This is a genomic window from Ruegeria sp. BE9, assembly GCF_056538765.1.
This window is the reverse complement of record NZ_JBQFTS010000010.1, coordinates 57,672-115,202: the sequence shown is the minus strand read 5'-3', so window position 1 is coordinate 115,202 and position 57,531 is coordinate 57,672. Positions and strand designations below refer to the sequence as shown.

Sequence of the window (57,531 nt, the reverse complement as noted above, 5' to 3'; positions counted from 1 at the left end):
CGGCATTTGACAACGCCCAACGAATTTCCTTCGCCACTTTCAGCTTGTCGCTACCATCCAATAGTGGAGCAATGTCGATCACTGGAAGTTTGTCAAAAGACTCACGCTTTGCGCGCAGCTTGTCGTCCAGTTGAGCAACGAGATCTTGTGCCATTTGGGTTCTCTTTTCCATCCTTAGAGAGGCCTGATTGCACGCGCACACTGCCAGAGGGCACTTCATTTTCAACAGTTCAAAATTTCGCCCTTACTTGAATTGTATTCACCTATTCTTCCGCCCCTGTTTCCTGTGAAAAACTCAAAACACTGATAGGGCGTGGGTATACTGGATATTTTATCGGCGTTTTTAGAATTATCAGGCTCACGTTAAAGCGGAATTCTCGCACTGAAAAATGTACGCATTAGTACACAACATGCGAAGCTCTGGAAAAACCGCACTCTAGGCCACCCGTTTCATTGACTTGTTGGCGATTAGGCAAAGCTTACACCCGGAAAGCTGCCCCTAAGTTTCACACGTCGTTGTCTGAGCCGGCTGCAACCCAAAAGGGGGTTACTTCACTTGCCACGTGAAGCAGGAATTAGGGCGCGAAGTTTCCAAGACTTGATACCTCATGACACCAGTGCAATGAGGACCAAACAGAGCTGAACTACGGAGTTTTACCAGCGACGTCAGTGAGAGAGTCTGCGCTTTTTCTCAGGCCAAAATTCGTCCACCACAACATACGCGGTTATCACAAAGAATGCAGCACCGGCGACCTGCAAGACACGGGTTATGCTTTTGACGTCAGCCTCGTCCGAAAGTGGCGCAATGGACCCGCCATAAACGATCAGGGCCGTTGTTATGGCAGAGCCCGCCGCTGCAGCCAATGGAACTTGCGACTTCCCAAGCGCCCCGAGTGTCAGGCAAAAGAACAAACACAACAGAATGGGTGTTAAGATAACGGGCGCGATTACGTTGATTTCATAGCAAATGATCGAAACCGCCGCCCCAAGAAGATTTGCGGTCAGCATAGCTTTGGCGACTGTTCTACCCGCAGCAGGCATCGCCGCCAACTGCTGACTGAGCAACGCCACAAAGAACAAGACCAGTAACGCAGACGCGCCGGACACAAAAAACGCTAAAGCAAACGGAACTGTTACAAGCGACATTCTAACGATCCGACGCTGCGGATCGAAATCCGCTGAGGCCGCGGCTTTTTTCTGAGCTGTTGTTTGGGGTTCTGCGGGTATCAAAACGAACATGAACGTTGAAATGAAACCCGCAAAAAGCAGGTTCAAGGGAATCCAAAACACGAGGATCAATGCCAAATCCTGCGATTGCAAGACGAGGTTCGGGATCATCAATGCTCCCATGAGGGCGATCACTCCGGGCAGAACCCCTGCACCGGAAACCGACCAAATGAATGAGAGAATTATTCCGATAGCCACCAGAATAAGAAACACGACCGGATACGGCGCAAAAACCGATGACATCAGGAAGGAAATGAACATCAAGCCAATTGAAAAAACAAAAAGCTTGGCAAATGCTGCCAGAGGCAGCGCACTCGGCGCCTGAAGAAACAAGGCGGTAAACACTGCCCCTACAACGGCAAGCGGCCACCCCAGAAACAAGCCCAACGAAAAAACGCCGGTCACACCCAACGCAAGCCGGATTACTGAGTTTCTGTCCTCAATACGCATAGGACAGGATTGAGACCAGACGGATGTATGTGCGGCCCACGAGGTTCAGCAGGGAATTGTCGCTTAAGTACATTATGACATCAGCCTGCCCGTTGAGCTGAAAACGAAGATCATCTTCGGCGCTTCCTGCTTCGTAACCGGGCAACACGATACGCACCGGGAAACGCTCAGGTTCTCTCAAAAACCCTTTGGTACTTGGGGGGCTCGCCAACTGCCCTGGCTCATCAGCGCCGCTAAGGGAAACAGCTGCACTAAAGCTCTCGATTACACCCGGAACGATCTGACCAGGGTGCATGTCTAATACTACGTCTACAGGTGAACCAACGGACGCTCGGCCCAGGTTGTTTTCGGTAAAGTAAGCCTCAATCCAAACGTCGGTAGCATCCAAGAACGTCAACAGATCCTGGCCAGATCGAGCGTAGGTTCCCGGAGCGATCAACAAATTGGATATTACCCCCGTGGCCGGGGCGCGCAGTTCAGTCCATTCGATATTGAGCTCAGCATCTGCCAGAGCGGCCAGCGCACGCTGAATCTTTGGATTTTCAATCCCCTCCTCACCCAAACGTTGCTTAGCTTTTTCCAAATCCGCTTTGGCGTTCTCATAATTCGCCTCAGACTCTGCGAGTTGACCTCGCGCATCATCAGCCTTGGAAACTGCAATCAGTCCTTTCTTTTCAAGCGCAAAAACGCGTTCGGTCTGAATGCGCATCGTATCGAGATCGCTCTGCGCTCTTGCCAGTTTGGCTTGCGCAGCACTCACTTCAGCTGACGATGCGCCCACCTCTTGCGTCGCAGCTTCGAGATCAGCTTCCGCCTTGGCGCGTTCGATTTCGTATGGTCTGGAGTCAATGCGAACAAGAACATCACCAGCCGAAACGACCTGCCCATTTTCGACGAGCACTTCGGTTACGGTTCCGGTCACCTGAGGAACAATTTGGGTAGCAACAGCCTTTACCCGTGCGTTTCCGGTAAACGGCGTTTTCCGATCAGCGACCAAGTACCAGACAAGAAAGATGAGAATGACCGCCAATGTGCTCCATATCGTCTTTCTCATTCTGCCGCTCCTGCCGAGGCTTCTTCGGCTTCGGGAGCATCATCGGGCGAAGCATCGATCCAGACCTTAAACAGCTCATAAAAAACTGCGAACAAAACCGGACCCATGAAGATACCAATCAAACCATAGGCCATCATGCCTCCGAGCACGCCAATCAGGATCACAAGCATCGGCGTTTCAAGGCCCTTGGATATGAACACGGGCCGCAGGAAACTGTCCATTATGGTTACGGGAATGGCCAGAATGGTGAATATCAAAGCGGTACCACCAGACATTGTACTCCACGCGTAAATGATCACCGGCAAAAGAACCAAGCCGGGGCCGATCTGGATAATGGAGAGTATCAGGCAGACAAAAGCCAATGTAGCGGCAGAAGAAATCCCAAAGAGCGCTAGGAGTATCCAAACCACAACTGCTTGTATCGCTGCGACGCCAATAACACCCTTGGTCACGTTTCGGATCGTTGCCCCCGCCAACGTAATGAACTCACCACCACGCGGCGCAAACACGCGGTTCGCAAATCGTTGGAGGCCTTGAACAAGACTCGGACCGGGGCTGAATAGCGCGCCCATGATCAACACAGACAATGCGAGCCCAAGCAGACCAATTCCGATCCCAAGAACCTTACCAAAGAGGGATTTGGTGATCTCAAGGATCTGCGCGCCGTATTTGGCAAGCGCACCGTCTAGGTTCCGCTCAAACATCCCCCAGACATCGGCGATTTTACCCCCGACAACCGGCAACTCTTTTAGGCCCTCCGGAGCCGGAGGGATTTTCAACTCTCCGCTGTCGGCTTGTTCCGCAAATTCAGAGCCAAGCTCTGCAGCGCCCGACACCGCCGTCGCGACTGGCCCTAGCGTCAACACAAGCCCCAACAAAACCAGTATAGTTGCGGCTATCGACTTACGCCCGCCTAACTTAGACTGCAGCCAATCGAATATGGGATAGAGGGCTACGCATAGTATGGTTGCCCAGATGACGACACTCGCCAGCGGTGCGACCATGACCAATGCGCTGTAGAGGAACAGCCCTAGGAAGAGCAAACGTATTGCTAGATCAACAATTTTTGCGTCCTGAGTCTTTTCCATACCATCCCTCCATTTGTTTTCCCCATTATTACACTCAAAAAACGTAATATGTATATTTTTTTGATTTTGAGGTCTGGTATTGGATTGAATAACAACAAAATTTCCGGCCACTGAACCTACGGTGCAGTTCAAAAGCCACCTACAACCCAAAATTGTTTCGCTGATTTCAGCCTTGATTACTTGTCTGCTGGGTCATCATCCTGAGACAGGATTGTGTCCGCAACTGTGGTCGCCGCTGTTACAAAAATCCCCAAACCTACGACGATATAAAGCATCGTAAAGATCTTTCCCGCAGCAGTTTCAGGAGAGAAGTCGCCGAACCCAACTGTCGAAATCGTCACGACAGAAAAGTATATGGAATCGAGCCAGCTCCACCCTTCGACATAGTGGTAAAAAACAGACGCCCATAAGATCATTCCCAGAGTGAATGCAAGAATGCCTTTCACTCTGCCGTCCTTGAAGGCAACGCCCATCCCTCTTGTTATTCTGGTTAGTGCATTCATTTCAGCCTCATATTTGAATTTCTGCATTAGTAGCAGATATTAAGCCGCCCGCAAAAAAAGCTGGTTTTTTGGCCTGATGCCGCAGGAAAGGATGAAAAGGTCGCTGAAATTGTCCAACGCGGTAACAAGCTACACCTAGATTTCATTTGGCGCGCGTTTTGGGAGCTTAGTTTTAGAGGCTAAGATCTACAAATGCGGACGATGCTTTTCGTTGGCAGTCACACTTGGAGATAAACAACCTTCAGAACAGTATCGCAGGCAACTGATCGAGCTTCTGACAAGCCCAACCCAATACTTGGACTAACTTGGCACCAAGAGTGTATTCAATTGTCAGCAATCGATAGGATGCTTGCGGAATTTCCCGCGTTACGCCTGCAACCCATGTTTTTTGATCTTGTTGTACAGAGTTCGGGTGGTCATCCCCAACTCCTCCGCTGTCTGAGCTCGGCGGAATCCATTTCTGGCAAGTGCCTCAGCAATCCATTCACGTTCCGAAAGCGCACTTCCGACAAGACTGGGGCTTTGTTCGTTCTTTTTCAGGCTCGTCGGCCTTTTGCGCAGGAAATCCACCGCTTTGAGATCTACGATGCCGCCTCCTGATTTTCGGATGGCACGCCGGACAGTGTTCGCAAGTTCGCGCACATTTCCAGGCCAGTCGTGCTCAAGCAACAAACGCAAGGCCGCGTTTGAGAACTTCGGTATCTCGCCGCTAATCTTCTGACCCAGGTAAATTGCCAATTCCGGAATATCGTCGACCCGATCGCGCAACGGCGGCAAGGTGATTTCGTGACCGGCTATCCGATAGTAAAGGTCCTGACGAAAGCTCTTATCTTGTATCGCGCCCATCAGATCTTTTGTCGTTGTTGAGACTAATCTCGCGTCTACTTGGCGAAGAGTATGATCACCAATCCTCTGCACCGTTCTTTCATCAGCAAACTTCAAGATTTTACCTTGCAAGTCAGGTTGCAGCGCTGAAATTTCGTCAAAGATAAGCGTACTTCCAGAAGCTTGCTCCAGCGCGCCGCGCTGGCTACCCCCACCACCAACCGCCCCTGGAGCCCTACCTAAGAGGTGTATTCCCCCCTCATCGCTTCCAAGACCGGGGCAATCCACAACAACTGGCTGTCGACGCGCGGAAAGACCGCCTTCATGCAGGCGCAGTGCCGCTCGGCTCTTTCCGGTTCCAGTTTCACCCACCAGCAAAACCGGCGTGGGTTCAAGAGCTAACTCGTCCAACTCTTCGCGGACCACCTGCATGGCAAGGGATGAACCCACAAGATCGTGTTCGGTTGAAAGTGTCTCGGTATCTATGCGGGACAGGCTGGGTATTGCCGTAAATCCTTGGGTCACTTCGCTAAGTGTTTGCTCAACTGGCAACCGGTCCAGAGTTGACCCCGCAACGAAACCCTGAACGCCACAGATACGCGTGATGGCCAAGGCTTCTTCGGGTGAAGTTATCGGCCCCCCGTGACACAATTTGTCGACGGAGGCAGGAACACCCTCAAGAACGCGATCAATCTGAGCCGCAGCAGTTTCCAAAGTAAGGTGCGTGTTTACTCCGGTTCCGCCGCTGGTGAAACCTATATTCACGCAGATCGCGGTCGCACCCGCGTCTACCATTTTTTTGGCCTGCGCATTAGTCTGGACATATACGAAAGTTCCAAGCCCGACCTTCGCCGCCTCTTTTACAAGTGCAATCTCGCGTTCAAGACCTAACCCTTCACGTTCCAGCAACGCACCTAGCCTGCCATCGATCAGAGTAGTTGACGGGAAATTGCACACACCTGAAAACCCGATGTCTTTGGCGCGACGAACCAACGAAGGTATGTCCAGAGCCGGGTCACTGACAGAAAAACCGGCGTAAATCGGGGCATTACATCGCCCCAGCATTTCTCTCTCGGCAAATTCGACAACCCACTCATTAGCCGCGCGCACTGGAAGAAAGCTTGTAAGAGACGAGGCCCCCTGAACCCGAAAACGACCTGCGTTCAGAGCCAGTAGGTAGTCTGCGCCAGCCTTGTCGGCTGCTTTAGCCGTCAGGCCCGAACCAACTACTGCGCCGAAAAGGAAGTTCTTGTCTCGTCTGGTCATCCTTGACCCTCGAACCAAACAAGCCCGTCCAGGTTAAGTGTACTTACCGGAACCAGTCTTTCGTGCCATTCAGAGGTGTAGGCTAAGATCGACGCACTCGGTGCTTCGGCTTTTATCTGTTCAACGAGTCGCTGCAGCGACCCGAGAACCATCGCACCGCTTTCCGCTGTCTCTATGTCCAGAATTCCGGGATGCAAAATCAGCGTATCCAACCCTGCCTTTAGAGCGGAGCGCGCTTGGCCAAGTGACAAAAAGAACGCCATTGTCGCAAACCCTGCATCCGTCGCGCGGGCAAGGAACTCATATTCGAACTCGGGAGAGGCCGGGATAGTCGACATTGATTGCTTTAGCGCTCCATCCAACAGGATCGAAGACGGCCAGTTCACAATCCCCCGGTAACCCTGTTCATAAAGCTGGTTGAACAAAGCTGCTTCAGACCCAAACGGGTCGCTTGCCAGCAACGCGGCCCAATCGCCTTGACCACTGACCTCACGTATCGCGCGGTTGTGATCCAATCGAGGCATCACAAATGCCAGATCCGCCTGAGCCGCAGTTAGTCCGTCTGTAGCCGAGCAAAAAATTGTTCCGCGTGGGTTCGAGCTTTGCGATCGGGCGCTGGTTAGCATGAAACTATTCATGAATATGTATAGGAAAACTTTTCCACATTATGGAAGAGTTTTCCTATTTTTTCTTACTTTGCGAGCTTGCTCGAAACACTAATTCCTTCAAATATCTGTTTTTATTCATTATTTTTTTCCTCCCGTTTCCGAAGCAATCCTGTGCGGTTTCTGATTTTTGCGCCAAGCTTTCAAATATCGGGAGGCACCATGACACTATTTCTAATCGTTACCCTCAATGGGCTGACGCTCGCAGCACTGTACTTCCTTGCGGCCAGCGGTTTCAGCCTGATCTTTGGGTTGATGCGCACCGTGAATATGGCGCATGGGGCGCTCTTGTTGCTTGGTGGGTACGTTGGTTACAGCATCGTCGACGTTACAGGCTCGTGGGGTCTGGGGGTCATAGGCGGAGGTCTGGCAGCAGGGTTCGCCGGTGCTTTGGTGCAGGCCGGAGTGCTCGGCTGGATGCAGGGCGATGAACTTCGTCAAACTCTGGCATCGATAGCAATCTCTATCATAATGGCCGATCTGATGCTTTGGCATTGGGGTGGCCTGACCTACCAGGTCGAGCTACCTGACGCACTGGCCGGGGGTCAACGCCTGCCGATACTGGGTGTCGGGTACGCCAATATCCGTTTGGCATTGATGGGTTTTGCTTTGGCAACCGGCGTCGCGCTGTGGTTCCTCATACAACGAACCAAGTTCGGAGCAGTCATTCGGGCCGGTGTCGACGATCAGGACATGCTGCGTGCACTGGGGTATCCAATAAACCGCATATTTGTATTGGTCTTCGCCCTGGGCGGGATGCTGGCCGGAATGGCTGGCGTGGTGGCGGCAAGCGCTTTGTCAATTGCTCCAGGTACAGATCTGCAGTTTCTGCTGTCCTCACTGGTCGTCGTGATCGTCGGGGGCATGGGTTCGATCGGTGGCGCTGCTTTAGGCGCGCTGTTGGTAGGGTTGGCTGAGCAGTACGGGCTGGCCTATGCGCCGACCTACGGAGTGGTGTTCACATTTGCGATCATGGTTCTGGTTCTAGCGGTCCGTCCTCAGGGCCTGATGGGAAAGGCCGAGCTATGAAACCGGCGTTGACCTTAATCCCTCTCCTTTTGCTGCCATTCGTTTTGAATGACTTCTGGCTCACCCAGGTAGCGACACGATCGCTGATCCTTGGGATCATGGCACTGAGCCTCAGCTTTCTGGCCACGTATCTTGGGGTCGTATCTTTTGCACAAGCCACAATGGCTGGCATCGCCGGGTACACTATTGCCTATTTCGGACCGAATTCGGTAGGCGTCGGCTTCCAATTACCATTCTGGTTCACCGTACCCCTTGCACTAATTCTGGCCATGCTTTCAGGCGCTTTGGTCGGACTGATCGCACGTCGTTCGCGGGGCATTTATGCCATCATGATCACACTCGCGATCGGGGTAGCTTTCTTCTACTTCACCCGCCAGAACTATACCCTGTTCAACGGCTGGACTGGCTTTTCAGGTGTCCGCGCGCCGGAAATTGCAGGGGTGAGCCTGCGTGATCCGCTAGTTCTGTATTTACTGACGCTGTCAGTGGCGGCGCTAGCCCTGGCGTTGGTCAGCGGCTTCGTGCGCTCACCTTTGGGCCTAACCATTCAAGCTGTCCGCGATGCGCCGGGTCGGGTGCTCGCGTTGGGGATTTCAGTCACCACGCCAATCGTCGCCGCATTCGCTTTTTCGGGTCTGTTAGCCGGAGCGGGTGGTATTCTGAACGTTTGGTACCAAGAGCGGATCTCATCGTTCTCTGTGGGTCTCGGGCCGATCATAGACATCCTGATCATTTCCGTCATCGGAGGCCTTCGCCACCCGGGCGGAGCTTTTATCGGAGCAATCGTCTTTGTCCTGCTGGACACATTCGCCGTCGACCTGATCGACCGGGAGCGTTTCAACACTCTGATCGGCGTCGTGCTTTTGCTGATCGTTATCGTCGCTCCGGGTGGGCTGCAGCAACTGGCCAGTGATTGGCTCGGCAAGCTTCGCGCCAACACCGGAACTGAAGAAAAATCAACTGTCTGAGCACACTTGTAGGGAGGAACCTGGAAATGAATAAGCTCAAACTAGCCGCCTCGGCACTTGCGATATGCGCGATGTCGGTTCCGGCATCGGCCGAAGAAGTCAAAGTCGGTGTCATCTCGATCCTCGAAGGCGCTTTTGCGGCGCTAGGTCAGGATGGTATTCGCGGCGCAGAGCTCGCGGTGCTGGAAACCGGCGGAGAGATCGACGGCAACAAGATCGAAGTCATTACCATGTCATCCGACGCCAGCCCGGACAGCGCTGTTAACGCTGCCCGAAAGCTGATCGAACAAGACGGGGTCGACATCATTGTAGGCCCTCTTTCAGGCTCCGAAGGTCTGGCGCTGCGGGATTTGTCGAAATCCTACCCCGGCGTGACTTTCCTGAACGGCTCGTCGGCGGCACAGGACACAACCCTGCGGGACGGGTCCGAGAACTTTTACCGCTTTGGCGGTGATGGTGCGCAGTGGATGGTTGGTGTTGGCGACTATGCCTACAACGACATGGGCTACAAGTCGGTTGCAGTGATCGCCGAAGACTATTCCTTCCCCTATACACAAGTTTTGGGTTTCATGACCGAATTCTGTGAGGCTGGTGGCAAGGTCCCCGAGAAGTTTTGGACGCCCATTGGCAACAAGGATTACTCCTCGGTTGTCTATTCAATCCCTCAGGATGTCGACGCGCTGTTCGTTGCTCTGGGGGGGGCAGACGCTGTTAACTTCCTGACCCAATACAGTCAGGCAGGCGGTGACAAACCGATCATCGGTGGCTCGATTACAATCGACCAGTCGATCCTAGACAGCAAAGGCCCGTTCAAGAAACTTCTGGTTGGCGCACCTGCCGGAACACCCACCGTTAGCGACTATGACGGAGAGGAATGGAAAACCTTCACCGCCAGCTACACCGAAGCCTTCCCAGACGGCTTCTCTGCCCCATCCATTTTTGCGCATCACTACTACATGAGCGCCAAGGCTGCGATGATGGCCTTGGACGCTGTAGATGGCGATTTGTCCGATGACCACGCGGCGTTCCGCGCCGCTTTGAACGAGCTAACCTTTACCACTCCGACCGGTGGCACCATGCGTCTGGACAAGAACCGCAATGGCGTGATCGACAACTTTGTAACCGAAGTCTACGAGCGCGAAGACGGCTCTCTGGGCAACCGGGTCGTCAAAGTTGTGCGTGATGTCGACCAATTGCTTGGGCAGGACGAGGAAGTATTCCTCGCATCTGGCCCGGTCAGCAGGGATAACCCTTCGTGCCCATAAACCACTCACATAACACCGCCAATGCCCTGGAGGTCCGGGGCATTGGCAAACGCTTTGGCGGGTTCTGGGCTGTTCAGGATATCGACCTGACCGTCCAGCCCGGCGAGCGGCGCGCAATTCTCGGGCCGAACGGCGCGGGCAAGACCAGCCTGTTCAATGTTCTGACCGGGGATACCAGCGCCACAACTGGCTCAATAACTTTGTTCGGCAAAAGCGTGACGCGTGAACCGATCAATAAACGTATCCAACGCGGCCTGCGTCGCACCTATCAGCATGCCCATCTCTTCAATGGTCTAACTGTGCGTGACACACTGTTTCTAGCCGTGGCCGGTGTCCGAGGCGGATGGCGGCAGGTTGTGCCCTTACGCGCTAGTGATGAAAGATTGACCGAAGCCGAACGCCTGGCCGAAACCGCAGGTGTGACCGAAGTGCTTGACCGTGAAGTATCGGAACTCAGCCACGGTCAGCGCCGCCAACTGGAAATCGGGATTGCTCTGGCCGAAAGCCCTAAAATCCTGCTTTTGGACGAACCAGCTGCGGGGTTGTCCCCTGCCGAGAGGCCAAAACTCAGCGCTCTGCTGATGTCGTTACCCAAGGATGTGACGGTCGTATTGATCGAGCACGATATGGATATCGCGCTGCAGACATCCGAGAGCGTTTCAGTCTTGTACAACGGGCGAATGCTGGCGGAAGGATCTCCCGACGAGATCATGCGCAACGAAGACGTCCACCGTGTTTACATCGGAGGCGCACATGGCCACTGATGCTCTGCTTGATATTCGTGGACTGGACCTGCGCTACGGCTCAAGCCACGTGCTGCACGATGTTGACCTAAGCGTCGGTGACCGCCCGCTGGGCATTCTGGGCCGTAATGGTATGGGCAAGACAAGCCTTTGCAGTGCAATTATGGGTCTGCACCCCCATTCGGCAGGCGAAATTCGGTTCGATGGTACGGATATGACCGGCTTGCCACCAGAAAAGCGCGCGCAGATGGGGATCGGTTATGTTCCTCAAGGTCGGCGTGTCTTCCGGTCGCTTACAGTCGAAGAACACTTGCGGATTGTTGAACGCAAAGGTGGTGCTTGGTCGATTGACCGGGTTTATGAAACCTTCCCGCGACTGAAAGAGCGCCGCCGCAATTTAGGGGACAGACTGTCCGGCGGGGAACAGCAGATGTTGGCGATCGGTCGCGCCTTGTTGCTGAACCCACGCCTCATGGTTCTGGACGAACCGACAGAAGGGCTGGCCCCAACCATCGTTTCCGATGTGATCGACCTGATCGAGTTGATCGCTGCAGAGGGTATTTCTGTCTTGCTGGTTGAGCAGAACATGCACGCGGCTCTGGCTGCCGTAGAGGACGTCGTCATCATGGTCGGAGGAGAAGTCGTCGAGAGAATGTCGGCAGAAGCCTTGGAAAACGATACCGCGATGCAAAAACGCCATTTGGGGCTGGAACCCGGGCAGTCGGGCTAAGAGAGGATAGACGATGACAAAAAGAGCTTACGTCGTCGGCACAGCCGACACGAAAGGGCCAGAGTTGAAATACGTGCGCGATCTGATCGACGCCGCGGGTATCGAAACCGTTTTGATCAATGTTGGCACCAAGGGCGGCGAAAACGGAGTGGACGTAACCGCCGCAAGCGTGGCAGCCTGCCACCCCGAAGGCCCGGCGTCGGTTTTTGTGAATGACAGAGGACAGGCCGTCACCGAAATGTCCCGGGCGTTGGCTGCCTTTGTGCTGGGCAGAGATGACCTTGGCGGGATTATCGGACTGGGCGGATCCGGCGGATCAGGAATTATAGCCCCGGCAATGCAAGCTTTGCCCATAGGGATTCCAAAGGTTCTGGTTTCAACCTTGGCCTCAGGTGATGTCACTGCCTACGTGGGGGCATCTGACGTCAACATGTTTCACCCGGTTACTGACGTGTCCGGGCTAAACCGGGTTTCGCGACGACTGTTAGGCAATGCGGCTCATGCTCTGGCTGGAATGATGGCGAACACCGTCCCTGAAGCATCAGATGACCGCCCAGCAGTGGTATTGTCGATGTTTGGCGTCACAACGCCAGCCGTTCAAGCAATCACCGAAGGCTTAGCAGAAGATTATGACTGCCTCGTATTCCACGCCACTGGCAGTGGCGGTCGCTCAATGGAGCAGTTGGTCGATCAGGGTGATGCAGCCGGGGTGCTTGATATCACTACAACTGAGATCTGCGACATGATCGTTGGTGGTGTACTAAGCGCTGGCGAGGAACGTCTAGACAGTATCGCACGAACCAAACTGCCTTATGTTGGTTCTTGCGGAGCGCTCGACATGGCCAATTTCTGGGCGCCGGAATCTGTTCCGGCACAATTCAAAGATCGTACCTTCTATCACCACAACGCGCAGGTCACGCTTATGCGATCCACCGCTGAAGAATGTACAAAGATTGGCGCCTGGATCGGAAACAAGCTGAATGCTTGTGAGGGGCCAGTTCGGTTCCTGCTCCCACTTCGTGGGGTCTCGGCCTTGGATATCGAAGGCGGTGCGTTCCATGACCCCGTCGCGAACGAAGCCCTGTTCCAAGCGCTTCGTGACACCGTCAACCAGACCCCGGACCGGCAACTAGTCGAACTGGACATTCACATTAACGATCCGGCCTTTGCAGACGCCGCGATCAGCAATTTCAACGAAATCTACAGCGAAAAGGGTAACTAAGATGGCAGTCACTGGACGCGCGGAAATCCTAAGCCGTTTGCGGACGAAAATCGCGGCCGGCAAGGTGATCATCGGTGGTGGCGCCGGAACTGGCCTGTCTGCGAAATGCGAAGAAGCAGGCGGTATTGATCTAATCGTGATTTACAACTCAGGCCGCTATCGCATGGCCGGACGCGGCTCTCTGGCCGGGTACATGTCTTACGGGAACGCGAATGAAATCGTCGTCGATATGGGTCGCGAAGTCTTGCCCGTGGTAAAGAACACGCCGGTTCTGGCCGGTGTGAACGCGACTGATCCGTTTTGCATCATGGACAAGTTTCTGGACGACCTAAGCGCAATGGGATTTGCCGGGGTGCAGAACTTTCCCACTGTTGGCATCATTGATGGCCGCTTTCGAAGAGAGCTTGAGGCCACTGGCATGTCTTACGACATGGAGGTCGAGATGATTGCCAAAGCTCACGAACGAGATTTGCTAACCACGCCTTACGTATTCAGCGCCGAAAATGCTGCTGATATGGCCAAAGCTGGAGCTGATGTCATCGTTGCGCATTTCGGCCTGACCACGGGCGGCTCGATCGGCGCTGGTGATAGTGCTCCTGACATTGCTGAATGCGCGCGTTTGTATGACGAGTGGTCTGCAGCGGCCCGCGCCCATCGGGACGATTTGATCTTTATTTGCCACGGCGGTCCTTTGGCTGAACCCGAGGATGCGCAGAAGTTCCTGGATCTCTGCCCGGACTGCCACGGCTTTTACGGGGCATCATCGATGGAGCGTCTGCCGACCGAGAGAGCAATTTCTGCGCAAACCGAAGAATTTGGTAAACTGCGCCGAGGCGTGCGTGTAACAGAGGGGGCTTCCCAGTGATCCGAGCATATTCGTCAACCATCATCGCAGTTCCCGTAGACGAGGTCTGGGCGCGTGTACGCGACTTTAATGGCCTTCCAAACTGGCATCCTGCAGCAACTGATAGTCGTATAGAGGAAGGCTTTGCCAACGGCGAAGTTGGATGTGTTCGTAATTTCGCCCTCGCTGACGGCTCTGGCCGCATTCGTGAGACGCTGCTTTCATTGTCACACACAGATCGCGAGTTGTCGTACGACATGCTTCCCAACGGTCCACTGCCCTTTGTAAATTACGTCGCAAAGATGAAGTTCTCGGCCATCACAGACAGGAACGAGACCTTTGCCGAGTGGTGGGCTGAGTTTGAAGCCGGTGACGGGCAAAGCGATCATTGGCACCAGTTTGTAGAAAACGACGTGTTTCACGGCGGCTTTCGGGCGCTGGAAGCAAGCTTTTCAGCTTAGCCTAACCGACACTCAACCATAAAGGGGCGGTAAAGATCGCCCCTTCTCACTGACGACTACCCTCACAAAACACTGTTAAGGGTCTGTAGATCCATAGATGGGTTCCACTCCCGAGTTTCGGAACGAACGCAACGGAACTGTGGTGTGATCTCTGCGCTTGTATTTAATGCAGAGCAATTTGGGGTGGAGGAGAAGCCGACGCGGTCGACTTAAAGAAACTATGGTTGGCAAAGCGCTAAAAATCTGCGTCGGAACGATCGTAATTTGCGTTCTTGGACTGGTGGGCTACCTGCTGCTTTTTCCACCTGATCTGTTGAAGGTCGGTACAAACTACTCTGCCAAGATTGTCTGCTCTAACGTTTTCATCGCTGGACGGGATCCGGATGAAGTTTTGTCCGTCGACGTTCAAGCCCCCGGGCACCCGCTACTCAAGCAGATATCAATCGACGTCGATCACGAAGATCAAATTGTAAAGGCGCGCATTTTTGGTTTTTTCGCGCCGGCCACATCGCAATATCGCGAGGGTCTTGGTTGCGCGAACGTACACACCACGCAGCTTAGTGATGAAATGCTTGCGCCTTCCGCTTCTTTGCCCGGTGGAATTTGGCCACGCGGGAATGATGTCGAGCTCTCTCAGAACCCTATGATTGCCCAAGTCCTTTCCGATCAAGAATTGCTCGGCGAAGGCCACCGAGCCGTTGTTGTCGTGCACAACGGTCGGATCATCGGGGAAAGTTACGCAGAGGGTTTTGATGAAAACACCCCGCTGCTTGGATGGTCGATGACCAAAACCGTGACTGCAGGAATAATCGGTGCACTGATCCAATCGGGTCAAATGAACTTGGAAGAAAACCTGACCGAAAGCTTTGCTGATTGGGCGCGGGACGGCCGCAAGAATATCACTGTCGAAGATATGCTCGCCATGTCGAGCGGACTTGAGTGGAACGAAGAATACGGGGACGTCTCAGACGTAACCAAGATGCTGTACCTCAACGATGACATGGCTGGTTTCGCTTCGGACCGCCCAATGAGCGCCGAGGTCGGAAATGTTTTCAACTACTCCTCCGGAACGTCAACGATGCTCTCGCGCGTATGGCAGGATAATTTCAATGACAACGGACTGAACTACCCGAAAGACGCACTTTTTGAACCCTTGGGAATGACATCTGTCGTTCTTGAAACTGATGCGGCCGATACTTTTGTTGGATCAAGCTACATGTACGCAACAGCACGGGACTGGGCCCGCTTCGGACAGTTTTTGCTGCAAATGGGTGTTTGGAATGAACAGCAAATTCTTCCTGTAGGTTATACAGATTGGATGTTTGAGCCGGTGGAGGCGTCGGATGGCATGTATGGCAAGGGGCACCTTTGGCTCGAAGCGCCGGGTGGATTGGCACCATTCGAAGACGCTGTTTGGCTGCAAGGTCACGACGGGCAATCCATCGGAATTTTTCCATCCCATGATATGGTCGTAGTCCGCCTTGGATTAACACCGTCCAAATACGGATATTCGTCACTGCCTTTAGCGCGAGAACTGATTGCAGCCTTTAACGGTTAACATGGACACGAAACGCGGCCCCTGACGAGTGTCAGGAGCCGCGTGTTCAGATCAAGTTTTCTTGGTAATTTTCAGGCGTGTCCGCCACCGATCAAGCCAATGCCTGATGTAAGGCCAAACCAAGCTTTGATCCGCAGACCCACAGCTTTGATGATGCCCATAGCCTGGATCGCATGCGCAACAATTGTGTCTTTCATGTCGCCTTCCAAACTGGTGGTGTAGGACTGAACAATACAACCGCTGCCTGGCACCAGAAGATCACGGTGTTCCGGATGAACAAGGTCAAGATGCACTACGATTTGACCACGCTTCGCCTTTTCGCTGGGCTCAATCAGGCGACCGCTGGGGGCAAGCTGGCCGGAGGAGATTGACTCCTGAATACGTACGATCCGAGCGGGCAAAACTGTATTGCGCATCGAAATGTTAAAGTTGCTTTCACACGCCACTTCTGCAGCCATACCTTCGTACAACTCAGTGCGAGAGACCTGAGAGAAGCCTGCAACAATTCGCCCACGCTCAACATCTTTGCGGTCTGGAACGATCAGCATAGCCGGGCTCATGGCCGCTTGTGCTGCACGTGATCCAACGTTGAGGGTGACCTGTTCGACAACCCCATCTACAGAGCTGAGCGTCAAGGTCTTTGACAGTTCGACCTGCGCCTGTTTCAGCGACGCACGAGCGGATGCTAGCTGGGCCGGCAGAACAGCATTTGCCTGGACTTGGGCCACACCCAATTGTGTTTCTGCGGCTTCGACTTCTGCTTCGCGGGTGTCCAGTGTTGCCTGGGCCCGCTCAAGCTGGCTTACTTGGAATGCCGCGGAACCTTTGGACTGCAGCGCCCGGTGATCCATAAGCACCAACTCGGCTTGCTCTCTGGCTGTGATCGCTGCATCAAGAACGGCCTGGGCAGTTTCGACTTGTAATTCAGCCGCAAGTTTAGCGCTTTCAATTTCCTCAACTTTGCGGGTCGCGAATTCGACGGCTGCTTGTTCCGAGGTATTCTCGACGGAAAAGAGAGGATCGCCCGGCTTAACTTTATCGCCGCCTTTGACGAAGACATCAGTAACCGTTCCCCCGTTTTCAGCAACGACCGGAACGGTCCGAAACGGAACAAGACCTGTGTAGGACTTGGGGTAGTAATAGAACACGGCGAAGAACACGATCAGCGCCAGAACGAACCACATGAAAACCGCGCGGTGAACATTGTAAAGGGTTATCGGCATACCGCGCCATTTCAGGTAGATCACGCGCAGGACGAACGGGAATGAAGTAACGAGTAGTTCGATCATTTCACTGCTTCCTCATCCGAAGGGCGCCACCACAACATGAAATCTCGGGCTATCGCGGTAAGCAACAATGCAGCAGGAAGCAGAATGCTGAAATGGCTCAACGCTGGCATCAACTCATAGGCCAGAGCAACGGTCAGCATCATTGGAATGGTTGTGCGCAATGGCGTGCCAGACGACTTGTGTTCGGTATAGCGATCAAAGCGGGCATAAAGATGTACAACCAGCAGGATCGCAAGAAAAAATACGATAAGGCCGACCCAAGCATATGTGTCGGTTTGGTTTGGTGTAACCCACCAACGGGGGTCGCCGCCGGCGGCGAAGGCTGGGGTTGAGATGGCGCCAAGTACAGGCACCATCAAGAACGCGGGTGGTTTCATTTTTCAGGTCCTTTGTCTGCCACAGCAGAGCTGCGGATTCAGAGTTTCGAGAGTTTGTTAGGTCAGTTTCAGGTTGATTGCTGCGACGGTTCTGAAGGCTGTTCCGTTGGGGCGTACGGGGGATCCCAACGACGTCCTTCTGGTGTTTTCTGTCCAAGTTCCGAAGTGTGCGGTCTGTGAGTATTACCTCCGGACCACTCTTGTCGCGCGGACGCCTGGATCGCTTTAAAAACGCGGTAGTACCTTGCGAAGTAGATCATTGCCGTTTCCTTTCTGATGACCGGGATCTAACCGTCATCGCGCCAGCGATCCTTTGGCTTCTGGACATTTGTTGTTGGCTTCTGGACAATTGCAGCAACGACAGGAGGTTGCGTGCCAGTCAGGGGAGGAAGCAAAAAGTGCCACGCATAAGCGCGTACAGATTGCAGAATGTCGGCCGGCTTTATGCTCAGGAACCCGGAGCGCGATTTCCGTTTTCAGAAATTCTGGAAATGGCGGGTGCTCCATCGAACGCGATTGACGAGCCCGACGCGAATATTGAGCTGCTGCACGAAGCTGGTGCTGTTGAGACCGCGTGCAGAGTATTAGAGGACAAAACCTTTGCAGCGCGTGTTGGCTTGTCAGCCCGAGGCCCCGGAACGCTCCTTGCCTACATCGTTCGAGCTGCTGAAACGATCGAAGATGCGTTGATCCTGACCCAGCGATTTTATGCGATGCAGGACCCTGACCTGCGACTTGACGTGATCGGAGCACCCGAAGAACCCAGGATCACACTCGAAAGCAATGTGATCCCTGCACACCAATATCCCCGACACCGCGAGATGCTGATATTCGGCTTGTTCAAACGTGTTCAACAGATCACCTCGGGCGGGCTTGCTCCTATCTCCATAGAACTGGAAACAGATGATGCAGAGCATTGCCGATTGCTGGCCGAGCTGGCCGGATGTCCCGTCGAAGGCTTTAAGGCCGGTTACGCCTTAAGATTACCCCCTGACGGTATGAGCTTTTCAATCCCGACCGCGGATCCAACGTTGTTGGGCCATCTGCAAAAGCATGGCGAAGAGCAGTTAAAGGCACAACCTGATGCAGTCAGAAGCCTTTCCGACCGCATTGTCCAACTCATTGGTGACCGCCTTCCCGGGCCCATTCCAAATGGCGATGAAATAGCGGGCGAACTAGGTTTGACGCGGCGCACCATGACAAGACACCTGTCGGCCGAGGGAACCAGTTTCAAACTTTTGCTGGAAGGCGTGCTGTGTGATCTCTCAAAGAGAATGCTGCGCAGTGGTGAGGGAGTTGCCCGAGTAGCCTTCATGCTGGGATTTGCGGATCAAGCGGCTTTTTCGGTGGCCTTCAAGCGATGGACCGGTGAGACACCTGCCAGGTTCCGAAAAGCAGGCCGGTAGAGTCTGCAGAACCAGAATTCCAACAAAGACAAAGATGTCCAGGATCAACAAAACCTTGTCCCGTCGCCAAAAGAAAGGTGCCAGTGGGATCACCTAGTTCAATGACACAAGGCAGCCGCAGTGGTTGCTTACCCAGAACAAGGATGAACCCTATGAAAACCTCGAACAAGAAACTCTTTATCGCACCTATTTCCGGAGCAATTCTGATCGCCATGGCCGCAACGGCACAGGCGGATTACGTTGCTGACCAAGCTATTAAGGGCGCTGTAGCTGGCGCCGCCATCGCTGGCATCGCAGGTGAGAGCGTCGTTGGCGGAGCCGTTGCCGGCGCTTCGGTTGGTGCCGTGAGCGGCGCAATCAAAAAAGACAACTTCGAAGACGCACAGGACCGCGCAGAAGAGCGTCGCAACGACTTCAAAGACCGCGACCACTGGAACAACCAAGACTAAGCCAAAATCGCAAAAACAACCCCGGCTATGAAAGGAGAAAGCGCATCAGGATAACACTGACCGGTCACCTACGTGTTCCCCAAACACTCTGCAGACATGCAGATATAGGTTGACTGGTCACCCCGCACAGAAATCGCACAGTTTCTACTGAGTTGCCATCCAGCTCCTGACGGAGTTCGGGTGGCAACTTTGTTTTTAGGAATTGCGTCGGCCATTCAAAGCTATCGGTCTGACGCGCCTGCCTTGAACTTCATACAGCCCTCGAATGCTTGCCTTTAACGCGCTGACAGCGCGTTTCAAACTGAGGTGCTGTCACACACCCATTTACCAAACAATCGCATTTCCGTCTCGAAAGAACCCACCAGTAGGACCGTTCTTTGGCAACGTTGCAGCCCATGTTACACCTCTGGCACCTTCTGACACCCGACGACCACCGCCGCCCATATCCGTAGCGACCCAACCGGGGCAAACGGCGTTAACGAGGATGCCCTTGGGTTTCAACTCTGCTGCGGTCTTGATCGTCAGCGCGTTCAGCGCCGCCTTTGAGATACCGTAACCGGGCGTACCTGCGGACATATCTGTCAACGACCCCGCACCAGAAGACACGTTGACAATACGTGCATCCTCGCCACGCAAGAGCAAAGGAACTGCAGCAATCGTGGTTGCCCAGGAACCGAATAGGTTGGTTTCAAACCCTCGACGAACGCGGTCCAGATCGGCGGTGTGTGCCTGCTGATCAGTGTCGTAATCTACACCAGCGTTGTTCACGAGAATATCAAGACAGCCATGAGCCGCCTTGATCTGTTCAAAAGCTGCTATGACCGAGTCCTGATCTGACACATCCAATTTCAGTGCTTCAGTTTCGCCCCCGATCTCTTGCGCTGCCATTTGCCCTTTACCCAAGTCTCGCGACCCTACGAGCACCTTTAAACCGTGCTCGAGAGCCAGTTGGCGCGCAACTTCTTTCCCAATTCCACGATTGGCACCGGTCACAAGGGCAATGCGTTGTCTGGTCATAGAGCGCTCCTCTCAATTCCCTTGCGAGGCACGCTGACCTGCGGTGGCCACGAGGCTGCGATCGCCGGTTTCCCATAGGGCCGTCATGGTCAGAGACGTGACAACCCAGCGATCATCCGATTTCTCAAGATCATAAGAATAACGACCACCCAACACCCACAGGTCGTCATCTATACGATGGGTCGCTGTAAAATCCGCTTCGGCTGTCGCGTCGCTATCGGACACCGAAGTGATTGAGTGATTGGTCACCATGTGATGCGTGATGTCGAAACCAGGAAGGAAAGCCGCCCATGCCGTAACCAGTTCGTCAGCGGGTTGCGTAACAGGCTCGCCCCCCCAAAGGCTTGAGTAATCGGTTGTGACGGTATCGGCGAAAGCACCCCGTACGCGGGCCCAATCGTGGCGATCCGCGCCCGCGGCGATATCGGTGAGACTGCGCGTTATGCCTGTCTGGTCGGCCATCAGAGGACCTCCAATCATTGTTGCGGCTAAAAGTGTGGCGACGAGAGGACGAACCATTTGGGTATCCTTTTTTTGGGCAAGGTAAGGTCACGTTACGTGGTGGGTTCAGTGTCAGTTGTTTGCAAAGCGTTCGGGAACCGGAGCCAGTGTGTATTGAGACCAAAAGAACGTGTTAGCGGCATCCTGATCGGCACTAAGGTTAGTGGCCTCAACGATCTTTCCGTTCTCAATCCTGTAGACCAGCGCCCAAGTCGTATCGACATTCGGCTTGCCTTCTGCATTGGACCAGCCGCGGTGGATATCCACAACGTAGGTTTCATCCGCGCCGAAATACATCGGCTCGGCTTGAAATCCGGCAACGCCTAGCTGTTCAAAGAACGCCAAAACTTCATCCCGGCCGTTTTTTGTACCACTGAGCGGATGACGACCGGGAATGTGCCACTTGACGTTTTCGTCCATGACGGCCGCAATACCATCGAGATCGTTTGCGCCGTAAGCGGCAAAGAAATCCTGAACCACTTTCATGTTGTCTTCAGGTGTATCGGCCAATGCGGTTCCTCCGATGGAGGTTGCGGCCGCGAGAGCTAAAAGGAGTTTTCGGGTCATAGGGGTCACCAGAGAAATGAGGCACCGGGGTTAGACGCCCCGGCGCCCGGCTATAAGGTTCAGCCGTCCAAGCCAGCGCGGAAGTGATCGGCAATTGTATCCGCAGCGCGAGTCACATCCTCGGGATTGTCATAAAAATCAAACTGCGTGACGCCCTCTAACCATTGAGCCGTTGCTTCGCCCGCAAACCCAGACAAAAACGTCTGTACTCCTTGAGGGATCGCCGCGCTTTCCGAGTGAACAATTGCAAGGGGCTTATCCAAACGCTGCGGATTGTCGGCGGGGTGATAGGTTAGCCAACCTTCCCACCCTGCGTTGTTCCACTTGTCGTCGTACTCGGGGATCGCGCCGCGATCGGCTTCGTAGTAATATCCGCCGATTGGCATCAACACGCCCTCGGCACCTTCTGGTCCGGCGGCGGGGATGACCTGCCCTCCAGCCGCCTCGGCGGCATGGGAAACTTCGATCAACCCTGCAACGCCCTCGGCGCCGCCATATACGGTCTCAACGATTTCTTTGTTTTGCAGCCAAGGTGCGACCAATCCAAGACGCTGAACCAACGGGTTCCCAGAAACTGCGTCAACCATGTAACCAGCCGACGCGCAGATCCCCAGACCATTGATATGATCAGCGTCCACCTCAGGCAGAGTCGAAACGAACTGGAAGGCTGCTATGATGTCCGAGGTCTTGGCCTCGGGGCTTTCGACAAAACGTACATGGTTCGGAAGATCACCTGATTTACCCCAACCACGGAAATCGAACGTGAAGGCGGCAAAACCGCGTTCGGCCATTTCGCGGGCATAGTTGGCTGGCATTTGTTCTTGCACCGAAGTCCATGCACCGGTGACCACTACGGTTGGCAAAGGTGCATCACCGCGCTCTTCGGGTAGATAAAGCGTACCTGAGAGTGTGGAGCCTTCGTTTTCGAAGGTCACCGTACGAGTTTCGACCTGGGCCATGGCAGATGATGAAGCCAGCAGCGCGGCGGCGGTCGTAAGAGCAACGGTTTTCATGGCGGTATCTCCGAATGTCTATCTGGATGGGCTCAAGCCCTGTGACCAAAGAGATACGGTGAAACTGCCGAGCATAATTGCATGGGACTGCCGTGTTTTTGAAAGATCCTGCTTTATGCTTTGCTCGCCGCCCTGAACGCGCGCGGTGTTTGCCCCACAACCTGCTTAAAGCTCCGCGTAAAATGTGCCTGATCAGAAAATCCGCAGGCCAGAGCAATACCGCCCAGCGGACGCCCTGAATCTTCCATCATCCTCATGGCCTGCTCTATCCGATAAGCCATAACGTACTGCATTGGAGTTGACCCAAGTGTTTCCTTGAAAGCCCGTGCAAAATGCGACGCGCTCATGCCCGCCTCAGAAGCCAGTTGATCAACAGTTATCGTTTGGTCAAGGCGGCTTTGGACATAAGCCAGAACGCGTTGGTAGTGTCGGGATGTGAACCGCGAAGTAAGCTCGATATCTTCTGTGCGGCGCTTCCTACATTTCTGGAGCAGTTTGACAAGAAAGACGCGGCTCATCGCTTCGAACATCACTGCCGACGACATATCATCCGATACCAGCGCATCGCGAAGGATTACGCCAGCTGCGCAAAGATCTGAGTCTGAAAACTGGGGCAAGTCCTGAAACTGTTCAGGCTCAAGCAGCATACCAAGTTCGGCTTGCGCGAAACGCTCGACCTTTTCCGGATCCAAAGTGATGACGATCACGTCAGACCGTTCGTGCCACCGCCAACCCGAACGCATTCCCGCAGGTGTTACGATCACTTCGTCTTTGCGAAAAATAAAATCCCGAAGGTTGCCATCCCGCCAATTCTGAACGCGGTGTTCCTGTTCCTTGAGGTTCAAAAGGACATGATGTTCGTCGAATACTTCTTCTGGCATTCGATCTGGTTCAGCCTGAAAATACCGGACAGACATCAGGTCCGCTGCCGAAGGACGCTCGATCGCGTCGCTGTTCAACAACGGTTCCGAGGGAAAGATGTCAGCGTATTTTACCGGCACTCGCTGGCTCCCTTGTTTAGTCTGGTCAACTTTCACAGGCACCACTTTAACTTGGCAAAATGCGCGGTGTTCGCCAAGGGATGAGAATTCACAGTTGATAAAACAGCAGAGTCAAAGGCCTCACGCACAAACGCGTCGATAAATTATCCAATGCTAAACTTCGGTCGTTTCTGCCGACATTCCCCGTCACGAAGCGCTGATTACAATCCTTAGAGATCAACAAGGTTTGGATTCTTAGCCGCGCCGGCGTAGGAAATCTATCTGAAGCCAATCAGATATACGCCCACCGGTGACCTTAGGATTTCGGTAGATCCAATTAGTTTGGCCCAAGTTGGAATGCGCAGTACTCAGCTTATTGTGGGCACAAATCAGAAACTAGCCAGTTTTTTTGCTCAACCCTGCTTGTTGAAGGATAATCTTAGTACTATTGTCAGGTACTCAGGTTTAAATGGGTCCACATCATGTTGCAAGCAGTCAGCTTCAAACATTCGGAAGCCACCCCGCCCCCGCGCATCCCTCAGTTGCAAGAACGAACGATGCTGATCATCAACCATCTGCGTATGGTTGCATTACAATGTCGTTCGGCCTCGCGCTTAGATTTGGATCAGGCTTGTGCACTGTTGTTGGCTGATCCGGCGGATGCGCAGATGCGCCACGCGGAAACGCTGATGCGCGGGCTCCGCCAAGCTGTGTCTAAACGACCCGTATTCTTCCGCCCTGGAACAAGTGAGCTATCTTTTGACGAGGCTTGGTTGGGCCGCTTGTTCGAAAGCGTTAAAAGAAACGACGACGACAGTTTCCGCTTTCTCATTCAATCCCGCGTACCACGCTGGACGCAACAGAACTTAGCCTTCTTAGTTCGATCGGTTTCCAAGCAATTTTGACATTTTTAGAATTATTCTAAATTTGTTCTTGGAATTCTCTTCTGATCCTCTAAATAGGGATTAGAGCACTGTTTTTTATATAGAACAGAACGGAAAAACCAAGGATCAAGGGAATTATTATGACCCAAACAGCTATTGACCTGACCACCGACTCACGCACAGCTATTGCGGACGCACTGAACCAGTGTGTGGCCGAAACTGCTGTAACCACAATGCTGGCGCAGAATTTTCACTGGAACGTCACCGGCATGGCATTTAGTCCGCTGCACGATCTGTTTCAGAAGATTTATGAGGATCACTTTGTGGCGCAGGACGATCTGGCCGAGCGCGTCAAAGCCCTGGACGCTTATGCCGAGGGTACTTTGGCTGGAATGCTGAAACGTTCGAAAGTGAGCGAGCAAGAAGGTGATGCAACAGACAAAGAGATGATCCAGATGATGCTGGACGCTCAGGAAACACTGGCTTCAACCCTAGCGGGAGCAGGTGAGCTTGCGGCTGGCCACGGTGACACCCTGACTGAGGACCTATGCATTAGCCGCGGTCAAACTCATGAGAAGTTCGCATGGTTCCTGCGTGCAATGCTGCGCTAACCTAGTCAGCCAAGGTGATTTTAACCTTGGCTTTCTTTTTTTTCAGCTTCTTTAGATAGGCCGGTCCCCAATGGGTGTACCGGCCCATTTTTTCCTGTTGGCAGACCAACATTTGAACAAACGCCTCTTGCTGATCTGGACGCTTGATAGACTTGAACAGCTTTTTTTGGCTTTTGGTCATAGAACACCCGATGCAATGACCCTCGCGTCGGAATTTGCAGACATCGATGCAGGGCGTCGGGACTTTCTTGCTCATGTAAGGGGCTCGCTGAACCGCGCTGATTGCTAACGCGCATTGTTAATGAGTGAACGTGTTAATCGTTCAGATAGTCCTTTGCGTAGCGGTCGCCAAGTCCCACATTGACCCGTGCTCGACTGCCCTCCAGCAGCCTATGCGGTGACGTGCATATAAAAGTGCCAAACGGTTCCTATTTGCCCCCCGCACCCTTAATCCCAATTTGATTGAGCAACAGACCTATCAAAAGCCACAAGGCGAAAATCCGAGAGTTCACAAGACGCGGTTAGCAGACCAGCTGACCTTTCGCTTGCATTGGATCAAAAAGAAATTTGAAAGACGTAGCCAGACAGTTTTCTCAATCAGTTCGTCGCAAATCATAAATCAACGAGCTGAATGGCGTTCTAAGAATACTTCGACGTCTCGCTGTTTAGGCGGTGTTCCAGTGAACAGTTCCACGTAGTGCTGCACCCGATCCAGCCGTTCAATCGGATCCTCCACAACCTGCATAGAAATGTAGCCAATCTGCGTGTACATGACAGTCATTCCGCGGACCTCGGATTGCTCTTTGGAATAGCCATAACGAAGGAACACGTCAGTTACGGCCTTCTTCCGGAGCTCGTCTGCCTCGTCTAAGCGCTTTTTGAGTTTCGGATCGACACGAGCCCAGTTTCGGATGGCGAGATCCAGCTGTGAATCAAAGAGTTCAGGGTCAAGCCAGCAATCCATTAGATTAAAAAGAGCCTCGGAAACATTATCCGCTCCCGCATTGCACCGCGCGACCAAATTGCCTGTATTTTTTTCCTCCCAACGCTGGATCATCGCGGCGTGCAACTCTGCAGTATCCTTGAAAAACCAATAGAAGCCAGTTCGCGTAAGGTTCAGGCGTTTGGCCAATGGCATCACCTTAACCGCGTCGATGCCACCAGAAATCAAAAGATTGTAAGCCGCATTAAGCCAGACTTCGCGTGATCCGCGCTGTCGAGGAGAGATTGAAGATGTCATAGCGCAACAATAGAAAACTTGACACATGTGTCAACCAAGCGGTACCCATCACTTGACACTCATGTCAAGGCAGACAGAACACCCAGGAAACAAGGTGAGTCCAATGACCAAAGATCCGCTTTTGCAGCCATATCAACTCAAGCACCTGACCTTGAGAAATCGGATCATGACGACAAGCCACGAACCGGCCTATCCCGAAGACGGAATGCCCAAGGATCGGTATCGCGCCTATCACGCGGAACGTGCAAAAGCCGGTGTCGCTCTGGCCATGACTGCAGGCTCAGCCGCGGTCTCCAAAGATAGCCCACCCGTTTTCAACAATATTCTCGCCTACAAAGACGAAGTTGTTCCGTGGATTCAAAATCTGACCGATGGTTGTCACGAACACGGCTGCGCAGTGATGATCCAATTAACCCATCTTGGTCGTAGAACCGCCTGGAACAAAGGAGACTGGCTGCCGTCTGTGTCATCCTCCAAACACAGAGAACCTGCTCATCGTGCTTTTCCTAAACTGATTGAAGATTGGGATATCGAGCGGATCATCAATGATTTTGCTGATGCAGCTGAGCGCATGAAATCGGGCGGAATGGACGGAATAGAGCTGCAGGTTTATGGCCATTTGCTCGACCAGTTCTGGTCGCCACTGACAAATGATCTGGTTGGACCATACGGTGCAGACACGTTGGAAAACCGTCTACGGTTTCCGATGGATGTGCTGAGTGCCATTCGCAAGCGCGTCGGCGAAGAGTTTATCGTGGGCTTCCGATACACTGCGGACGAAGCCCAAAAAGGTGGCATCACCGAAGAAGACGGTATCGAAATTTCTAAAAAATTGGCGGCAACCGGTCAGCTTGATTTTCTAAATGTCATACGGGGGCGCATCCACACTGACTCAGCCATGACAGATGTTATCCCTTTACAAGGCATGGCTAACGCCCCACATTTGAATTTCGCGGGGCGCGTGAAGGCCGCCACAGGCATGCCCACTTTCCACGCCGCCAAAATTCCCGACGTAGCAACGGCACGTCACGCGGTTCAGGCAGGGCTTCTGGATATGGTGGGTATGACGCGTGCACACATGGCCGACCCGCACATCGTCAAAAAGATCGTGGAAGGGCGCGAAGAAGACATTCGGCCCTGCGTAGGGGCGACTTACTGCCTCGACCGCATTTATCAGGCCGGAGATGCACTTTGCATCCACAACGCGGCGACCGGACGCGAATTAACAATGCCGCATGAGATTCCTGCGGCCAATGAAAGACGCAGGGTCGTTGTCGTCGGCGCAGGCCCCGCCGGCCTAGAAGCTGCTCGTGTCGCGGCAGAACGCGGACACGAAGTTATTGTCTTTGAAGCTCAGCCTGATCCCGGTGGGCAAGTACGCCTGACGGCGCAAAATGAGCGCCGCCGCGAGATGATCTCGATTATCGATTGGCGCATGGCGCAGTGTGCGGCCAGAGACGTGGCGTTTCACTTTAACACTTGGGCAGAGGCCGAAGACGTGACTGCCATGGACCCCGATGTAGTAATTGTCGCCACCGGTGGTTTGCCGAACACTGAACTTTTCGAAACCGGTAGTGAAACACCGCACGTCGTAACCGCGTGGGACCTTATTGCTGGCGATGTAAAGCCCTCAGAACATGTGTTGATCTACGACGAAAGCGGCGATCACCCTGCCCTACAGGCGGCCGAGGTGGCTGCCAAAGCCGGGGCCAAAGTCGAAGTTATGACACCGGATCGTGTTTTCGCGCCGGAGATAATGGCGATGAACTTAGTTCCATATATGCGGAGCCTGCAGACCAAAGATGTGACCTTTACTGTCACCCAACGTCTCTTGAAAGTAGAGCGCTCCGGAAACAAGCTTACGGCAACAATCGGCACGGACTACAGCGACCACACTCACCAAAAAGCATATGACCAAGTTGTCGTTAACTATGGAACCATGCCGTTGGATGATCTCTATTTCGACCTCAAACCAATGAGCTCGAATAACGGTGCTGTGGACTATGAGAACCTTATCTCAGGCCTGCCGCAAAACACAATCCGCAACGAAAACGGGTCCTTCCAGCTCTTTCGTATTGGCGACGCGGTTTCGGCCCGCAACACGCATGCCGCGATCTACGATGCATTGCGCCTTGTCAAAGACCTCTAGCTTTCAATTCAAACCAGTCGCACAGAACACACGTTTTGGAATCCGCCACAAACTAACACCCGGACACTAAGTGCTTGAGTAGTGTTCTTCCAAATTAGCACCATTTCACGAGAGGCGGTTTTTTGATCTGCCAGTTGAGCCATGCACAAGACCTACTCCAGCCGGTTCCCGGCGATTGTCGACCGCGCTACTTATCTCGACCAAGGATCAAGCTATCCTGAGTCTTTCAAGGGACAGGCACTAACAAACAACGAAATCACCGAACCAGTTCATCGTTTTTGTATCTCGAAAACATGAAGGTCAGCTTTTCTTGAAAAGCTAAGGGCGACAAAGATCCTTGCCGCAGATCTGCCGCCCTTTTCATCGCTCCGGTACGACAAAACAGCCGGCCACAATGAGTTTTTTAGGGGGCCCCTTCGTCAAAAGTCGTTTGCATTCGGTCTCGTAGGGCCTCCAATGGTACAACTCCAAGCGCGCGCCTCAGGTCCAAATTGGTTTGAACCGACAAAGCCTCACATACCCCTTCAAGCGCCCCAAGCGATTGGGCAAGTTGGTCTAATCCCTGCAACGTGAACCCAAGCTTGCTATCTGTGGTCTTCAGTTGTTTTTCATCAAGAAACACTAGGATCGCGTCTTCTACTTTTAGCACCTGCTGACGCAGATCCGCGATCTCTGGAGCTACAGTACCGAAAATCCGCTGGGGATCGTCTGAAGCTTGTGTCATAGGCGCCCCACAACTTGCTCAATACTGGATTTCAGAGTCGGGACTGTAAAAGGCTTACGGATAATATTGTTAACCGCCAGTTTCCGACCAATATCCAGCATTTCCTGAGTTGGTTTACCAGTGACCAAAATGAAGCCAATCCGCTGGGTTGTGCGGTTTTCCCTGAGAGCTTTCAACAGCCCCAACCCGTTCATACCGGGCATGTTGTAGTCAGAGAGAACCAAATGCACCGGCCTAGCCGCCAATTTTCTAAGAGCATTTTCGCCAGAATTTTCGACGTCATAGTTGGCTATTCCGATTTCATCTAATGATTGCGTGATAATTCCACGGCTCGTCGACATATCGTCTACCACCATAATCCGCAGACTTTCTTTGAGGCCCATTTTCACCCTTTCCTTTGCCGGTTGCGGATCGTTCCGCTAGACAGCACTTATTTTTTGATAGGTCGTGATACCCACATTCCGAAACTGGCTTTGCACCGGGCCAGACAACCTTTCGGAGTGGCCAAGAAACAAATACCCTTTTGGTGCTAAGCATCCGGCGAAGGCTTGCCATACGCTTTGCTGCGTGGGTTTATCGAAATAGATGGCCACATTGCGGCACATTATTGCGTCGAAGCTGCCCGAGAACGGAAACTGTTCAACCAAGTTCAGAGTCCCGAAACGAACCAAACTGCGAACGTCATCGCCCGGTCGGAACGTTTTGTTCTGCGTTTTCACAATCGACGAACGATAGTCAGCGGGAATTTTTTCCAACTCCTCGAAAGAGTACTCTGCAGCCTGTGCGTGCTTGACGACCTCAGGGTCTATGTCTGTACCAAGAATTTTAACATCCAGTTCATGGGCGCTCGGGCACAACGAGTGAATAATCATCGCTAACGTATAGGGCTCTTGCCCCTTGGAGCACCCAGCAGACCAAAACCTCACGCGCCGACCTTTTCTGGCATTTTCAAGAAGCGGGGGCAAAACTTCGGATGCCAACGTATTGAAGTGGTGAGGCTCTCGAAAGAAGTGTGTTACGTTCGTTGTTAACAACGACAACAGCTCCATTCGTTCGCTTTCGAAACTTGGGTCCCCCAAGGCATTCAGATATTCTTCAAACGATCTGACTTTGATTTGACGCAAGCGACGAGAAAGCCGGGATTGAACCAGAGGCTTTTTGCTTTCAGATAGATTCAACCCAAAATTTTTCTTGGCAAACGCCGATACTTTGACGAATTCTTCATCCCTCAGAAGCAATTGAGGCGCGTTAACTGGCTCTCTATCAATCATGCCGCACTCTCCGACGGCATTCCGATGCATGCCAAATCGATTATCCGAACCATTTCCTCATTTTTGGAGATTATTCCCTGAATGAACTCCAACGTTTCCGCGCTGTCCACTGACGGAGTGTCCTGAATTTCATCCGGATTGATTGAAATGATCTCTGACACCGCCTCTGCAAGTAATCCCAACAAGTTCCCATCTACACTGACGACAATTATGACGTTCCTTTCACTGGGATCCGTCTTGGGCAGACCCAGGCGATCAGCCAGATCAAAAATAGGAATAACTGTTCCACGTAAATTCATCACTCCCAAGACATACGCTGGCGCATGCGGGAGGATAGTCACAGGGGACCACCGCCTGATCTCTCGTATTTGAGTTATTCTCAGACAAAAGACTTGTTCCGCTGCGGAGAAGGTTACGTACTCTTGCAACATGTTGTGTTGTTCATCCATTTGAACCTGCATTGAACTATCTCCTGCGGCTTATATCGGCCTGGTATTCACCGGTGACTCGGTCAGAATTTTCTCGGGATCCAGGATCATGGCGATTTTGCCATCGCCAAGAATTGTGGCGGCGGCGATGCCAGCAGTGTCATCACAAACACCTTCAAGGCTTTTAATGACAACCTGCCGCTGGTCATGGATGGCATCCACAGCCAACGCACCACGCTCGCCCAACTCTGTTTCTATCAGTAGAAAAACCGATGAGGGCGCTGGCTGACCGCGTGAACGCAACCCAAAGACGCTTGCAACTTCGCAAACTGGGACAAAGCTTCCGCGGACTGAAAGCATTTTGCCATTCGGCCCGAAACTGTGAATCAGGTTCTCAGAGGCACGTATTGTTTCGACAATTGATGCTATCGGCACAACCATGGTTTGTTCGGCAACCGAAATGACCATGCCGTCCATTACGGCCATCGTTAAAGGCAGAACAATTGCAATTGTCGTTCCTTGACCAGGCGTCGACGAAATGTTTATTCGCCCACCAAGCGCAGAAACTGAGTTTCGAACGACGTCCATTCCCACCCCGCGCCCGGACAAGTTAGACACTTCGGCCGCGGTCGAAAAACCCGGCAGGAACAATAGATTATCAATCTCGGCGTCCGACAGTTCTGCATTCTCTGGAATCAGTGCTTTGGAAATCGCTATTTCCTTGATTTTCTTACGGTTCAGGCCAGCTCCATCGTCCTTTATTTCTATGTAAACGCTGCCGGACCGATGCGAAGCACTGAGACGAATTTCACCTTCAGAAGGTTTACCGTTCGCCTGCCGAGTTTCTGGTTCTTCAATCCCATGATCCACTGCATTCCTCAACAAGTGTGTTAGGGGATCTGTCAGCCTTTCGATTACCGTCTTATCGACTTCGGTCGCCTCCCCGTCAGTGACCAATCGCGTTTGCTTTCCTGTCGTTGAAGAAGCCTCGCGTACGATGCGTGCCATGCGCTGGAACAAGGGTTTCACCGGTTGTGCGCGGATAGACATAACGCATTCTTGGATCTCCCGGGCCAGTGCCTTGAAGCTTTCCAACTCAGTCTCCACGGCCTTAAGATCACTCGCGTCTAAATTGTGCACCTGCTGTGCCAACATGGAGTGATTTATGATCAATTCACCAACCGTATTTATGAGCCGATCAACACGATCCAGTTCCACCCTCAACGTGGGGTTAAACGAGCGCGTTTCGCTAGTATTTTGCTTCGCAGGTTCAGGTGCAACTGAGGGCAGTTTCGCCACGCCTTCTTGTACGTCGACCATTGGAGGTGCGGTTACATCGAAATTAGGAATCGCATCAGTGCGTACCGGTTCTTCTTGAATAACCAGTTCACAAAGGCCGTTCACAAACTCAAAAATAGCTTCAATGGCCTCACGGGCGTCTGTCGTCCGAAGCCGAATGTTCCAGGCGAGATATGCATCCTCAGGGTCTAATTCTTCGATACCAGGCAACGCCGATGCATCAATTTCAACTTCCGCCTCACCCAATTCAAAAAGGGCCTGCAAAAGAAAAAGTGGTTCATTGCCATTTTCGTACAAACTGAAATGCGGCTTGAACCGGATTACAAAATTGGATTCTTGAACACCCAATTCAGGTAAATCGAAATCCAAAGTAACCGGAGCAAAGTCCGACAGCTGAACTTCTTCGCCAAGCTCGTCCTCGTCCAGAAAACTCTCCAGTTCCGCAAGGATAACCGAACGTGTGTCCGGGTCAGCTGGATTGCCCCCTCGCGATTCCGAAACAAGATCAGATAGATGGTCGCTTGCGCGAAAGAGAACACGAGTTAGTTCAGCACTCAGGTTCAGTTTGTTAGAGCGCAAGACATCCAGGACAGTCTCAAAGGTGTGAGCAAAGCCCACCAGATTATCCAAGCCGAAGGCTCCTGCCCCTCCTTTGATAGAGTGAACTGCTCGGAAAACTGCGTTTACGCTCTCGGAATCCAGGCCGCCTTCATCGATTGAAGTCAAACCCTCATCAATCTCGCCTAACAGTTCTTCGCATTCTTCAAAAAAAGTATCTTGGATTGAGGTGCTCATGTCAGGCGGCAACTCCCGTGACACGTTTCAATGCAAACAGCAGCTGTTCATCATCAAAAGGTTTCCCAATCCAACCCGTTGCTCCTGCCTCCCGGACACGAGCTTTGACTGCGTCCGAACTCTCAGTCGTCAGCACAAGAATGGGAACTTTCGTTGCGATAGGACCACCCCGAAGTGCCCTGATAACGCCAAACCCGTCCAGTCTTGGCATGTTGAGATCTGTGATTACTGCGTTTGGACTTACTTCTAAATATTTTTCGACCCCAACCTGACCGTCCTCTGCCGAGACGACGTCAAACCCTGCCTCTGACAGCGTTTCGGTCAGCAGAGCACGAATCGTACGAGAGTCATCGATCACCAACACCTTGATTTTCATTAGCCTGCTTTCATTTGAAACGTGGAGTCGCAGACACCCATCGTCAGAAGGGAAACCCTGCATTTTTCGTTGATGCCGATCAGAGTGAAGTCGTGATCAGAACTCTCCCAACTTTCTCGCGCAGCAAGAAGAATCTGAAGACATCGCGAGGGGATGAGGGATAAAGCCGAACAATCAATCTCCACCGACTGAACTGGCCCAGGTTGCAAAAACGCGATTAATGAAGCGAACTCTCCTGATGTAGTCGAGCGCTCAAGTATAAATTTTTTCACAGACCTCTTTCCTTGCATTCAACTGCCTCAGTTTCAGCTTAGATTTAAAGCTGGTGGAAATTAGGTAGCGCGCACAGTTTAACAAACTCTTTTCGACAAAGCGGAAATTGCTCAGTCACCGCATGAAAAGTAAAATCTAAAGAATAGAACTAAAATATATGGAATTTAAATAAAGTTCTAAAAAAACTTAGCGAGGAAAAACCAGCTGTATTCTAATAATTAAAACTGTACAGGTTTATTGAAAATAGCTTCGCAACCAAGCGCTCTTCAATCTTTAGTTCAATTTTCTTAAAAACACGTACCGATAAAAATCAAAAAATTGAGCCCATAAAACGGACCAACCCAGAAACATTTCTCCTAAACGTGTTACACAAAATCCATTCTGATTAAGCTATTAGCCACCAATGGCGGGTATCTCTCTGAAAAACACCCTGCAAGAAAAGCTATGAACACAATACTGATCCTAAGTGTCGACACCGTCGGAAGAGACCAACTCATGTCACACATCAAAAAAACCGACACACCTGTGGAGGTGATTGCTGTCGACAACCTAATGTCGGCCTATGTCGCAGCCGAAGAGCAACACATTTCTCTCGCCATAATTGAGGAAGAGTTTCTACAACTCCCCGAGTTTCAGCCAATGAAAAAGCTGTTTAAGGCTTTGGAGGTTTCGTGCGTCCTATACTCTAAAGATAGTTCAGATCGCCGACGCGAGGGAATGCCTGTCATCCACAGACCAGATTCGATTGATACTTATATCAGTGCCCTTGGCAAAAGCCGCACAATCAAACCAGTCAGCCATCCGGAACAATCCGACGATCAGCGCGCCAAAAATAAAAGCGTAATTCTCATCGGGTCATCGACAGGTGGCATTGATGCGCTTTGCAAAATACTGTCGAGTTTCCCGAAGAATTGCCCGCCTACGGTTATTGTCCAGCATACTGGCACTGGCTTTGGTCAAGGATTGGTTGATATGTGCCGCCAAGTTTGCCCAGCTGACGTTGTATCAGCGGGACACGGCTGGATGCTGGAAGCAGGTAAAGTCTGCATAGTCGCTGGTCAAAGGCATCATCTGGAACTAAGCGCAGCGAAACCCACACACACTTTGTTAAGGGAAGGTCCACCTGTGTCAGGGCATACACCCTCGGTAGATAAGTTGTTTCACTCAGCAGTTCCTATGGGAAAGCAAGTTGTTGCAGCCCTACTAACTAGGATGGGGCAAGATGGCGCGGAAGGATTGCTGGCCCTTCGCAAAGCAGGGGCAGCGACTTTTGCTCAGGATGAGAAAACGTCGGTAGTTTATGGGATGCCTCGAGCAGCTTGGGAGATCGGAGCAGCTCAAAGACGCGTCCCCTTACACCGCATGGCCGCCGCACTCTTGGGAGCGAGCAAGTTTTGAACATCAACCCACAAGACACCATGGTGAACGAACTGGATACCACGATCAAAGAAGCAGTCCTGCAAGGCGATTACAAAGTGACACAGGGGCAAAACGTTGTTTTCACAACCGTTCTTGGATCCTGCATATCTGCTTGCCTATTTGACAAGACAACTGGGATTGGCGGAATGAACCACTTTCTTTTGGCCGGTGGTGATGGTCGAGAATACAGCAGTCGCTATGGTGTTAACGCGATGGAGCTTTTGATCAACGGAATACTCAAACTTGGTGGAAATAGGGATACCCTCCAAGCCAAAGTATTCGGAGGAGCCAACATGTCCCCAAACCTTCCGAACGTGGGTGAGCAGAACGTCAATTTCACTAAGAAGTTTCTGGAAGTTGAGGGAATACCGTGTGTTGCTTCTTCAGTAGGGGGAACACAAGCCCGGCGCATTCGGTTTCATCCACATACCGGTCGCGTACAACAAGTACTGGTAGCGCCGCAATTCGCCCCAGAAACACTGGACACGAAACCAGTTCCCCAAAAGGCACCAAGTGGTCTGAAGCTTTTTGACGACACTTCGACTTTGGACCGTTAAAAATTACTCGCCTCGGTCGCACTTTAAGCTTCAACCGACGCACTCGAACAGTAACCCCGAGCAGCGGCGTCTCAACCTTCTGCGCAGAAGACCAAAGAGGCTCCGCAACTTTCAAAGTTCCCGTTTGTGCGTGGGCATTTCTCATCGCGATTTCAAAGTACGCTTAAAGAGGGAGTTGCGGAGCCGATAAGAACGGCCCCACATTTATGCCTTACTCGTCAAGCGGGATGTATAGGTCTCCGCCCTCTCGAAATTTAGCGGCCATTGCCTCCATCCCTTCTTTTTGCGCTTCTGCCCGAATGTCATGGCTGATCCGCATCGAACAAAATTTCGGACCACACATAGAACAAAAGTGCGCGACTTTATGCGCCTGCTTGGGAAGTGTTTGATCGTGAAATTCTCTTGCCGTGTCCGGATCCAAAGACAGGTTGAATTGGTCCTCCCAGCGGAACTCGAACCGGGCACGTGAGAGAGCATCATCGCGCCTTTGCGCCCCCGGCAAACCCTTGGCAAGATCGGCGGCATGGGCGGCGATCTTGTAGGTAATCACACCGGTTTTCACATCGTCACGGTCGGGCAGGCCCAGATGCTCTTTTGGCGTCACATAACAAAGCATCGCGCAGCCGAACCAACCGATCATCGCAGCGCCGATGCCACTGGTGATATGATCATACCCCGGCGCGATATCGGTAGTCAGCGGACCAAGCGTATAGAACGGAGCCTCGTGGCAGCACTCCAACTGCTTGTCCATATTCTCCTTGATCTTGTGCATGGCCACGTGGCCCGGCCCTTCGATCATAACCTGGCAATCCTTAGCCCAGGCAATCTTGGTCAATTCACCAAGTGTTTCCAGTTCGGCGAACTGCGCTTCATCATTCGCATCAGCGATTGAACCGGGGCGCAGCCCGTCACCAAGACTGAAAGAGACATCATATGCTCGACAAATATCGCAGATTTCATCGAAATGCTCATACAAGAAGCTTTCCTTGTGATGATGTAGACACCACTTGGCCATGATCGATCCACCGCGTGACACGATGCCGGTTACCCGGTTCACCGTCATTGGAACCATATGCAATCGCACACCCGCATGGATGGTGAAATAGTCCACACCCTGTTCTGCCTGCTCGATTAGAGTGTCGCGAAAAACTTCCCATGTCAGATCCTCGGCAATGCCATTGACCTTTTCCAGAGCCTGATAAAGAGGCACGGTACCGATAGGAACCGGCGAGTTTCGGATGATCCATTCACGGGTGTTGTGGATATTGCGACCGGTAGAGAGATCCATAACAGTGTCCGCACCCCATCGGATTGCCCAGACCAGCTTGTCGACCTCTTCCTCCATGCTGGAGGTAACCGCCGACGTGCCCATGTTGGCGTTTATCTTGACCAAAAAGTTGCGCCCAATGATCATCGGCTCGCTTTCCGGGTGGTTGATGTTGGCTGGGATAATGGCACGTCCTGCCGCGATCTCATCCCTAACGAATTCCGGGGTCACATAGTCGGGAATGTTGGCGCCCCAGTCATTGCCTTCGCGTTGCTCGGTTACAGCCTCGCGCAGCTGATTTTCACGGATGGCAATGAACTCCATCTCTGGCGTTATGATTCCGGCTCGAGCGTAGGCCAACTGAGTCACAGCCTTGCCGGGCTTCGCGCGCATAGGGCGCGAGTTCACCGGGAATTCAGGGGTCAGCCGGTCGCCTTCGACAAAGCCGTTGTCTTCGGGTTTAATCTCGCGCCCGTCATATTCCTCAACATCTCCGCGCAATTGGATCCAATTGCGACGCAATGGACTAAGACCCTGACGAATGTCCGTGACGACATTCGGATCGGTGTAAGGGCCTGAGCTGTCATAAACGGGCAACGGCGGCTCTCCCGCTGTCGGATGGACAGAAATCTCGCGCATCGGCACACGAATATCGGGATGTAGAGTGCCATTCACGTAGATCTTGCGAGATGCAGGCAATTCACCTGTAGTGATCTTAGGATTGGGGATGTTCATGTTGGTGCTCCTCAAGCGGTTCAACTCAAAAAGACACCAGATGAGTTATGGCTTGGGGAAACGAGAGGGTGTACGGCCCCCTGTTCGGAGTGCGCCCGCCCGGATCCTTGGCGTTCGCGCCCTAGCTTCCTACGCCAGTGTCAACTGGGTCAGGTTCAAAGGGTCGCTTCGCCGGGCATTGCCCTGTCAGCCTCTCAGTCCCCTAGGTGGGACTCCCCTGCGTGACCAAGACTTAGCTTGACGCATCTGATTTACGCAAGCTTCATTTCGTTACGACCTTTAGATTTTTGGGCATCGGCCGCAACAAGGCGCAAAGTGCGTTTTATCGATCCAAAAATAGTGTAACTCATCGGAGTTGACCCTTTCGACCTTATTCACTTACCAAATCGATGATAGCCAACTCCTCGCGATGAGCACTGCCAACCCAACAATTCTATCCACTGTTTCCGGACAGTTTATCGACGACTGGCTTGGGGCATTGCGCACACTTTGTTCGGATGAACAAATGGCGTCGTTAATGCGGCGCGCAGAGTTATCCGAAGATCGCACTCAACTTCAACGCCGTGTGACGCTGGATCAGATTGTGTGTCTGTACCAACTCGCTGCTGTCGAAACCGGAGATGAAATGATGGGGCTTTGGAGCCGCCCAATTCGGCCCAGAGCTCTGCAGCATCTTTTGACCACAGTCCGAAAGGCTACATCGATCCCGTCGGCGTTGTACCGGTTTTCAACTTTCTGGAACCTGTTGTTGGATGATTACCAGTTCGAGCTGATCGAGAGTGAAACCGCTTTGACGTTGGATTTGAGTCCACGCGAAACCGCTACACCTCAGAGATTTGGGCATATGCTAATCCTCAAACTCGCACACGGGCTTGTTTCATGGCTTGCAGGGCATGAGGTTCCAGTCAAAGAAATTGAGTTCGCCTTCTCCCGCCCGGATTTTTATCAGGACTATGCGATTGTTTTTCCGGCACCGGTGAAGTTTGGCGGATCTATAACCTCGATTTCATTTGATCCCAGTACGATTGGCTCGGTTCAATCACGAAACAATTCAGACATGGACCGTTTTCTTAAGAACGCCCCGAAAGACTGGATTTTCACAAGCTCACGTGAACACACACAGTCGCTCCGCGTGCGCACCTATCTGGTTCAAACTGACTGGAACACTGCGAACTTAAAACAGACTGCACAGGCGATGCATATGACACCGCGCACTCTCATTCGAAAGCTTCATCAAGAAGGCAGCTCGTTTCAAGCGATCAAGGATGCTCTTAGACGGGACATAGCAATCCGCGACTTACAAGCCGGGCGCAAGAGCATAGAAGCAATAGCCTTGGACGTTGGGTTTTCGTCTGCCGCCAACTTTCACCGCGCATTCAAAAAATGGACTGGCAGCACACCCAGTTCGTACCACCAAAGCGGTTTCGCACAAACCTGATTTTGTCACTTTTTGAAAGCATCTTGTCGTGGCATGAGATAGAGCCAAACGGCACGATCCGGTAATCCCCGAAATACAAGCTATTCACAGCTAAAAATCGCCATGCCGCCCGCAGCGCTGTGCTAGCGCCCGCGATTCGATTGGCGTGATAGGATAATTCTACCGGCGAAAGGACCGATCAATGTCGGACAAGCTTAACACTATTCTACAAGCCGCGCGCGATCATGCAGAGCAGGTCATTCTGCCCAATGTAGACAAATGGAACGCAGCTAAAAAATGGCCTCGTGATGCTTCGGACGCCGCAGCAGCAGCTGGTTTGACGGGCCTCTACGCACCTGAAGAGTTCGGAGGTCAGGGACTTCCATTGTCCGAGGGGATACAGGTTTATGAACAATTGGGCCTAGGCGACGGAGCGTATGCATTTGCTCTGTCCATGCATAACATTTGCACATTTGCCGGGTGTGGTTATGGCACAGATGCGTTCAAGGAAAAGTGGGCCCGCGACCTTACGTCCGGCCGGAAGCTGGCAAACTTTGCGCTTACTGAGCCTCAGTCCGGTTCCGATCCGATAAAGATGTACTCTCGTGCAACAATCAACGGCGACGGCACCTGGACAATCAACGGGTCAAAGGCCTGGGTTAGCTTAGCTACCGAAGCCGATATCTATTTTACTGTTGTCAAAACCAGTGATGCGCCGGGCCATAAAGATATGGCGATGATTGCCATCCCAGCCGATACACCTGGCCTGAGCTTTGGGCCACTATATGATACCCCTTCTTACAGCTTCTTGCCCATTTCAGAGATGTACTTCGATAACGTGGTCGTCAGTGAAGACAATATCATCTTGCCAATCGGCCAAGGCTTGCAAGGGTCGCTGATGGCAATCGACATTGCTCGGGTTTCTATCGCTTCGGGATGTTGCGGTCTAATGCAATCGGCACTGGACACTGCGCTGTCATACTCAAAAAACCGCAAGATGTTTGGGGGCAAAAACCTTGAGCTGGACGGCATCCAATGGATGCTGGGCGAAGTTGCCACCAACCTTGAAGCTTCCAAACTTTTGTATCGCAAAGCTGCCGAAGCGCTTGGAACTCCTGAAGGGCCGTTGATGGCGGCACATGCCAAGCGGTTCGTACCGGATGCAGCCGTCGATGCGGCCAACACCTGTACCCAGGTTCTTGGGGGTATGGGTTTACTGCAGCCCTATGGCTTGGACCGATTATCCCGTCTGGCGCAGATGTTGCGGATCGTCGATGGAACAACCGAGATTAGCCGAGTGGTCATCGGGCGTTCACTTCAGAAACGCGCAGCAACTCTGCCTGATCTATCCGTTCCAAAGGGTTACGGCGAACTGGACACCAAAACCGAAGCCGTAGCCACAGTTTAAGAACCCCAAAACGTTGACAAATTGAATAAGAACCGGCCGCGAAATCGGCCGGTTCTTTTGCCAGGACGAGCGACAATCACTTCCTAAACTCGCCGAGACGGAACTGGCCAGCACTTCTAAACTCGCAACTAATGAAACCCGATAAAATCGAAGCGCTGGCCGGGTCTGGCTAAGTGCTGCGTTCGCTGGAGAGCAAACACCAACGCTTCCCAAAACCAAGCTGACCGTTAATTTGCACGCTAATGATCCGCAAACAGAATGGCGCTGAAATACACTTTAAGCGTGCAAATGGAGCAATCCGCATTTCGCGTCACGTGAATTGCAGCGCATGTGTCACGACCATCCCGCAATTCCTGTCAACTGCGGGAATTGAGTGTTTCCCGGAAAGGGTAAAATTCGAGCGCGGTCACCGCCGACTAGTTATTCGAGAACCGCAAACTCCTCCCGAAGTCTAATTTTAGGATGTGTTCGTAAATTACATTTTACCTGAGTTCTGCTGGCTTTGCAGCCAGCCTGTAAAGGCCGATACGCTGTCTGCAACGTCTGAAATGTGCGGGCGTGCAAGATAGTAGCCATAATCCTCAAGCGAAGACTCAGACAGGCGGAACAACTTTTTCTCTTCGAGTTCCCGCTCGACAAGCGCATCCATAAGAGCAACACCCTGACCATCAACAACCGCCTGAACCCTCACATTGGGATCCGGAATAATCAGTGTGTCTCTGCGCGTTTGGCGCGGCAACCGCGCGACGTCCTGCCAATCGGACCAGGCATTGCTTTCATCGTTATCCCTCAACAATGTGAAACGGGAAAACGCACGCTCAAGCCCCTGCGATCGAACCGCCTCCAAAGCCTTAGCATTCCCAACGGGAAAGGCCGGGCACGGCATGAAAGAGGTTATATCGCAATCACTCCAACGGCCGTTACCCCACCGTATTGCGATGTCGACTCCTTGCGACCTCAGGTCAAAAAGGTGAACCATTGGCTGCAGCCGAAGCTGGATTTCAGGGTGATCCTGCAAAAATGACATTAACCGAGGTGAAAGCCAGCGCGCCGCGAAATAAGTCGAAAGACCGACAGTCAGCGCGCTCGTAGCAAAACCCTTCAGCGCTAGGACCTGCGTCTCGATATCCTCATAATGCCGCTGGCATGCGCCTAACAGCTTTTGCCCGCGACTGGTCAGCTCAACCCCTCTGGCTTCGCGCTGGAAAAGAGAAAACCCAACCGCAGCTTCAAGCGTTTTGATCTGATAGCTCACTGCGCCTTTGGTCATATTCAACACCTTGGCCGCTTCGGAGAAACTTCGAAACCGGGCAATTTCAACGAACAGTCGCAAGCTGTCATGATGACGAAACTCTATCGGCATGGTTTCCGTTTAAGGTTTTTAGACCGTTTAGGGCAATAGTATTCGGTTTTCTCAATAAGAATCGAACTCTGCCATTCTGCGAAACAAGCAGTCATCGACCGTCCTCTGGAACAGACACAAGCATCCAAGGCTCCGAGAACCAGCCTATTTCGTACCGCTAAAGCTCCGGTAGCTTTGAAACCATATGAACAACACACCCGAGGTCGCCGGATACACTTCTAGCTGCAAAAAAGCGCTTGATTGAAGTTGCTAAACTGGCGAAAAAATTTCAATTATGATTGCCGTTTTTTGAGTTAAGGAGAATTTGAGACTTACAGACTTCGCGCCACCGCCTCTCCATAAAGCGGTGACCTCTGAGCATTCAAATTTTCAGAACCCATACGACACCCAAAAAACAAGTATCACCGGGGCCGGGAGCAGTTAAAAAAAGCAATTGTATTCGAAGCAACTGTCGTCGCCCGTTTTGACAACACCGGCGGGGGCAACTTTCAACGTCTTTTCGATTTCTCCAACGGACCGAACCAGGACAAAATACTACTTGGGAATCTCGCCTTCACGGACGACGTCATCTTTGAGGTTATCGATGATGGCATTCGGTATCGTCTGGTTGTTCCCGACGCGATTGTAAACGTCGAAACTGCCACCTAGCGGGCCACAATCGACGATGATGGTGAATTTCAAGTCTTCAAAGACGGCACACTGCAAAGTGGCAACTTTACCATCATTTCTCGCTTGGAAAATGGGTTTCAGATCATTGTAACTACGCCGACCTCTGATGGCATTCCTGACGACGTTATCCGCACTAACAACCTGATCGACGAGCCCGCGTTCCCCCAAGATGATCCTTTGATTGGCGAGGTAACCTCGGTCGACATCCAAACAACACTGAACAATGGTTTCAACATCACCGACCCCGGTGCTTTGGACGATGTTGATGAGTATTCAGGCACTGACAATGACGAGATACTAAGCGCGACCACCAAAACAGACGGAGTTACCATCGACGGGCGTGGAGGAAACGACACCATCACGGGAGGTTCTGGCGACGACACTTTGATCGGTGGCGCCGGGTCCGATACTCTGACGGGCGGAGCCGGCGATGATGTGTTTTCGCTAAGCGGCAACGACGAGAACCAAGACACGATGACCGATTTCGGCGCCGGAAATTCGGGAGCAATCAACGATAGAGATCAAACAAACAACGATTTCTTCGACCTGAGCGGCTATTTCAATCAAGACAGCGTCGATGCCGTCAACGCTGAGGCTGCAGCCAACGGTGACCAGCAATTTGGCAATGCCTTTGGAATGGTGCGCGCCGATGCCGCAGACGGAACGATCGACGGCATCATCAATAGCATCGATTATACCGTCGAAATCATCGCCCAAACAGGTAGCTGACTAAGTGATGATTTTTCGATCCGGATCGAAGACGGGTCCGGCAATTCCGTCGATGGCTCGGCGCTGACGCTAGATACAACTGGCGTCGCCTGCTTTTGCCGTGGAACCTTGATCAATACCGATAAAGGTCCAGTTCCAGCCGAGGGCTTAAAAAGCGGTGACCGTATTGAAACTGCCTACAATGCTTCTCAAATTTGGCGCCTGAACCTTTCTCACAAAGTCTCCTCTTCGTAGTTCATGGCCAATCCAAATCTGCTGCCTGTGCGCATTCGGCAAGATGCGTAGGGACATAGCAAACCCAACCGGGCTTTATTGGTGTCTCGTCAGCACCGAATGCTGGTGACCTCAAAAAATTGCGGAACGTATGTTTGGCACAGACGAGGTTCTCGTGCCCGCGATCCGACTTGTTGGAATAACAGGTATCAATCTTGACGAGACCGTGTCAGAGGTCGAGTTTTTTCACCTAGTGTTCGACGACCATCAGATCGTGTTCGCCGAAGGAGCCCCTTCCGAAAGCTCTTTGCCCGAAACCTTTGCGCTTCAAACACTGGACACTGACGCACGGGCAGAATTCAAAAAGCTCTTTGGCCCAGACAGCGTTCAACGAACGCCAGCGCGCCTGATCCCAAAAGCACATCGTCAAAAGAGCCTCATCCAACGCCACCAGAAGAACCTCAAACCAATGTTCAATGGGTGACTTCGTCCTTTCTGAGCTGTAATACCTCATCGAAAGTGACCCACTTTGATCCAGTTTATTCTATCATGATTACGGAGGTCTGAGTGGAATACTAAGCAGGCTATTTTTGACGCTAGAGGGCGCAGGAAATGGATCCGATTACAATCAACCTGATCGGCGCAGGACGGGTCGGAAAGACCTTTCTTTCGCTCATGAGCGATCTTCCGGGTTGCTGTATACAGGACGTCCTGAGCGCCACATACACCTCGGCACAAAATGCCGTTCTTCGGGCTGGAGCGGGTCAGCCGGTACAGAGCATTGCAGATTTGCGACCAGCGGACTTGTGGATCATCGCAGTTCCCGACACCCAGATATCGGCGATTGCTACTGACCTTGACAATAGGTTCTCTGACGAAGGTGACGACCAACACCCCTCCGTTGCATTCCATTGCAGCGGCTTTTTCCCGGCCGACCAAATGGCCTGCTTACGTCGGTTGAACTGGCAGTTGGCCAGCGTTCATCCTGTTCTGTCCTTTGCCGATCCCGATACGGCAAAAGCTCAATTCGACGGTACGCTTTGTGGACTGGAAGGAGACAAGGGTGCGATTGCTTTTGTTCAACCACTGCTGGAAAAACTGAAAGCTCAGTGCTTTTTAATAAATTCCGACAAGAAAAGCCTCTATCACGCCGCTGCGGTGATATCGAATAACTTCACAGTTGTATTGCAGGCAATCGCGCGCGAAGCGTGGTCAGAAGCCGGTGTCGCGGACGGCACAATTGAACAGCTCAACGCGAAACTTTTAGCTAGCACGGTTGAGAACGTCGCTGCAGCAGGTCCGCAAAGCGCCTTAACGGGTCCCGCAGCTCGGGGTGATAATAGCGTGGTAACTTCTCAGGGTCGGGATGTTTCAGATTGGCACTCTTCTGCCGGCAAGGTTTACAAGGAACTGAGCGCGATGGCTCATGACCTGAAAACTCATGGTACAACAAAGCCCTAAGGCGACTAAAGATAAACCAAAGAGAGTGGCTCAATCAGGTGAATAGGTTACATCCGGCAACCTCGACACAAATATCGAAATTATCTTAACCTGTTAACTTCAAGCGCGCTGGAAGATGACAATCGGCTGCCATCAGCGCCTTTTGAACCAATTAAAACCAATGATCGGCCTGAACGATAGGCCCACCAAAACGACGTTTCTGCGGGTGTGGTGAAATCTTAACATTACCCCACCGAATTTGAGGTAAGGTAGTGCTGTAAACTTAAACCAGATTCTCGCCATACTTGCGAAACCACGCGCATAACAAAGGCGACGCTTGATTAGCGCAACTTCACTGGCGTACTTTTACTGTAAGACTCAGACAAAAGGAGTGATTGACGTCAAATTTCACTGCATCCACCATTTTTTGCGATTGCAGCGTTTGTTTAACTCCTGCCCAGCTGGTTTGCCCATTTCGCACAAGTCCGGGTTTATTGTTGATGATGTAACGAGGGCCTCATTGTTGAAGGCACATTAAGCGGAGGGGTTTCACCTGCGATGCGATATGAAAGGTACTTCGCCCGCTTGGCGTCAAGACAATCTGCCCACCATACTTTTAAGTTTTTTGTTTTTCATTCAATCAACGAGTTGAAATTGTTTGCATTTTTTTTCAGGGCCAAGTGGCCAGAACCACTCACACACCAAATCAGCTTCTCCTCACCACTGAACCAGCCGGCGTTTCGGGCCAAGAGGCTGAGATATGCGCATTTTTGATGTAGCTCTGGTTGGCGCAGGTCCCGCCGGCTATGCCGCCTTGACCGCATTGCGAGGCTTCTCGGGTTCTTTAGCCGTCGTTACAGGCGCCACTCCCGACCCTTGGCGCGATGGGCCGGCAAAAATCGTTTCGGTTGCTTTTGAACGACAAAAGCCAGCTTGCTTGGCTGAACGCACGCCTGTTTCCGGAGACGCCCCGCCGATGTACGCAGCCGCCGAAATTGGGGGGCTTGCTAATTATTGGGGCAAGCAACTGCTGATCTATAGCAAAGACGATCCGTGGGGCCAAAGTCCCTTTATACAATCTTGGGCATCCTATCGGGAGGCCTGCGATGCAGTGCAGGCTGACCTGGAAGTCATTGGCGGCACACCGCAAAAAAGCTTGGGCAATGATCTCGAAGCCAGTGCACCTCGTCTTTTAGTGGGCACAAAGGATGCGCCGGGCAGCCAACTAAATGCAATGGCCATTGCTGTTAATAAGCGGCTAACAGAGATCAACAATGTCGAAGTCCTGTCAGGGCGCGTTCAACGGATCGAAGCCGAAAAAGACTTTCTACGTTTGGATCTGGGCGGCGGCTCTGAGATTTGTGCAAGACGTGTGTTCTTAGGAGCAGGTGTGTTAGGAACAGCAACTACGCTGGCACGCAGCTTACCTCAGGCATCTGAAATCAGCTTTCGCGACCATGCGCCCTATACCATCAACTGCTTTAGGTTAGATCGAGTCCTTGGGCGACCACGCAACTATGCAAACAACAGTAGCTTCAACGCTTTGACTGTAACGCTCAAAAATGGTGAGCGATGCAACCTTTTTGCATCCGTCTATGCGGTATCTCAGGCTCCGGTCAGCCTTGTTACGGCAAACTTTGGACTTGGACCTGTCTTACGCGGCCGCCGCATCGGTCGCCTATTCGATTTTGTACAACCCGTCAGGCTTTGGACACCCAATGCCCAAGTAAAGTTGAGGCATCAACCAAATGCCAAGAAAATTGAGGCGACATCCACTTTGGGACAGGAACCGGACGAAGAACTGCAGTTCTTTCAGAACTGGCTCGCTAACAATGGCGTTCGTTGCACATTGGGTACCACCGCTCCCGGTCAAGGGTTCCATTATCACAATCTGACAGTGGGATCGGATCAACTTGCAGTAGACGATGTGGTGGAAACCGCATTCGAGGGACGCATGCGCGTAATCGATGCATCTTGTCTGCCAGAGATTGGGTGCCCGCCTCACACTTTGACGTCCATGGCGCAAGCATACGCTCGGGTCCAGCATGACCTTTCAAACGCAAGAACAAACTAGGGCTTGTAGATCAGACCAGCCCGAGGTTTGCGTGTCAAACAAATACCAGACTTTAGCTCACGTCCGCCTGTTTGATTTCGGAAACTCAAACCGTCTCTATTGACCTGATTGATTTAATCATCGCAATCCATATCTAGCGGCTATGTTAAAATCTGAACTCAGGTCCTTTCACGCTTTTGCTACATATCGCGGCTTTTCCGCAGCAGCGAGTGAATTGAACATTAGCCAGCCGACCCTATCGACCCAGGTGAAGGATCTGGAAAACCGCTACAGCGTGCAATTGTTCAACCGAATTGGGCGCGAAGTTCACTACCCATGCCGGACGCGAGTTTTTGGCGGTCACCTCCCGCCTACACCAAGCCGAAGTTGATGCAGAAACACTGCTGGATTCGTTCCGCGGCTTTCAAGCTGGACAACTCAGTATCGCAGCAGTCGGCCCTTTTCACGCCACAGACATGATCGTTGCCTTCAAATCCAGGTATCCGGCAATCGATTTGGACGTCTGGTTCGGCAACTCTCGGAAATGCTTTGAGCGGATTTTGTCCTACGAGGCCGACGTCGCCATTTTGGCCGAAGTGCAGTCCGATCCACGTGTCGCAACCCGCTTGTACAGTACGCATCAGGTTGTCGCTTTTGTGAATTCTGATCACCCGTTTTTCAACATGGAAAACATTTCGATCGCCGATCTCCACAGACAGAAAATTGTGCGCCGTGAAGCCGGGTCAACTGCTCGAGCCGCAGTCGAGGCTGAGACGGAAAAACGCGGGATTGAAGTTGAACCAATACTCGAACTTGGCAGCAGAGAAGCAATTTGGAAAGCCGTTGAGCAAGCTATCGGCATCGGCTTCGTCGCGGATTTCGAATTCGTTCCCCACCCCAACCTTCGTGCAATACCAATATGGGATGCCCAGTTGGAAACCAGATACTATCTCGCCCATTTAAATGATCGGTCCGAATCGAGGCTGGTTCGATCGTTTTGTGACACCGCTCTAGAGACCAAATTGAAACCAAGATAATCATACAACGGGCGTCCCGTTCTGTTAATGTAGGAGTGGTTGCAAGAGGCTTTTCGCCGATCCGCAAACTCTCGCGTTTTCAGCAGTGCGGCAAAGGTCTAGGATGCGGCCCATTGCAGGTTCGCCTAGCATGCACCTTAACCAGAAACTAAAGGCCCCTTTCGTGAATACCGAGAACCGTATGTTCGTGCCGCCCCGCTATGAATTGCGCAAGGTGCGCAATCAGGGCATAACATTTCTGGCTTTGGCATTTTTGTTCAGTGTTTTCGTCAACCTACTGATGTTGACCGGTCCACTGTTCATGCTGCAAGTATATGACCGTGTCTTGGGATCACGCGCCGTCGAGACCTTGACCGCGTTGTTTCTGCTGGTGGTGCTGCTCTACAGCTTAATGGCAATGCTGGACTTTGCCCGAGGAAGAATCGTGGCTCGTTTTGGAGCGCGTTTTCAATCCCAATTGGATGAGCGCGTATTCGACGCTACCCTGCGCAGATCTCTGTACCCTCAGGCAAGATCGGCACCCGCAACCGCGTTGCGCGACCTAGAATCCATCCAAAACCTTTGCTCTTCGCCTGTGTTGCTGGCCGTAATGGACATCCCTTGGACACCGGTCTTTCTTGCGGCAATTTTCCTGTTTCACCCTTTGCTTGGCTGGTTGGCTGTAGCAGGTGGGTCGTTATTAATAGTGATTGCGCTGTTGAACCAAGCCCTGACACACCGAAAAGTCGCCGAAGCGCAGATAGCCTCGGCGCAAGCGAATGCGTTTTCAGAAAATGCAAGGCAAGCAGCCGAAGTTGTGCGGTCTCAAGGCATGCAGGCCGACATCACCAAGCGTTGGCAGAAACAACGAACCAACGCGTTGCGCCAGACTATTTCAGCAAGCGACTGGACGGGTAGCTTCACCTCTCTGACAAAGTCACTGCGCTTGTTCCTTCAATCTGCGATGCTGGCCTTGGGTGCTTGGTTGGTGCTGCGCAATGAATTGACCCCAGGGGCAATGATTGCTGGCTCCATCCTATTGGGCCGTGCGCTTGCACCTGTGGAACAAGCTGTTGGGCAATGGGGTATGATCGAACGCGCTCGCTCCGCGTGGGCTTCGCTGAACCGCTTTTTGGACGCTACGCCGCCCGAAGCATCCCATACAAAACTGCCAGTACCCGAGGCCCGTCTAACGGCGAAAGGACTAACCGTAATTCCTCCTGGCGCTTCCACGCCGACATTGCGCAATGTTGCGTTGCAACTTGAACCGGGTAAGGCGCTTGGTGTTATTGGCAAAAGTGGGTCGGGCAAGTCGACATTGGCCAAGGCTTTACTAGGCCTTTGGCAACCTGCCGCAGGTGAGATTCGGTTAAGTGGCGCAACCCTGGAACAATACGACCCCAATGATTTGGGGCAGCACATTGGCTATCTTCCGCAAGAAGTCACGTTGTTCAACGGTACGGTGGCGGAAAACATCGCGCGCATGTCCGAAGAACCTGACCCTGAGGCCGTGGTAGAGGCCGCCAAGAAGGCCAAAGCCCACGATCTGATCCTATCGCTTGAAAAAGGGTATGACACATTCCTTGAAGGCAATGAGAGTCAGCTTTCAGGCGGACAGAAACAACGTATCGCTCTGGCTCGCGCGCTGTACGGGGATCCCGTTCTGCTTATTCTCGACGAACCAAATTCGGCTCTTGATGCCGAAGGCACAGAGGCGCTGAACGCGGCTGTAAGAGGCCTCAAGGAAGCCGGAAAATCCGCGATTATCATGACCCACCGCCCTCAGGCGATTTCCGAATGCGATGATCTGGCAGTTGTCGAACGAGGCCAAGTCGTGAAGTTCGGCCCCCGTAATGAGGTGCTGGGTGCAATGGTCCAAAACGCGAGTGCCATTCAACGTGGCCTTAACCAGGTGGGTACTGATGCAGGATAATTCAGTTCAGGATTCGCGCCCGGTTTGGCGCATCACGGTTCCCGCTCTCGTGGGTTTCTTAGCTTTGTTCATACTAGTTGGCGGTGTGGGCATTTGGGCCGTACAGACACGCCTTGCGGGTGCCATCGTATCGCAAGGGATCATTGAGGTTCAGAGCAACCGGCAAGTTGTTGAACACCCGGACGGTGGTGTTGTGGGTGAGATTTTCGTTCGCGACGGCGACGCGGTCGCCATTGGTGATTTGCTTGTCAGATTGGACGACACTTTTCTCTCATCAGAAAAAGCCATCGTTGAATCTCAATTGTTTGAGTTGATGGCACGCAGAACCCGACTGGAAGCCGAGCGTGACGGCGTGAATGCCGAAACTCTGGCTTCTCAGCTCGAGGAAATCCAGAACCAGGAAGGCATCGATCCTGATTTGATTGCAGGTCAGTTCAGCCTGTTCGAGGCACGCTACGAAACCTTGTCCCAGCAAACTGAACAGTTGGGCAAACAGTTGGTGCAAATCGAGAGCGAAATTGAAGGTACAGAAGCGCAGCTAGTATCCTTACGTCGCCAAGTCGACCTAATTCAAAACGAACTGGCAGACCAACAAAGCCTGTTCCAACGCGGCCTGACGCAAGCCAGCCGGGTTTCCGCCCTGCAACGGGAAGAAGCCAGCCTAACAGGCGAAATCGGACGGCTTGAAGCGTCGGTCGCACGTTTGGGCGGGCAGATTTCAGCAACCGAGATCGAAATCGTCGAACTCGCTGCTACAAGACGTGAAGAAGCGATAACGGAACTACGAGAAGTTCAAACACGGATCGCCGAACTGGCTGAGCGCCGTTTGTCGCTGGACACACGTCTATCACGGCTTGATATTCGCGCTCCGGTAACAGGAACGGTTTATGGTAGTCAGGTTTTTGCGCTGCAATCCGTGATACAACCTGCTGAGCCAATGATGTACGTCGTTCCTCAGGACACGCCCTTACTAGTTGCCGCACGAGTGGATGCGATCCATGTGGATCAACTACATGTCGGCCAGCCCGTCGCTCTGCGCTTTCCTGCTTTCAACCAACGCGAAACCCCAGAGCTTGACGGTCACGTCGTCACAGTATCCGCCGACACTTTTACCGATGAAAACACGGGCCAGACCTTTTATCGCGCCGAGGTTGTACCAGAAGAAGATCAGATCGAGCGTCTGAACGGCCAAGCGTTGCTACCAGGTATGCCAGTGGAAACCATGATCAAAACCGACGAGCGTACTCCTCTTTCCTATTTGATCAAGCCGATGGCCGATTACTTCAACCGGGCATTTAGAGAATAGAAGGGCGGCTAATCGCTAGACCGGTTCAAGATTGCCGAGAAGAATAGATGTCATGTCGGTGGCAATAGCATTGTCCACCGCCACGACGCTCGCCCCGGTCTCGTAACTTACGTTCGTTCGCGTAATTCCAGATAGATCTGCATCGGCGTCCAAAAAGACCCATTCGGCCTCATGCGCAGTTGGCTGGCCTACGGCCACTTGCAAAATCGCCAGGGCGTCCAGCGCGTTGATTGTTCCGTCCTGCGTTATGTCGGCCGCAATAAGGTTTTCCGGAGAAGCTGGCCCCCATGTCGGGTCCAAACCAACCGAAATTCTCAAAACCTGAAGCGCGTCCAAAGCGGTGATTTCCGAACTTGCCGTCGAGTAGGTTTTGATTATGTCCAACTCACCTGAGAGGGATCCCGAGGGCAAATCCAGATCAAACCGGCCCTCATCATCAGCCTTGACGCTTATGGTTCCTCCAGCGTCCGTTGTAAAAAGGATCTCTGCATCGGTTAACCCTGGATTGGAGAGATCGGAATTGACCGTTATCGTCCCCTGAACCCCTTCAGAACTTTCGGGTTCCTGAGTGTCAAAATCTCCAAAATCAACTGGGATGTGATCGGGGCCACCGAAGCCCGCGCCGAAAACATCCTGACTGGTCAAAGGATCGCCAGTAGAAGAGTTGATAAAGATGGTTTCGTTTTTGAATTCGATCTGCGCGCCTTGGGCTGTTGCCGTAAAGGTCAACTGTGCAGGCGTTCGCAACAATGGGTAGTCGAACAGGTCCAACCGATCGATGCCAACTTCAAACCCGTTGATAGTGGTCGGGTCACTGCCGTACTGCATGACAAAGATATCGGAACCCGGACCACCCACCATTGTTGTTGCCCCCATTCCGGCAATCAAAATGTCATCACCAGACCCGCCCCACAAAGCAGAGCTTAGTATACTGCCGCTAAGCATGTCGTCTTGCGCCGTGCCTGCAATAGGACCAAACCCGTCGCGCACTATTCCCAAGTCCGCCATCGATACACTTAACTGTGTCAGCCCAGCATCATGTTGCGATCCAACAAGGATTTGTAGTTCGTCCCCCACATGCGCGACGCTGAGTGTTTCGACGTTCTGCAAACCACTTTGCACAGTGTCTGCGAAGCTGTCCAAATGAACAAGCTGACCATCGGGGGTAAGTACGAAAAGCGTAACCCCGTCATCCCCTCCCCCTGCGACAACAAACACGTGACCGTCAGCTTTGACTACGGCAAGATCCTGTACCGTCTCAAACCGAGTGAACCTTGAATCCAAGACATGATCGGTCGGACGAAGCTGCCCGTCACCGGCAAGCTCCATTACGCTAAGAGAATTGCTGCCAGCACCTCCGACAATCACCCACGACTGTCCATAAGCCTGTATGGTTTCCATTGCTGTAGGAGCTGCGATCCCTAATGTGGCGAGGGAATCGCTGTTGTCCAATTCACTTATCAAACCCGAACTCTCATCGACTCGATAAGTGTTGATTGCGTTGCCTGCCGAGTCGGCCGAGATCACATAATGATCCTCACCAGACTGCAAAACCTGCATAGAAGTAGCCTGTCCTGCAATCGAAGCGCCATAGCTCAAGGTACCGTCACCGTTCACGGTGTAGGTCGCGATTTGATCCGTAGCTTCGTGGGCGACGGTCAAAACATTACCGAACTGAGCCACGGCTGAGATATCTCCACCGCCTGACAGCGTTCCCGTCTCTTGCAACGCGCCCACTGTCCTATTCGGGTTCAGACCATAGCCAACAAGGCCCGTGGCCAAGCGCACGTCCAACACGATCTGGTCATCACCTGCCAAGGAAACAACAGTCCCACTGCGGCCCACCTGAGAGGTAATCGTGCCGCCGAAGAACTCAGTGTCGTGCAGTTGCGCAACCGAACCCTCGACCAGTTTCCAGACAGCGATACCACCACCGGCGCCTGTCACGCTGTACAGGTACGTAACACCGTTAAACGTTTTTAAAGCCGTATCGCCGATACCTGAATCGAGCGCTGCGCTACCCGTTGCAACCACTCCTTCGAACTGAAGCATCATATCAAATCACCCCACGCCATATCCGGCACCCACCAAAGGATGATCCGATGCCCAGTCCGAAACCAAAGCGGAAATGTGGTGAAAACGAGAAGTTCGGCATCAGTTTAACTCAATTTTTCTGGTCCGACCGCATGAGTCACCGATGGGAAAAACAGATGAACAAAGACCTGATCCCCCCGGACGGACGCGGAAACCGCATGTGAGGGTAAGATGACCAAAGAACCTGATTCCAACTTCAATCCGACCGGCACCCAGCCCGAGGCAGAGCGTAAGCTGAAAATCCGTAAGTGGATTGATGGGAAAATGCGTCGCTGGGCTGGTCGTGGCCTTGCAGGCGGGCTTGGCTCGACTCTGATGGCCTTGCCCGCATTGGCACAAGCTACTGCTGAAGAGCTTTACGAGTTTCAGTTTGCTGAAACGATTCCCGGGGTTCGTTCCGCCAAATTGTTAAAGAACGGAGATGCGCTGTTGAAACTGGCCGACGGTCGAACAGTCATCGTAGCTGCAGAAAACGTACAGGTTCTCGATGGCGGTGCCATTATGATCGCCGAGGATGCTGTGGCAGAGGTTGCTCAGTTCAGTCTTGCTGCAGAAGCGGGCGGCGCAGCTTTTGCTGGTGGTATTGGCGGAACAGGCGCCGTTCTGGGGGGAATCGGATTGGCTGGTGCAGCCGCGGCTGCTGGCGGCGGTGGAGGTGGCGGCGGAGACGATGATGACCCCGGCTTTACACCTGAACCCACCTACCCTGTTCTCAACCTCGCGGGTGCCCAGGCCAATACCCTCAGCAGTGCGCGAACAAGCATAACGGCCCCAGAAGGAACTGAAACGGTCGAAATCTCGATTGGGTCTCTCACAAAGACTGTCTCGCCAAACGAGGACGGAACTTGGAGCGTTTCTTTGACCCCGGACGAAGCAGCCAATCTGCCTCAGGGTGTTCGAAACGTTACAATTCGAAACCTAGGCAGCGAAGGAGAGGAACTGTCTGCCCACACTTTCAGTTTCGATGTCGATACAATCCCACCTTCGATCACGATCTCCAATCTCTCGGACGGAGCGGTTATGAACGCTTCGGAACAGACAACCGACCTTATCGTTTCCGGAACCACCAACGCGGAAAGCGGACAAACTGTGACCGTTACAGTTAATGGGCAAACCTATGTGGGTGATGTCTCGGGTGGTCAATGGAGCGTAACAGTTCCTTCTGCAGATCTTAGCAACCTGACGGATGGCGAGACATTCTCGGTCACAGCGGACGTCTCAGATCAGGCGGGGAATCCCGCAGTCCAGGCCGATGTTAGCTTTGTCACCGATTTTTCCGCTCCAACGGTTTCACTTAATCCGGTGGCTGGAGGGTCGATTGAGCTTATCGATCTGACAAGTGACCTGACCTTGTCGGGTACGACCACAGCAGAGGACGGTCGGCAAATTAACGTGGTGTTTGACGGCCAAGCCTATTCCACCACAGCGTCGGCCGGCGGGTGGAGCCTTACCATCCCAAGTGACGACCTTGGCGCCTTGTCTACAGGTGTACCGGCATCCTTCAGCGTAACGGTCACCGATGCTTCCGGGAACACTTCTATTCCGGCCTCCGCTTCAGTGCCTGTAGATCTGACCGGCCCGTCGGTCAGCATCTCTCCACTTTCTGTTGGGACGGCAATTAATGCCTTAGAAGTTGCAGCCGATCTGACAATTACGGGCACAACCGCCAATGTTCAGGATGGTCAACAGGTGACGGTAACTATGGGTGGCCAAACCTACACTAACACTGTCTCAGGCGGCAGTTGGTCCGTAACTTTACCCGCCGGAGATTTAGCGGCTCTAGCTGAAGGCAGAAGTTATTCAGTAACGGCGGATGTCTCTGATGCAGACGGGCTTCCGGCACTTCAGGCGAGCGTTCCGCTTGCCAAGGATACCATCGCCCCCACGGTGAGTGTTGACAGCTTCTCTGGTGGCGCAGTTTTGAACTTACAAGAGCAAGGGACAGATCTGACCATTACTGGAACCACCACCGCTGAAGATGGTCAAATCGTCACCGCCACGGTAAACGGCCAGCCATATTCCGGTATTGTGTCAGGAGGGGCTTGGTCTGCCACCGTTCCGGCCGCTGATCTTTTATCTTTGTCGGATGGTTCCACAGTGACTGTAACTGCGGATGTATCTGATCTAGCCGGTAACCCGGCAGTGCAAGCGAGCAACAGCTTTACCTCTGATTTCACCGCCCCGGCTATAGCAGTAACCAGTCCCGCAAATGGTGACGTGATGAACGCTGCCGAACAAGGAAATGACCTGACTGTCAGTGGTACATCCGATGCTACGGACGGCGCAGTCGTTACGATTGAAGTAACGAGACCAAACGGCACAGTCGACGCCATTGGAACTACTACGGTAAGCGGTGGAACTTGGACCTATACAATCCCTGCTTCCGACCTGACTTCATTGCAAGACGGGCTTTCTTACAGCGTGACGGCCTCGGTTTCAGACACAGCTGGAAACGCTGCCGATAGCACCGAAAACTTCGGCACCGATTTCACAGCACCTACCATATCCCTCAACCCACTGGCGGTAGGTTCTGAACTGGATGTGACCGAGCAAGCAAGTGACCAGATCATTTCAGGCGTTACCAACGCCGAGGACGGGCAGACAGTTTCCGTTACTTTGAACGGTCAGACCTATAATGGACTTACATCTGGAGGAACTTGGGCAATCACCGTTCCCTCGGTCGATTTGGCAGCCTTAGCTGACAGCACTGGCTATCCAATATCGGCTATCGTGACAGACGCCGCGGGTAACGTGTCAAATGCAGCGACAACAACGCTCAACACCGATTTTCGCCCAACGCTCAATATAGATCCTGTAGGCAGCAACAATTCCATTTCGCTGACAGAGGCCCAGAGTTCGGGCGTAACAGTTTCGGGCACGTCGAACGGTTTAAATACTGGTCAATCCGTAGATGTTATGCTCAACGGCTCCTCAGTCGGCACGACCACAGTTAGCCCGGATGGAAGCTGGTCTTTGGCTGTTTCAGCCTCAGATTTTTCTGCAGTCAATGCCGGAGAGGATCTCGACTTTTCGGCACAAGCAACAGTTTCTTCCGGACCTGATCCCTTACCGGTGACAGATGAGAACACAGCACATGTGCCAGCTGCGTATTTCATTTCTCAGGCTGGGATCGATGGATCAACCGTGACGTTCGAAATCTACGCAGCAGCCGATCGGGATGTTTCCAGCGGACTCGCCATGACAGCTGAATTGCAGTTCGACCCTGGTGTTGTCACGTTCGACTCTGGCTCGGACGAAGAAAACAATGCGTTCGATCTATTCCTAGCAAATCCCGTGGGAAGCACCGCGATCAGCCTGGCTGGGGCTGCGACCACATTCACAGACCTGACTCAACCGTTGGTGACGTTTACAATGACTGTGCAGGATCCGAACCAACCTATCGAATTGACGATCACAACTCCCGATGGCGGACCCACTGTCTTTCAGGTGGGCACCAATGCGGACGATGTATTGTCTGCAACCGACATCGATAACGTTCTTCGTGGCCAGAACGGTGATGACACAATCGACGTCTCCGAAGCAGGGCGTGATGTAATCGTTTTTGAAGCTGACCCCGTATCAAATGGAGTCGATACGATCACCGGCTTCTCAACCGGCGCGGCTACCGAAGTAGCAGACGCGATTATGTTCAACGGCCTGGATGTCGGCTCCCTACGAGGAAATGGTACAGGCTTTGAAACTTTGGCTGTTGGTGATGCCATTGGTACAGATACCGGCGTCGTGGGGCTGACGACTATTCTTGGGGATCTATCTCAAGGAACAATCGAAGCCGCTGTCGAAAGCCTGAGCGGCACTCAGGCGGGAGACGACATCTATGTTATGGCAACAGATGGAACAGACAGTGTGTTGGTCAAAGTAGACTACTCTGCGCCAAACTCTGCATCAGTGGAAACGGTGGCGCAGTTCACGGGATTGGACGACTTGGCAAGTCTAAGCGCCGATAACATCCTTCACACGGACCCTACTGGCGCTAGCGCCTGATCTTCAAATGACTGCCGGTTCCAATAATCGGCAGTCTATTCCATCTAGCGAGACTTAAATGGCACAGAACGGCCTTTTTCCGGTAACCTACCGACGACACCAGCATCAATTCTGGAAACGGTTCACTTCTTTCGATTTCGCATCAAAATACTCAGAATGCCCAGTCGTTCTTGAGGAAGTTTTCAAAGCAGCAGCCGCATTCCCGATTGTGTTCAAAGACACAAACGGGGCAATTGAGCCGACGGCGTTGTTGTCATTATCGCCTGATTTGGCATCACCTTACGTTTCAAGCGAAGGAAATTGGTTAGCCAACTACGTACCATCTAAACTGCGCAGCTTTCCCTTTTTTGCGGAACCCACTGG

General features: G+C 52.6%; 54 protein-coding genes and 1 riboswitch (2 of these 55 running past the window's edge). Of the genes, 29 read left to right on the top strand and 25 right to left on the bottom strand.

All coding sequences use genetic code 11. The features are described from left to right. The 7 genes from ACR0EO_RS20520 to ACR0EO_RS20490 form a co-directional block, all read right to left on the bottom strand. Window positions 1-154 carry the start of an isopenicillin N synthase family dioxygenase gene (locus ACR0EO_RS20520; RefSeq protein WP_480692720.1) on the bottom strand. It extends 845 nt beyond the left edge of the window, so 154 of the gene's 999 nt are visible here — the first part of the coding sequence; it begins with the start codon at window positions 152-154; its stop codon lies beyond the left edge, outside the window. 512 nt (window positions 155-666) lie between these two features. Continuing rightward, the gene (locus tag ACR0EO_RS20515; RefSeq protein WP_480692718.1) at window positions 667-1,677 is read right to left on the bottom strand and encodes a DUF2955 domain-containing protein; all 1,011 of its coding nucleotides are present in this window, start codon (window positions 1,675-1,677) and stop codon (window positions 667-669) included. Further along, the gene (locus ACR0EO_RS20510) at window positions 1,667-2,731 is read right to left on the bottom strand and encodes an HlyD family secretion protein (RefSeq protein WP_480692716.1); all 1,065 of its coding nucleotides are present in this window, start codon (window positions 2,729-2,731) and stop codon (window positions 1,667-1,669) included. The genes ACR0EO_RS20515 and ACR0EO_RS20510 overlap by 11 nt, the downstream gene beginning before the upstream one ends. Next, window positions 2,728-3,819: an AI-2E family transporter gene (locus tag ACR0EO_RS20505; RefSeq protein ID WP_480692714.1), complete on the bottom strand. Its 1,092-nt coding sequence runs from the start codon at window positions 3,817-3,819 to the stop codon at window positions 2,728-2,730. The genes ACR0EO_RS20510 and ACR0EO_RS20505 overlap by 4 nt, the downstream gene beginning before the upstream one ends. A gap of 176 nt (window positions 3,820-3,995) precedes the next feature. After that, window positions 3,996-4,322 (bottom strand): potassium channel family protein, encoded by a 327-nt coding sequence (locus ACR0EO_RS20500; protein ID WP_480692712.1) that lies wholly within the window; start codon window positions 4,320-4,322, stop codon window positions 3,996-3,998. 366 nt (window positions 4,323-4,688) lie between these two features. Further along, a complete protein-coding gene (locus ACR0EO_RS20495; RefSeq protein ID WP_480692711.1) occupies window positions 4,689-6,413 on the bottom strand; it encodes a phosphoenolpyruvate hydrolase family protein in 1,725 nt (574 codons plus the stop codon). Next, window positions 6,410-7,039, bottom strand: a complete 630-nt coding sequence (locus ACR0EO_RS20490) for a phosphoenolpyruvate hydrolase family protein (protein ID WP_480692709.1) — start codon at window positions 7,037-7,039, stop codon at window positions 6,410-6,412. Before ACR0EO_RS20490 ends, ACR0EO_RS20495 begins: the two co-directional genes overlap by 4 nt. 201 nt (window positions 7,040-7,240) lie before the next feature. On the opposite strand from ACR0EO_RS20490, the gene ACR0EO_RS20485 reads away from it, so the two are divergent. The 9 genes from ACR0EO_RS20485 (at window position 7,241) to ACR0EO_RS20445 (ending at window position 15,898) form a co-directional block, all read left to right on the top strand. Further along, window positions 7,241-8,107, top strand: coding sequence for a branched-chain amino acid ABC transporter permease (locus ACR0EO_RS20485; protein WP_480692708.1), 867 nt, complete (start codon window positions 7,241-7,243; stop codon window positions 8,105-8,107). Beyond that, window positions 8,104-9,075, top strand: a complete 972-nt coding sequence (locus tag ACR0EO_RS20480; RefSeq protein WP_480692706.1) for a branched-chain amino acid ABC transporter permease — start codon at window positions 8,104-8,106, stop codon at window positions 9,073-9,075. Before ACR0EO_RS20485 ends, ACR0EO_RS20480 begins: the two co-directional genes overlap by 4 nt. 26 nt (window positions 9,076-9,101) lie before the next feature. Beyond that, on the top strand, window positions 9,102-10,340 hold the full coding sequence (locus ACR0EO_RS20475) for an ABC transporter substrate-binding protein (RefSeq protein WP_480692704.1): 1,239 nt from the start codon (window positions 9,102-9,104) through the stop codon (window positions 10,338-10,340). Next, a complete protein-coding gene (locus ACR0EO_RS20470) occupies window positions 10,331-11,104 on the top strand; it encodes an ABC transporter ATP-binding protein (protein ID WP_480692702.1) in 774 nt (257 codons plus the stop codon). Before ACR0EO_RS20475 ends, ACR0EO_RS20470 begins: the two co-directional genes overlap by 10 nt. Beyond that, complete coding sequence (locus tag ACR0EO_RS20465) at window positions 11,094-11,813, top strand: ABC transporter ATP-binding protein (RefSeq protein ID WP_480692701.1); 720 nt, start codon at window positions 11,094-11,096, stop codon at window positions 11,811-11,813. Before ACR0EO_RS20470 ends, ACR0EO_RS20465 begins: the two co-directional genes overlap by 11 nt. A gap of 13 nt (window positions 11,814-11,826) precedes the next feature. Continuing rightward, a complete protein-coding gene (locus ACR0EO_RS20460) occupies window positions 11,827-13,035 on the top strand; it encodes a Tm-1-like ATP-binding domain-containing protein (protein WP_480692700.1) in 1,209 nt (402 codons plus the stop codon). A 1-nt stretch (window position 13,036) separates the two neighbouring features. Beyond that, window positions 13,037-13,900: a phosphoenolpyruvate hydrolase family protein gene (locus tag ACR0EO_RS20455; RefSeq protein WP_480692699.1), complete on the top strand. Its 864-nt coding sequence runs from the start codon at window positions 13,037-13,039 to the stop codon at window positions 13,898-13,900. Then, window positions 13,897-14,340 (top strand): SRPBCC family protein, encoded by a 444-nt coding sequence (locus ACR0EO_RS20450; protein ID WP_480692698.1) that lies wholly within the window; start codon window positions 13,897-13,899, stop codon window positions 14,338-14,340. Before ACR0EO_RS20455 ends, ACR0EO_RS20450 begins: the two co-directional genes overlap by 4 nt. A gap of 220 nt (window positions 14,341-14,560) precedes the next feature. Next, window positions 14,561-15,898, top strand: coding sequence for a serine hydrolase domain-containing protein (locus ACR0EO_RS20445; RefSeq protein WP_480692697.1), 1,338 nt, complete (start codon window positions 14,561-14,563; stop codon window positions 15,896-15,898). Window positions 15,899-15,969: 71 nt separating this feature from the next. On the opposite strand, the gene ACR0EO_RS20440 is transcribed toward ACR0EO_RS20445, so the two are convergent. Beyond that, the gene (locus tag ACR0EO_RS20440) at window positions 15,970-17,187 is read right to left on the bottom strand and encodes an HlyD family secretion protein (protein WP_480692696.1); all 1,218 of its coding nucleotides are present in this window, start codon (window positions 17,185-17,187) and stop codon (window positions 15,970-15,972) included. After that, window positions 17,184-17,564 (bottom strand): hypothetical protein, encoded by a 381-nt coding sequence (locus ACR0EO_RS20435; protein WP_480692695.1) that lies wholly within the window; start codon window positions 17,562-17,564, stop codon window positions 17,184-17,186. The genes ACR0EO_RS20440 and ACR0EO_RS20435 overlap by 4 nt, the downstream gene beginning before the upstream one ends. A 398-nt stretch (window positions 17,565-17,962) precedes the next feature. Here ACR0EO_RS20435 and ACR0EO_RS20430 point away from each other — a divergent pair, with 398 nt between their 5' ends. Both ACR0EO_RS20430 and ACR0EO_RS20425 read left to right on the top strand, forming a co-directional pair. Next, window positions 17,963-18,970: a helix-turn-helix domain-containing protein gene (locus tag ACR0EO_RS20430; protein ID WP_480692694.1), complete on the top strand. Its 1,008-nt coding sequence runs from the start codon at window positions 17,963-17,965 to the stop codon at window positions 18,968-18,970. A gap of 152 nt (window positions 18,971-19,122) precedes the next feature. After that, window positions 19,123-19,419: a hypothetical protein gene (locus tag ACR0EO_RS20425; protein WP_480692693.1), complete on the top strand. Its 297-nt coding sequence runs from the start codon at window positions 19,123-19,125 to the stop codon at window positions 19,417-19,419. 324 nt (window positions 19,420-19,743) lie between these two features. On the opposite strand, the gene ACR0EO_RS20420 is transcribed toward ACR0EO_RS20425, so the two are convergent. The 5 genes from ACR0EO_RS20420 to ACR0EO_RS20400 form a co-directional block, all read right to left on the bottom strand. Continuing rightward, window positions 19,744-20,436 (bottom strand): SDR family NAD(P)-dependent oxidoreductase, encoded by a 693-nt coding sequence (locus ACR0EO_RS20420; RefSeq protein ID WP_480692692.1) that lies wholly within the window; start codon window positions 20,434-20,436, stop codon window positions 19,744-19,746. Between the two features lie 12 nt (window positions 20,437-20,448). After that, a complete protein-coding gene (locus ACR0EO_RS20415; protein WP_480692691.1) occupies window positions 20,449-20,898 on the bottom strand; it encodes a nuclear transport factor 2 family protein in 450 nt (149 codons plus the stop codon). Window positions 20,899-21,009: 111 nt separating this feature from the next. Next, a complete protein-coding gene (locus tag ACR0EO_RS20410; protein WP_480692690.1) occupies window positions 21,010-21,504 on the bottom strand; it encodes a nuclear transport factor 2 family protein in 495 nt (164 codons plus the stop codon). A gap of 59 nt (window positions 21,505-21,563) precedes the next feature. Next, entirely contained in the window at window positions 21,564-22,517 is a 954-nt protein-coding gene (locus tag ACR0EO_RS20405; RefSeq protein ID WP_480692689.1) for an alpha/beta hydrolase, read from the bottom strand. 113 nt (window positions 22,518-22,630) lie between these two features. Further along, window positions 22,631-23,518: a helix-turn-helix domain-containing protein gene (locus tag ACR0EO_RS20400; protein ID WP_480692687.1), complete on the bottom strand. Its 888-nt coding sequence runs from the start codon at window positions 23,516-23,518 to the stop codon at window positions 22,631-22,633. Between the two features lie 536 nt (window positions 23,519-24,054). Here ACR0EO_RS20400 and ACR0EO_RS20395 point away from each other — a divergent pair. Together ACR0EO_RS20395 and ACR0EO_RS20390 are read left to right on the top strand one after the other, a co-directional pair. Next, a complete protein-coding gene (locus ACR0EO_RS20395; RefSeq protein ID WP_480692685.1) occupies window positions 24,055-24,402 on the top strand; it encodes a hypothetical protein in 348 nt (115 codons plus the stop codon). A gap of 119 nt (window positions 24,403-24,521) precedes the next feature. Then, window positions 24,522-24,992, top strand: a complete 471-nt coding sequence (locus tag ACR0EO_RS20390) for a Dps family protein (RefSeq protein WP_480692683.1) — start codon at window positions 24,522-24,524, stop codon at window positions 24,990-24,992. A 1-nt stretch (window position 24,993) separates the two neighbouring features. Here ACR0EO_RS20390 and ACR0EO_RS20385 read toward each other — a convergent pair whose 3' ends face one another. Then, on the bottom strand, window positions 24,994-25,248 hold the full coding sequence (locus ACR0EO_RS20385; protein WP_480692682.1) for a DUF1289 domain-containing protein: 255 nt from the start codon (window positions 25,246-25,248) through the stop codon (window positions 24,994-24,996). A gap of 363 nt (window positions 25,249-25,611) precedes the next feature. After that, complete coding sequence (locus ACR0EO_RS20380) at window positions 25,612-26,232, bottom strand: TetR/AcrR family transcriptional regulator (RefSeq protein WP_480692680.1); 621 nt, start codon at window positions 26,230-26,232, stop codon at window positions 25,612-25,614. 103 nt (window positions 26,233-26,335) lie between these two features. On the opposite strand from ACR0EO_RS20380, the gene ACR0EO_RS20375 reads away from it, so the two are divergent. Beyond that, window positions 26,336-28,381 (top strand): oxidoreductase, encoded by a 2,046-nt coding sequence (locus ACR0EO_RS20375; RefSeq protein WP_480692678.1) that lies wholly within the window; start codon window positions 26,336-26,338, stop codon window positions 28,379-28,381. Between the two features lie 403 nt (window positions 28,382-28,784). Here ACR0EO_RS20375 and ACR0EO_RS20370 read toward each other — a convergent pair whose 3' ends face one another. The 6 genes from ACR0EO_RS20370 to ACR0EO_RS20345 are packed head-to-tail and all read right to left on the bottom strand — an operon-like array spanning window position 28,785 to window position 33,274. Beyond that, window positions 28,785-29,105, bottom strand: a complete 321-nt coding sequence (locus ACR0EO_RS20370; protein WP_480692676.1) for a hypothetical protein — start codon at window positions 29,103-29,105, stop codon at window positions 28,785-28,787. Beyond that, the gene (locus ACR0EO_RS20365; RefSeq protein ID WP_480692674.1) at window positions 29,102-29,488 is read right to left on the bottom strand and encodes a response regulator; all 387 of its coding nucleotides are present in this window, start codon (window positions 29,486-29,488) and stop codon (window positions 29,102-29,104) included. Before ACR0EO_RS20365 ends, ACR0EO_RS20370 begins: the two co-directional genes overlap by 4 nt. A gap of 36 nt (window positions 29,489-29,524) precedes the next feature. After that, window positions 29,525-30,376 carry a CheR family methyltransferase gene (locus ACR0EO_RS20360; RefSeq protein ID WP_480692673.1) on the bottom strand — a complete coding sequence of 284 codons (852 nt, stop codon included), beginning with the start codon at window positions 30,374-30,376 and terminating at the stop codon, window positions 29,525-29,527. Next, entirely contained in the window at window positions 30,373-30,837 is a 465-nt protein-coding gene (locus ACR0EO_RS20355; RefSeq protein WP_480692671.1) for a chemotaxis protein CheW, read from the bottom strand. Before ACR0EO_RS20355 ends, ACR0EO_RS20360 begins: the two co-directional genes overlap by 4 nt. 18 nt (window positions 30,838-30,855) lie before the next feature. Beyond that, window positions 30,856-32,898, bottom strand: a complete 2,043-nt coding sequence (locus ACR0EO_RS20350) for a chemotaxis protein CheA (RefSeq protein WP_480692670.1) — start codon at window positions 32,896-32,898, stop codon at window positions 30,856-30,858. Window position 32,899: 1 nt separating this feature from the next. Continuing rightward, window positions 32,900-33,274 carry a response regulator gene (locus tag ACR0EO_RS20345; RefSeq protein WP_480692669.1) on the bottom strand — a complete coding sequence of 125 codons (375 nt, stop codon included), beginning with the start codon at window positions 33,272-33,274 and terminating at the stop codon, window positions 32,900-32,902. 825 nt (window positions 33,275-34,099) lie between these two features. On the opposite strand from ACR0EO_RS20345, the gene ACR0EO_RS20340 reads away from it, so the two are divergent. Next, the gene (locus tag ACR0EO_RS20340; protein WP_480692668.1) at window positions 34,100-34,945 is read left to right on the top strand and encodes a CheB methylesterase domain-containing protein; all 846 of its coding nucleotides are present in this window, start codon (window positions 34,100-34,102) and stop codon (window positions 34,943-34,945) included. Next, the gene (locus ACR0EO_RS20335) at window positions 34,942-35,523 is read left to right on the top strand and encodes a chemotaxis protein CheD (protein WP_480692667.1); all 582 of its coding nucleotides are present in this window, start codon (window positions 34,942-34,944) and stop codon (window positions 35,521-35,523) included. The genes ACR0EO_RS20340 and ACR0EO_RS20335 overlap by 4 nt, the downstream gene beginning before the upstream one ends. A gap of 211 nt (window positions 35,524-35,734) precedes the next feature. On the opposite strand, the gene thiC is transcribed toward ACR0EO_RS20335, so the two are convergent. Continuing rightward, entirely contained in the window at window positions 35,735-37,525 is a 1,791-nt protein-coding gene (thiC, locus tag ACR0EO_RS20330) for a phosphomethylpyrimidine synthase ThiC (protein WP_480692666.1), read from the bottom strand. A gap of 109 nt (window positions 37,526-37,634) precedes the next feature. After that, a riboswitch (TPP riboswitch) is annotated at window positions 37,635-37,754 on the bottom strand. A 180-nt stretch (window positions 37,755-37,934) separates the two neighbouring features. Between thiC and ACR0EO_RS20325 the strand changes: the two genes are divergently transcribed. Further along, on the top strand, window positions 37,935-38,963 hold the full coding sequence (locus ACR0EO_RS20325; RefSeq protein WP_480692665.1) for an AraC family transcriptional regulator: 1,029 nt from the start codon (window positions 37,935-37,937) through the stop codon (window positions 38,961-38,963). A 181-nt stretch (window positions 38,964-39,144) separates the two neighbouring features. After that, window positions 39,145-40,350: an acyl-CoA dehydrogenase family protein gene (locus ACR0EO_RS20320; protein ID WP_480692664.1), complete on the top strand. Its 1,206-nt coding sequence runs from the start codon at window positions 39,145-39,147 to the stop codon at window positions 40,348-40,350. A gap of 475 nt (window positions 40,351-40,825) precedes the next feature. Here the strand turns inward: ACR0EO_RS20320 and ACR0EO_RS20315 are convergent, their stop codons facing one another. Continuing rightward, window positions 40,826-41,713 (bottom strand): LysR substrate-binding domain-containing protein, encoded by an 888-nt coding sequence (locus ACR0EO_RS20315; RefSeq protein WP_480692662.1) that lies wholly within the window; start codon window positions 41,711-41,713, stop codon window positions 40,826-40,828. 732 nt (window positions 41,714-42,445) lie between these two features. Here ACR0EO_RS20315 and ACR0EO_RS20310 point away from each other — a divergent pair. From ACR0EO_RS20310 to ACR0EO_RS20270, 9 genes are all read left to right on the top strand, one after another. Beyond that, window positions 42,446-43,111: a calcium-binding protein gene (locus ACR0EO_RS20310; RefSeq protein WP_480692661.1), complete on the top strand. Its 666-nt coding sequence runs from the start codon at window positions 42,446-42,448 to the stop codon at window positions 43,109-43,111. A gap of 18 nt (window positions 43,112-43,129) precedes the next feature. After that, entirely contained in the window at window positions 43,130-43,345 is a 216-nt protein-coding gene (locus ACR0EO_RS20305) for a Hint domain-containing protein (RefSeq protein ID WP_480692752.1), read from the top strand. Between the two features lie 118 nt (window positions 43,346-43,463). Then, on the top strand, window positions 43,464-43,808 hold the full coding sequence (locus ACR0EO_RS20300) for a Hint domain-containing protein (RefSeq protein ID WP_480692751.1): 345 nt from the start codon (window positions 43,464-43,466) through the stop codon (window positions 43,806-43,808). A gap of 128 nt (window positions 43,809-43,936) precedes the next feature. Beyond that, window positions 43,937-44,785 carry a Rossmann-like and DUF2520 domain-containing protein gene (locus tag ACR0EO_RS20295; protein WP_480692659.1) on the top strand — a complete coding sequence of 283 codons (849 nt, stop codon included), beginning with the start codon at window positions 43,937-43,939 and terminating at the stop codon, window positions 44,783-44,785. Window positions 44,786-45,524: 739 nt separating this feature from the next. Continuing rightward, window positions 45,525-46,838, top strand: coding sequence for a hypothetical protein (locus ACR0EO_RS20290; protein WP_480692658.1), 1,314 nt, complete (start codon window positions 45,525-45,527; stop codon window positions 46,836-46,838). A gap of 142 nt (window positions 46,839-46,980) precedes the next feature. Next, complete coding sequence (locus ACR0EO_RS20285; RefSeq protein ID WP_480692656.1) at window positions 46,981-47,208, top strand: helix-turn-helix domain-containing protein; 228 nt, start codon at window positions 46,981-46,983, stop codon at window positions 47,206-47,208. Further along, on the top strand, window positions 47,171-47,854 hold the full coding sequence (locus ACR0EO_RS20280) for a LysR substrate-binding domain-containing protein (protein WP_480692655.1): 684 nt from the start codon (window positions 47,171-47,173) through the stop codon (window positions 47,852-47,854). The genes ACR0EO_RS20285 and ACR0EO_RS20280 overlap by 38 nt, the downstream gene beginning before the upstream one ends. Window positions 47,855-48,035: 181 nt before the next feature. Beyond that, the gene (locus ACR0EO_RS20275; protein ID WP_480692750.1) at window positions 48,036-49,766 is read left to right on the top strand and encodes a type I secretion system permease/ATPase; all 1,731 of its coding nucleotides are present in this window, start codon (window positions 48,036-48,038) and stop codon (window positions 49,764-49,766) included. Beyond that, a complete protein-coding gene (locus ACR0EO_RS20270; RefSeq protein WP_480692654.1) occupies window positions 49,756-51,072 on the top strand; it encodes an HlyD family type I secretion periplasmic adaptor subunit in 1,317 nt (438 codons plus the stop codon). The genes ACR0EO_RS20275 and ACR0EO_RS20270 overlap by 11 nt, the downstream gene beginning before the upstream one ends. Window positions 51,073-51,087: 15 nt before the next feature. Here the strand turns inward: ACR0EO_RS20270 and ACR0EO_RS20265 are convergent, their stop codons facing one another. Continuing rightward, on the bottom strand, window positions 51,088-53,127 hold the full coding sequence (locus ACR0EO_RS20265) for a dockerin type I domain-containing protein (RefSeq protein WP_480692653.1): 2,040 nt from the start codon (window positions 53,125-53,127) through the stop codon (window positions 51,088-51,090). A 210-nt stretch (window positions 53,128-53,337) separates the two neighbouring features. Between ACR0EO_RS20265 and ACR0EO_RS20260 the strand changes: the two genes are divergently transcribed. Both ACR0EO_RS20260 and ACR0EO_RS20255 read left to right on the top strand, forming a co-directional pair. Beyond that, a complete protein-coding gene (locus ACR0EO_RS20260; RefSeq protein ID WP_480692651.1) occupies window positions 53,338-57,168 on the top strand; it encodes an Ig-like domain-containing protein in 3,831 nt (1,276 codons plus the stop codon). 58 nt (window positions 57,169-57,226) lie between these two features. Next, window positions 57,227-57,531 carry the beginning of a SapC family protein gene (locus ACR0EO_RS20255; protein WP_480692650.1) on the top strand. It continues 499 nt past the right edge of the window, so only the first 305 of its 804 coding nucleotides appear in the window; the start codon lies at window positions 57,227-57,229; its stop codon lies off the right edge, out of view.

Excerpts from the sequence above, each read along its gene's own strand:
- ACR0EO_RS20515 (WP_480692718.1), bottom strand. The coding sequence starts at position 1,677 with ATGCGTATTGAGGACAGAAACTCAGTAATCCGGCTTGCGTTGGGTGTG.
- ACR0EO_RS20510 (WP_480692716.1), bottom strand. The coding sequence starts at position 2,731 with ATGAGAAAGACGATATGGAGCACATTGGCGGTCATTCTCATCTTTCTT.
- ACR0EO_RS20505 (WP_480692714.1), bottom strand. The coding sequence starts at position 3,819 with ATGGAAAAGACTCAGGACGCAAAAATTGTTGATCTAGCAATACGTTTG.
- ACR0EO_RS20500 (WP_480692712.1), bottom strand. The coding sequence starts at position 4,322 with ATGAATGCACTAACCAGAATAACAAGAGGGATGGGCGTTGCCTTCAAG.
- ACR0EO_RS20495 (WP_480692711.1), bottom strand. The coding sequence starts at position 6,413 with ATGACCAGACGAGACAAGAACTTCCTTTTCGGCGCAGTAGTTGGTTCG.
- ACR0EO_RS20490 (WP_480692709.1), bottom strand. The coding sequence starts at position 7,039 with ATGCTAACCAGCGCCCGATCGCAAAGCTCGAACCCACGCGGAACAATT.
- ACR0EO_RS20485 (WP_480692708.1), top strand. The coding sequence starts at position 7,241 with ATGACACTATTTCTAATCGTTACCCTCAATGGGCTGACGCTCGCAGCA.
- ACR0EO_RS20480 (WP_480692706.1), top strand. The coding sequence starts at position 8,104 with ATGAAACCGGCGTTGACCTTAATCCCTCTCCTTTTGCTGCCATTCGTT.
- ACR0EO_RS20475 (WP_480692704.1), top strand. The coding sequence starts at position 9,102 with ATGAATAAGCTCAAACTAGCCGCCTCGGCACTTGCGATATGCGCGATG.
- ACR0EO_RS20465 (WP_480692701.1), top strand. The coding sequence starts at position 11,094 with ATGGCCACTGATGCTCTGCTTGATATTCGTGGACTGGACCTGCGCTAC.
- ACR0EO_RS20460 (WP_480692700.1), top strand. The coding sequence starts at position 11,827 with ATGACAAAAAGAGCTTACGTCGTCGGCACAGCCGACACGAAAGGGCCA.
- ACR0EO_RS20455 (WP_480692699.1), top strand. The coding sequence starts at position 13,037 with ATGGCAGTCACTGGACGCGCGGAAATCCTAAGCCGTTTGCGGACGAAA.
- ACR0EO_RS20445 (WP_480692697.1), top strand. The coding sequence starts at position 14,561 with ATGGTTGGCAAAGCGCTAAAAATCTGCGTCGGAACGATCGTAATTTGC.
- ACR0EO_RS20440 (WP_480692696.1), bottom strand. The coding sequence starts at position 17,187 with ATGATCGAACTACTCGTTACTTCATTCCCGTTCGTCCTGCGCGTGATC.
- ACR0EO_RS20435 (WP_480692695.1), bottom strand. The coding sequence starts at position 17,564 with ATGAAACCACCCGCGTTCTTGATGGTGCCTGTACTTGGCGCCATCTCA.
- ACR0EO_RS20425 (WP_480692693.1), top strand. The coding sequence starts at position 19,123 with ATGAAAACCTCGAACAAGAAACTCTTTATCGCACCTATTTCCGGAGCA.
- ACR0EO_RS20420 (WP_480692692.1), bottom strand. The coding sequence starts at position 20,436 with ATGACCAGACAACGCATTGCCCTTGTGACCGGTGCCAATCGTGGAATT.
- ACR0EO_RS20415 (WP_480692691.1), bottom strand. The coding sequence starts at position 20,898 with ATGGCCGACCAGACAGGCATAACGCGCAGTCTCACCGATATCGCCGCG.
- ACR0EO_RS20410 (WP_480692690.1), bottom strand. The coding sequence starts at position 21,504 with ATGACCCGAAAACTCCTTTTAGCTCTCGCGGCCGCAACCTCCATCGGA.
- ACR0EO_RS20405 (WP_480692689.1), bottom strand. The coding sequence starts at position 22,517 with ATGAAAACCGTTGCTCTTACGACCGCCGCCGCGCTGCTGGCTTCATCA.
- ACR0EO_RS20395 (WP_480692685.1), top strand. The coding sequence starts at position 24,055 with ATGCTGATCATCAACCATCTGCGTATGGTTGCATTACAATGTCGTTCG.
- ACR0EO_RS20390 (WP_480692683.1), top strand. The coding sequence starts at position 24,522 with ATGACCCAAACAGCTATTGACCTGACCACCGACTCACGCACAGCTATT.
- ACR0EO_RS20385 (WP_480692682.1), bottom strand. The coding sequence starts at position 25,248 with ATGAGCAAGAAAGTCCCGACGCCCTGCATCGATGTCTGCAAATTCCGA.
- ACR0EO_RS20380 (WP_480692680.1), bottom strand. The coding sequence starts at position 26,232 with ATGACATCTTCAATCTCTCCTCGACAGCGCGGATCACGCGAAGTCTGG.
- ACR0EO_RS20375 (WP_480692678.1), top strand. The coding sequence starts at position 26,336 with ATGACCAAAGATCCGCTTTTGCAGCCATATCAACTCAAGCACCTGACC.
- ACR0EO_RS20370 (WP_480692676.1), bottom strand. The coding sequence starts at position 29,105 with ATGACACAAGCTTCAGACGATCCCCAGCGGATTTTCGGTACTGTAGCT.
- ACR0EO_RS20365 (WP_480692674.1), bottom strand. The coding sequence starts at position 29,488 with ATGGGCCTCAAAGAAAGTCTGCGGATTATGGTGGTAGACGATATGTCG.
- ACR0EO_RS20360 (WP_480692673.1), bottom strand. The coding sequence starts at position 30,376 with ATGATTGATAGAGAGCCAGTTAACGCGCCTCAATTGCTTCTGAGGGAT.
- ACR0EO_RS20355 (WP_480692671.1), bottom strand. The coding sequence starts at position 30,837 with ATGCAGGTTCAAATGGATGAACAACACAACATGTTGCAAGAGTACGTA.
- ACR0EO_RS20350 (WP_480692670.1), bottom strand. The coding sequence starts at position 32,898 with ATGAGCACCTCAATCCAAGATACTTTTTTTGAAGAATGCGAAGAACTG.
- ACR0EO_RS20345 (WP_480692669.1), bottom strand. The coding sequence starts at position 33,274 with ATGAAAATCAAGGTGTTGGTGATCGATGACTCTCGTACGATTCGTGCT.
- ACR0EO_RS20340 (WP_480692668.1), top strand. The coding sequence starts at position 34,100 with ATGTCGGCCTATGTCGCAGCCGAAGAGCAACACATTTCTCTCGCCATA.
- thiC (WP_480692666.1), bottom strand. The coding sequence starts at position 37,525 with ATGAACATCCCCAATCCTAAGATCACTACAGGTGAATTGCCTGCATCT.
- ACR0EO_RS20325 (WP_480692665.1), top strand. The coding sequence starts at position 37,935 with ATGAGCACTGCCAACCCAACAATTCTATCCACTGTTTCCGGACAGTTT.
- ACR0EO_RS20320 (WP_480692664.1), top strand. The coding sequence starts at position 39,145 with ATGTCGGACAAGCTTAACACTATTCTACAAGCCGCGCGCGATCATGCA.
- ACR0EO_RS20315 (WP_480692662.1), bottom strand. The coding sequence starts at position 41,713 with ATGCCGATAGAGTTTCGTCATCATGACAGCTTGCGACTGTTCGTTGAA.
- ACR0EO_RS20295 (WP_480692659.1), top strand. The coding sequence starts at position 43,937 with ATGGATCCGATTACAATCAACCTGATCGGCGCAGGACGGGTCGGAAAG.
- ACR0EO_RS20290 (WP_480692658.1), top strand. The coding sequence starts at position 45,525 with ATGCGCATTTTTGATGTAGCTCTGGTTGGCGCAGGTCCCGCCGGCTAT.
- ACR0EO_RS20285 (WP_480692656.1), top strand. The coding sequence starts at position 46,981 with ATGTTAAAATCTGAACTCAGGTCCTTTCACGCTTTTGCTACATATCGC.
- ACR0EO_RS20275 (WP_480692750.1), top strand. The coding sequence starts at position 48,036 with ATGTTCGTGCCGCCCCGCTATGAATTGCGCAAGGTGCGCAATCAGGGC.
- ACR0EO_RS20270 (WP_480692654.1), top strand. The coding sequence starts at position 49,756 with ATGCAGGATAATTCAGTTCAGGATTCGCGCCCGGTTTGGCGCATCACG.
- ACR0EO_RS20265 (WP_480692653.1), bottom strand. The coding sequence starts at position 53,127 with ATGATGCTTCAGTTCGAAGGAGTGGTTGCAACGGGTAGCGCAGCGCTC.
- ACR0EO_RS20260 (WP_480692651.1), top strand. The coding sequence starts at position 53,338 with ATGACCAAAGAACCTGATTCCAACTTCAATCCGACCGGCACCCAGCCC.